General features: G+C 61.6%; 54 protein-coding genes and 2 pseudogenes (1 of these 56 running past the window's edge). 22 read left to right on the top strand and 34 right to left on the bottom strand.

The window, feature by feature from the left end:
• A protein-coding gene (locus tag G8O24_RS13505; protein ID WP_188099954.1) for a TIGR02302 family protein crosses the window boundary here: on the bottom strand, positions 1-2215 show its 5' portion. 428 nt of this gene lie to the left of the window's left edge; only the first 2215 of its 2643 coding nucleotides appear in the window; it begins with the start codon at positions 2213-2215; its stop codon lies beyond the left edge, outside the window.
• A gap of 167 nt (positions 2216-2382) precedes the next feature.
• Between G8O24_RS13505 and G8O24_RS13500 the strand changes: the two genes are divergently transcribed.
• Together G8O24_RS13500 and G8O24_RS13495 are read left to right on the top strand one after the other, a co-directional pair.
• On the top strand, positions 2383-2766 hold the full coding sequence (locus G8O24_RS13500; protein ID WP_188099952.1) for a carboxymuconolactone decarboxylase family protein: 384 nt from the start codon (positions 2383-2385) through the stop codon (positions 2764-2766).
• A 50-nt stretch (positions 2767-2816) separates the two neighbouring features.
• Positions 2817-3707: an NAD(P)-dependent oxidoreductase gene (locus tag G8O24_RS13495; RefSeq protein ID WP_188099950.1), complete on the top strand. Its 891-nt coding sequence runs from the start codon at positions 2817-2819 to the stop codon at positions 3705-3707.
• Positions 3708-3778: 71 nt separating this feature from the next.
• On the opposite strand, the gene lysA is transcribed toward G8O24_RS13495, so the two are convergent.
• The 3 genes from lysA to argH all read right to left on the bottom strand — a co-directional run bounded on the left by lysA (position 3779) and on the right by argH (position 6852).
• Positions 3779-5044 (bottom strand): diaminopimelate decarboxylase, encoded by a 1266-nt coding sequence (lysA, locus tag G8O24_RS13490; RefSeq protein ID WP_188099948.1) that lies wholly within the window; start codon positions 5042-5044, stop codon positions 3779-3781.
• A 23-nt stretch (positions 5045-5067) separates the two neighbouring features.
• Positions 5068-5361, bottom strand: coding sequence for an LPS translocon maturation chaperone LptM (gene lptM, locus G8O24_RS13485; protein WP_188099946.1), 294 nt, complete (start codon positions 5359-5361; stop codon positions 5068-5070).
• Positions 5362-5460: 99 nt separating this feature from the next.
• Complete coding sequence (gene argH / locus G8O24_RS13480) at positions 5461-6852, bottom strand: argininosuccinate lyase (RefSeq protein WP_188099944.1); 1392 nt, start codon at positions 6850-6852, stop codon at positions 5461-5463.
• Between the two features lie 101 nt (positions 6853-6953).
• On the opposite strand from argH, the gene tlpA reads away from it, so the two are divergent.
• Complete coding sequence (gene tlpA, locus G8O24_RS13475) at positions 6954-7619, top strand: thiol:disulfide interchange protein TlpA (RefSeq protein WP_188100116.1); 666 nt, start codon at positions 6954-6956, stop codon at positions 7617-7619.
• Positions 7620-7627: 8 nt separating this feature from the next.
• Here tlpA and G8O24_RS13470 read toward each other — a convergent pair whose 3' ends face one another.
• The 6 genes from G8O24_RS13470 to G8O24_RS13445 form a co-directional block, all read right to left on the bottom strand.
• Entirely contained in the window at positions 7628-7822 is a 195-nt protein-coding gene (locus G8O24_RS13470; RefSeq protein WP_188099942.1) for a putative motility protein, read from the bottom strand.
• A gap of 218 nt (positions 7823-8040) precedes the next feature.
• Positions 8041-8922, bottom strand: a complete 882-nt coding sequence (locus tag G8O24_RS13465; RefSeq protein WP_188099940.1) for a 3-hydroxybutyryl-CoA dehydrogenase — start codon at positions 8920-8922, stop codon at positions 8041-8043.
• Between the two features lie 211 nt (positions 8923-9133).
• Complete coding sequence (locus G8O24_RS13460; protein WP_188099938.1) at positions 9134-10078, bottom strand: electron transfer flavoprotein subunit alpha/FixB family protein; 945 nt, start codon at positions 10076-10078, stop codon at positions 9134-9136.
• Positions 10078-10827: an electron transfer flavoprotein subunit beta/FixA family protein gene (locus G8O24_RS13455; protein WP_188099936.1), complete on the bottom strand. Its 750-nt coding sequence runs from the start codon at positions 10825-10827 to the stop codon at positions 10078-10080. The genes G8O24_RS13460 and G8O24_RS13455 overlap by 1 nt, the downstream gene beginning before the upstream one ends.
• A 159-nt stretch (positions 10828-10986) precedes the next feature.
• On the bottom strand, positions 10987-11559 hold the full coding sequence (locus G8O24_RS13450) for a cob(I)yrinic acid a,c-diamide adenosyltransferase (RefSeq protein ID WP_188099934.1): 573 nt from the start codon (positions 11557-11559) through the stop codon (positions 10987-10989).
• A 1-nt stretch (position 11560) separates the two neighbouring features.
• Positions 11561-11755: a twin transmembrane helix small protein gene (locus G8O24_RS13445; protein WP_188099932.1), complete on the bottom strand. Its 195-nt coding sequence runs from the start codon at positions 11753-11755 to the stop codon at positions 11561-11563.
• A 252-nt stretch (positions 11756-12007) separates the two neighbouring features.
• Here G8O24_RS13445 and G8O24_RS13440 point away from each other — a divergent pair, with 252 nt between their 5' ends.
• Positions 12008-12901: a YihY/virulence factor BrkB family protein gene (locus G8O24_RS13440; RefSeq protein ID WP_188099930.1), complete on the top strand. Its 894-nt coding sequence runs from the start codon at positions 12008-12010 to the stop codon at positions 12899-12901.
• On the opposite strand, the gene G8O24_RS13435 is transcribed toward G8O24_RS13440, so the two are convergent.
• Both G8O24_RS13435 and gluQRS read right to left on the bottom strand, forming a co-directional pair.
• Positions 12828-14114, bottom strand: coding sequence for an ATP-binding protein (locus G8O24_RS13435; RefSeq protein WP_188099929.1), 1287 nt, complete (start codon positions 14112-14114; stop codon positions 12828-12830). The two genes, G8O24_RS13440 and G8O24_RS13435, sit on opposite strands and share 74 nt — an antisense overlap.
• A 71-nt stretch (positions 14115-14185) precedes the next feature.
• The gene (gene gluQRS / locus G8O24_RS13430) at positions 14186-15091 is read right to left on the bottom strand and encodes a tRNA glutamyl-Q(34) synthetase GluQRS (protein ID WP_188099928.1); all 906 of its coding nucleotides are present in this window, start codon (positions 15089-15091) and stop codon (positions 14186-14188) included.
• 83 nt (positions 15092-15174) lie between these two features.
• Here gluQRS and G8O24_RS13425 point away from each other — a divergent pair, with 83 nt between their 5' ends.
• From G8O24_RS13425 to G8O24_RS13405, 5 genes are all read left to right on the top strand, one after another.
• Entirely contained in the window at positions 15175-15822 is a 648-nt protein-coding gene (locus G8O24_RS13425) for a DNA-3-methyladenine glycosylase family protein (protein WP_188099927.1), read from the top strand.
• A gap of 126 nt (positions 15823-15948) precedes the next feature.
• Positions 15949-17718, top strand: a complete 1770-nt coding sequence (locus G8O24_RS13420; RefSeq protein ID WP_188099926.1) for a flavin-containing monooxygenase — start codon at positions 15949-15951, stop codon at positions 17716-17718.
• A 16-nt stretch (positions 17719-17734) separates the two neighbouring features.
• The gene (locus tag G8O24_RS13415; RefSeq protein ID WP_188099925.1) at positions 17735-18712 is read left to right on the top strand and encodes a peptidyl-alpha-hydroxyglycine alpha-amidating lyase family protein; all 978 of its coding nucleotides are present in this window, start codon (positions 17735-17737) and stop codon (positions 18710-18712) included.
• Between the two features lie 225 nt (positions 18713-18937).
• Complete coding sequence (locus G8O24_RS13410; RefSeq protein ID WP_028134115.1) at positions 18938-19495, top strand: HNH endonuclease; 558 nt, start codon at positions 18938-18940, stop codon at positions 19493-19495.
• Between the two features lie 365 nt (positions 19496-19860).
• Complete coding sequence (locus G8O24_RS13405; RefSeq protein ID WP_188099924.1) at positions 19861-20148, top strand: hypothetical protein; 288 nt, start codon at positions 19861-19863, stop codon at positions 20146-20148.
• A 42-nt stretch (positions 20149-20190) separates the two neighbouring features.
• Here the strand turns inward: G8O24_RS13405 and G8O24_RS13400 are convergent, their stop codons facing one another.
• The gene (locus G8O24_RS13400; protein WP_188099922.1) at positions 20191-21621 is read right to left on the bottom strand and encodes an undecaprenyl-phosphate glucose phosphotransferase; all 1431 of its coding nucleotides are present in this window, start codon (positions 21619-21621) and stop codon (positions 20191-20193) included.
• Between the two features lie 83 nt (positions 21622-21704).
• On the opposite strand from G8O24_RS13400, the gene G8O24_RS13395 reads away from it, so the two are divergent.
• Positions 21705-21917, top strand: coding sequence for a hypothetical protein (locus G8O24_RS13395; protein ID WP_188099920.1), 213 nt, complete (start codon positions 21705-21707; stop codon positions 21915-21917).
• 179 nt (positions 21918-22096) lie between these two features.
• On the opposite strand, the gene G8O24_RS45595 is transcribed toward G8O24_RS13395, so the two are convergent.
• From G8O24_RS45595 to G8O24_RS13360, 7 genes are all read right to left on the bottom strand, one after another.
• The gene (locus G8O24_RS45595) at positions 22097-22825 is read right to left on the bottom strand and encodes a PEP-CTERM sorting domain-containing protein (RefSeq protein WP_202988756.1); all 729 of its coding nucleotides are present in this window, start codon (positions 22823-22825) and stop codon (positions 22097-22099) included.
• A 128-nt stretch (positions 22826-22953) separates the two neighbouring features.
• Positions 22954-24612 carry a hybrid sensor histidine kinase/response regulator gene (locus G8O24_RS13385; protein WP_188099916.1) on the bottom strand — a complete coding sequence of 553 codons (1659 nt, stop codon included), beginning with the start codon at positions 24610-24612 and terminating at the stop codon, positions 22954-22956.
• A 119-nt stretch (positions 24613-24731) separates the two neighbouring features.
• Complete coding sequence (locus G8O24_RS13380; protein ID WP_188099914.1) at positions 24732-25343, bottom strand: response regulator transcription factor; 612 nt, start codon at positions 25341-25343, stop codon at positions 24732-24734.
• A gap of 136 nt (positions 25344-25479) precedes the next feature.
• Positions 25480-25686 carry a hypothetical protein gene (locus tag G8O24_RS13375; RefSeq protein ID WP_188099913.1) on the bottom strand — a complete coding sequence of 69 codons (207 nt, stop codon included), beginning with the start codon at positions 25684-25686 and terminating at the stop codon, positions 25480-25482.
• Positions 25687-26031: 345 nt separating this feature from the next.
• Positions 26032-26313 (bottom strand): hypothetical protein, encoded by a 282-nt coding sequence (locus G8O24_RS13370; RefSeq protein WP_210324905.1) that lies wholly within the window; start codon positions 26311-26313, stop codon positions 26032-26034.
• 56 nt (positions 26314-26369) lie between these two features.
• The gene (locus tag G8O24_RS13365) at positions 26370-26954 is read right to left on the bottom strand and encodes a hypothetical protein (protein WP_188099909.1); all 585 of its coding nucleotides are present in this window, start codon (positions 26952-26954) and stop codon (positions 26370-26372) included.
• A gap of 169 nt (positions 26955-27123) precedes the next feature.
• Positions 27124-27408, bottom strand: coding sequence for a hypothetical protein (locus G8O24_RS13360; protein ID WP_188099907.1), 285 nt, complete (start codon positions 27406-27408; stop codon positions 27124-27126).
• Positions 27409-27576: 168 nt separating this feature from the next.
• Here G8O24_RS13360 and G8O24_RS13355 point away from each other — a divergent pair, with 168 nt between their 5' ends.
• The 3 genes from G8O24_RS13355 to G8O24_RS13345 all read left to right on the top strand — a co-directional run bounded on the left by G8O24_RS13355 (position 27577) and on the right by G8O24_RS13345 (position 30986).
• Entirely contained in the window at positions 27577-28404 is an 828-nt protein-coding gene (locus G8O24_RS13355) for an alginate O-acetyltransferase AlgF (protein WP_188099905.1), read from the top strand.
• A 123-nt stretch (positions 28405-28527) separates the two neighbouring features.
• Complete coding sequence (locus G8O24_RS13350) at positions 28528-29907, top strand: MBOAT family O-acyltransferase (protein ID WP_188099903.1); 1380 nt, start codon at positions 28528-28530, stop codon at positions 29905-29907.
• Positions 29908-29915: 8 nt separating this feature from the next.
• On the top strand, positions 29916-30986 hold the full coding sequence (locus tag G8O24_RS13345; RefSeq protein WP_188099901.1) for an alginate O-acetyltransferase AlgX-related protein: 1071 nt from the start codon (positions 29916-29918) through the stop codon (positions 30984-30986).
• A 108-nt stretch (positions 30987-31094) separates the two neighbouring features.
• Here G8O24_RS13345 and G8O24_RS46350 read toward each other — a convergent pair.
• Positions 31095-31199: pseudogene (locus G8O24_RS46350) on the bottom strand (PEPxxWA-CTERM sorting domain-containing protein); the annotation flags it as partial.
• Between the two features lie 855 nt (positions 31200-32054).
• Here G8O24_RS46350 and G8O24_RS13335 point away from each other — a divergent pair.
• Positions 32055-32966: an alginate O-acetyltransferase AlgX-related protein gene (locus G8O24_RS13335; protein ID WP_188099897.1), complete on the top strand. Its 912-nt coding sequence runs from the start codon at positions 32055-32057 to the stop codon at positions 32964-32966.
• Between the two features lie 197 nt (positions 32967-33163).
• Positions 33164-35758, top strand: coding sequence for an NfrA family protein (locus G8O24_RS13330; RefSeq protein ID WP_188099895.1), 2595 nt, complete (start codon positions 33164-33166; stop codon positions 35756-35758).
• A 296-nt stretch (positions 35759-36054) separates the two neighbouring features.
• On the opposite strand, the gene G8O24_RS13325 is transcribed toward G8O24_RS13330, so the two are convergent.
• The 6 genes and pseudogenes from G8O24_RS13325 to G8O24_RS46345 form a co-directional block, all read right to left on the bottom strand.
• Positions 36055-36222: a hypothetical protein gene (locus G8O24_RS13325; protein WP_188099893.1), complete on the bottom strand. Its 168-nt coding sequence runs from the start codon at positions 36220-36222 to the stop codon at positions 36055-36057.
• 1073 nt (positions 36223-37295) lie between these two features.
• Positions 37296-37913, bottom strand: a complete 618-nt coding sequence (locus G8O24_RS13320) for a PEP-CTERM sorting domain-containing protein (protein WP_188099892.1) — start codon at positions 37911-37913, stop codon at positions 37296-37298.
• A 310-nt stretch (positions 37914-38223) separates the two neighbouring features.
• Positions 38224-38454, bottom strand: coding sequence for a hypothetical protein (locus G8O24_RS13315; RefSeq protein ID WP_188099890.1), 231 nt, complete (start codon positions 38452-38454; stop codon positions 38224-38226).
• 317 nt (positions 38455-38771) lie between these two features.
• Positions 38772-39710, bottom strand: a complete 939-nt coding sequence (locus tag G8O24_RS13310; RefSeq protein WP_188099888.1) for a PEP-CTERM sorting domain-containing protein — start codon at positions 39708-39710, stop codon at positions 38772-38774.
• A 317-nt stretch (positions 39711-40027) separates the two neighbouring features.
• Positions 40028-40687: a DUF642 domain-containing protein gene (locus G8O24_RS13305; RefSeq protein ID WP_188099886.1), complete on the bottom strand. Its 660-nt coding sequence runs from the start codon at positions 40685-40687 to the stop codon at positions 40028-40030.
• 373 nt (positions 40688-41060) lie between these two features.
• Positions 41061-41168: pseudogene (locus G8O24_RS46345) on the bottom strand (PEPxxWA-CTERM sorting domain-containing protein); the annotation flags it as partial.
• A gap of 1511 nt (positions 41169-42679) precedes the next feature.
• On the opposite strand from G8O24_RS46345, the gene G8O24_RS13295 reads away from it, so the two are divergent.
• Complete coding sequence (locus G8O24_RS13295; RefSeq protein WP_188099882.1) at positions 42680-43918, top strand: glycosyltransferase family 4 protein; 1239 nt, start codon at positions 42680-42682, stop codon at positions 43916-43918.
• A 71-nt stretch (positions 43919-43989) separates the two neighbouring features.
• Here G8O24_RS13295 and G8O24_RS13290 read toward each other — a convergent pair whose 3' ends face one another.
• Positions 43990-44679 carry a metallophosphoesterase gene (locus tag G8O24_RS13290; RefSeq protein WP_188099880.1) on the bottom strand — a complete coding sequence of 230 codons (690 nt, stop codon included), beginning with the start codon at positions 44677-44679 and terminating at the stop codon, positions 43990-43992.
• An 88-nt stretch (positions 44680-44767) separates the two neighbouring features.
• Entirely contained in the window at positions 44768-45601 is an 834-nt protein-coding gene (gene xrt / locus G8O24_RS13285) for an exosortase (RefSeq protein ID WP_188099878.1), read from the bottom strand.
• A 58-nt stretch (positions 45602-45659) separates the two neighbouring features.
• Here xrt and G8O24_RS46340 point away from each other — a divergent pair, with 58 nt between their 5' ends.
• Positions 45660-46100: a hypothetical protein gene (locus tag G8O24_RS46340; RefSeq protein ID WP_188099871.1), complete on the top strand. Its 441-nt coding sequence runs from the start codon at positions 45660-45662 to the stop codon at positions 46098-46100.
• Here G8O24_RS46340 and G8O24_RS13275 read toward each other — a convergent pair.
• Complete coding sequence (locus G8O24_RS13275; RefSeq protein ID WP_188099869.1) at positions 46043-46948, bottom strand: SurA N-terminal domain-containing protein; 906 nt, start codon at positions 46946-46948, stop codon at positions 46043-46045. The genes G8O24_RS46340 and G8O24_RS13275 overlap by 58 nt on opposite strands.
• Before the next feature lie 226 nt (positions 46949-47174).
• On the opposite strand from G8O24_RS13275, the gene epsI reads away from it, so the two are divergent.
• Both epsI and G8O24_RS13265 read left to right on the top strand, forming a co-directional pair.
• Positions 47175-47873: an exosortase-associated protein EpsI, V-type gene (gene epsI / locus G8O24_RS13270; protein ID WP_188099867.1), complete on the top strand. Its 699-nt coding sequence runs from the start codon at positions 47175-47177 to the stop codon at positions 47871-47873.
• Between the two features lie 22 nt (positions 47874-47895).
• On the top strand, positions 47896-48642 hold the full coding sequence (locus tag G8O24_RS13265) for a trypsin-like peptidase domain-containing protein (RefSeq protein WP_244645840.1): 747 nt from the start codon (positions 47896-47898) through the stop codon (positions 48640-48642).
• A 33-nt stretch (positions 48643-48675) separates the two neighbouring features.
• On the opposite strand, the gene G8O24_RS13260 is transcribed toward G8O24_RS13265, so the two are convergent.
• Positions 48676-49485 (bottom strand): CpsD/CapB family tyrosine-protein kinase, encoded by an 810-nt coding sequence (locus G8O24_RS13260; RefSeq protein WP_188099865.1) that lies wholly within the window; start codon positions 49483-49485, stop codon positions 48676-48678.
• A gap of 14 nt (positions 49486-49499) precedes the next feature.
• Entirely contained in the window at positions 49500-50858 is a 1359-nt protein-coding gene (locus tag G8O24_RS13255; protein ID WP_188099864.1) for a GumC family protein, read from the bottom strand.
• Between the two features lie 275 nt (positions 50859-51133).
• On the opposite strand from G8O24_RS13255, the gene G8O24_RS13250 reads away from it, so the two are divergent.
• The 3 genes from G8O24_RS13250 (at position 51134) to G8O24_RS13240 (ending at position 53960) form a co-directional block, all read left to right on the top strand.
• Entirely contained in the window at positions 51134-51970 is an 837-nt protein-coding gene (locus G8O24_RS13250) for an ExeA family protein (RefSeq protein ID WP_188099862.1), read from the top strand.
• A 131-nt stretch (positions 51971-52101) separates the two neighbouring features.
• Positions 52102-52686: a polysaccharide biosynthesis/export family protein gene (locus G8O24_RS13245; protein WP_188099860.1), complete on the top strand. Its 585-nt coding sequence runs from the start codon at positions 52102-52104 to the stop codon at positions 52684-52686.
• A 38-nt stretch (positions 52687-52724) separates the two neighbouring features.
• A complete protein-coding gene (locus tag G8O24_RS13240) occupies positions 52725-53960 on the top strand; it encodes a hypothetical protein (RefSeq protein ID WP_188099858.1) in 1236 nt (411 codons plus the stop codon).
• 63 nt (positions 53961-54023) lie between these two features.
• Here G8O24_RS13240 and G8O24_RS13235 read toward each other — a convergent pair whose 3' ends face one another.
• On the bottom strand, positions 54024-56315 hold the full coding sequence (locus G8O24_RS13235; RefSeq protein WP_188099856.1) for a tetratricopeptide repeat protein: 2292 nt from the start codon (positions 56313-56315) through the stop codon (positions 54024-54026).
• Positions 56316-56515: 200 nt separating this feature from the next.
• Positions 56516-57671: WecB/TagA/CpsF family glycosyltransferase (locus G8O24_RS13230; protein ID WP_210324904.1), on the bottom strand; the 1156-nt coding region annotated here is incomplete at its 5' end.

The following is a 57671-nucleotide window of genomic DNA, read 5'->3' as shown; positions in this document are numbered from 1 at the left end:
GATCGCCGTCCTGGCCGGACTGCCCCTGGTCGCCTGGCTGGCCCTGCTGGCCCTTCTGTCCCGGCTGGCCTTTCTGGCCCTTCTGGGAAAGGCCGCGCTTGGCCATTTCGTCCTGGAGCTTCTTCAGGCGGTCGCGCAGCGCCTGCTGGTCCTGCTGCAGATCCGACATCGACTGGTCGCCCGGCTGCTGCTTGCCGCGCATGCGATCGCGCCGGGAGTCCTGACCCTGCTTGTAGGTCTTGTCGCGCAATTGCTGCTGCTTGCGGATCATGTCGCCGAGCTCGTTGAGCGCCTGCTCCATGTCGCTCTCGCCGGATTGTCCCGGCTGCGCCATCTGCAGCCCCTCCAGCATCTGCTGGAGCTGGTCGAGCAGCTGCTTGGCCGCATCCTTGTCGCCGGAGCGCGACAGGCGCTCCATGCGGTCGATCATGTTCTGCAGGTCCTGCTGGCGCAGGATCTTGGTGTTCGGGTCGAGCGGCCGCGCGAGATTTTGCGCATCCTTGTTGTTGCGGAACTGCTCGGCGAGCTGGCGCATGAAATTGTCCAGCGCAGCACGCAGATCCTGCGTCAGCTTCTTGATCTCCTCGTCGCTGGCACCACGCTCGAGCGCCTGCTTCAGCGCATCCTGCGCCGCGCGCAACGCTTTCTCGACGTCGGAGATGTTGCCGTCCTCGATCGTCACCGCAAGCGCCCACAGGCTCGCCACGACCTCGCGCAACGCGTCATCGGTGCGCGCCGCCTCGAGCTGGCGCGCAACGCTGTAGAGGCCGAGATATTGCCCGGCCTCCTGCGTGAACAGTTCGGGCGCGATCATCAGGGCGTCGAGCGCGGTATAGACGTCGGAATTCCTGTTGGCGTCGAGCGCGAGGATGCGGCGCTGCTCGATCAGTGCGCGCGCGAGCGGCTTGGTGAAGAGCCGCTCGGGCAGGCGCATGTTGAACGGTTCGCTTTTCGCCTCGTTGCCGGCTTCGTCCTTGGCGGTCAGCGTCAGCGTGACATCGGCGCCGGCATAGGGATCCTCGCTGAGATCCTTCACCGTCTGGCCGACACCGTTGCGGGTGCGCGCATTCGGCAGCACCAGCGGGAAGTGCGGCGGCTGGAACAGCGGACGCGCCGCGGTCTTGTTATCGCTTTTGTTTTCGCTCTTGCCGTCGCCGTCCTTGCCCGCATCGGCGATGCGCGCGGCGACCTGCGCCTCGGCGCCGGTGACGCCGTAATCGTCCTCGATCTTGTAGACCAGCTGCAGCGCGCCGCGCGCCTGACGCTCCGGATCCTTGGCGAGCGCGATCGTCGGCGGCCGGTCCGGCGTCGCCGCAAAAGCCCATTGCGGCTGGCCGGAGGGCGCGCGGACATGCGCGGTGCCGTCACCGGTGATGGTAAAATGCTTCTCGTTGGTCCCCTGGGGGGTGGCCTCTGTTGGCGCGACTTCCTTAAGACCACCGGAGGTCAGGACATCCAAGCTGCCGCCGGAGGAGCGCACGATCAGGGTCGAACCGGCGGGAACGGCCAGCGGACCGCTCGCGGGAAGCGCGGCGGCCTCCTTGTTGGCGGCCGACAGGATCACCGGCGGCTTGCCGGTGTAGAGCGGCGGCGTGACCCAGGCGTCGACGCGGACATTGGTCGGCGCCAGCACGCCGTTCCAGTCGAAGGCAGCCCCCAGCCGCAAGGCGCGCTCGTCGCCGGCGGCAAAGAAGGTCGCGACCAGCATCACCATCACCAGCGCGCGCAGCGCCCAGGGATCGTGGATGGCGAGGCGCGGGTGCGGCAACCCGGCACGGATGCGCTTGAGCGAGGCCAGCGTGCGCTCGCGCTGCGCCTGCCAGAGCGCCTGCGCGACCGGGTCCTGAGACGTCAGCGTGTCCGTGAGCGTGGTCGCCGGGCGGTGGCGGATGCCCGAACCGCGGTCGAGCCGGGCGAGCGCCTCTTCGCGGCTCGGCCAGCGAAAACGAACCAGCGGGAACAGGGCACCGGCGGCAAGCCCTGCAAAAATGACGAGGCCGAGGGCACGAGCGACAAAGGGCAGCGCCAGCCAGAGGCCGGCCCAGGACACCACGAGAAACAGGCCGATCACGGTCAGAACACGTGCCAGAGCAGGCCAGGCACGCTCCCACGCGATGGCATAAGTGGAACGCTCGAGGGCCTGCGTCAGCTTCAACCGCGATAGAGCCTCGCCATCGCGGATCGGGTCTGACGGGCCGGGGGTGACGCCGTTCAATCAACTCTCCAGGTTGCCCGGTCGAGTGGAGCGTAGCACAACGGCAGCACTGAGGCATCCGTTCCTGTACGGGAGAGGCGGCTTTTCCCGCATAACACGAGGACGTGACTGGCTCGGCACAACCCCGTAATTTCCGCGCCGCCATCCAAGAAAGCGAAGGGAACGCCATGGACAAGAAGATGCATGACAAGGGCCTGGAGGTCCGCAAGGCGGTGCTGGGCGAAGCCTATGTCAACAATGCGCTGAACAACGTCGACGACTTCAACCGTCCGTTCCAGGAGATGCTTAACGAATATTGCTGGGGCACGGTCTGGGGCCGCGAGGAGTTGCCGCGCAAGACGCGCAGCATGCTCAACATCGCGATGATCGCGATCCTCAACCGCCAGCACGAATTCCGCGCGCATCTGAAAGGCGCGCTGACCAACGGCGTCACCCGCGACGAGATCCGCGAGATCCTGATGCAGGTCGCGATCTATGGCGGCATGCCGGCCGCCGTCGACAGCTTCCGCATCGCCCGCGAGGTGTTCGCGGAGATCGATGGGAAGGCGTGAGCGGGCGCGTAACTCCCCTATCACGCACAATAACCAACAAAGGAAACACCATGGACATCGGATTCATCGGCCTCGGAAACATGGGTTTCCCGATGGCGCGGCGGCTGATCGAGGCTGGCCACAAGCTCGTCGTGTTCGATATCAGCAAGGAGGCCGTCGAAAAGCTGGTCGCGCGCGGCGCCACTGCTGCGACGTCGCCGAAGGACGTTGCCGACAAGGTCGAGACCGTGATGGCGAGCCTGCCGTCGCTGCAAGCCTCGCTCGAGGTGGCCACGGGCACGAACGGCGTGATCGGGGGCAGCCGGGCCAAACGCTTCATCGACCTCTCCACCGTCGGCTCGGCGATGGCCGCGAAGATTCGCGGCCTGCTCGCAGAACGCAACATCGTGCAGATCGACTGCCCGGTCTCGGGCGGCGTCGGTGGCGCCGAGAAGGGCACGCTGGCGGTGATGGTGTCGGGTCCGAAGGCGGAGTTCGAACAGCTCAAGCCTGTTCTCGACGTGATCGGAAAGGTGTTCTTCATCGGCGAGAAACCGGGCGCGGCGCAGACCATGAAGCTCGCCAACAACTTCCTCTCGGCCACCGCCATCGTGGCGACGTCGGAAGCGGTGGTGATGGGCGTGAAGGCCGGGCTCGATCCCGCCGTGATGATCGACGTCATCAATGCCGGCTCCGGCATGAACACCGCGAGCCGCGACAAGTTTCCGCGCGCGGTGCTGCCGCGCAGCTTCGACTTCGGCTTCGCCACGGGATTGATGGTGAAGGACGTGCGGCTGGCGCTGCAGGAGATGAAGCAGCTCGGCCTGTCGATGGAGGTCGCGGACGCGGTCGGACGCCTGTGGGAGACGGTGATCGCAGCGGAAGGCGCCGAGTCCGACTTCACCGCGGCGATCAAGCCGATCGAGAAGAAGGCGGGAGTCGTGGTCAGCGGGAAGATGTAGCGCTCACACGAACTGCGAAGCTCCCCGCGCTACTGTGCATGGGGTTGTTTTACGGATTTCGGCAGGCCGCCTCACAGCCACGGCGCGGGCGTATCCATCGCAATGAGCTGCTCGACCTCGATGCGCGGACGCACCACGGCGTACTGGTCGCCCTTCACCAGCACTTCCGGCACCAGCGGCCGGGTGTTGTAGGTGCCGGCCTGCACGGCGCCATAGGCACCTGCGGTCATGATGGCGATGAGATCGCCGGGCTTGGGCGTCGGCAGCGTGCGGTCGAGCGCGAGATAGTCGCCGGTCTCGCAGACCGGGCCGACGACGTCGGCCGTGATGGTCGCCGCACCCTTGGCCGGCTGCATCACCGGCAGGATGTCGTGATGCGCCTCGTACAGCGTCGGGCGAATCAGGTCGTTCATGGCGGCGTCGATGATGACGAAGTTCTTGCCGTCGCCGTGCTTCACATAGATCACCTTGGCGACGAGGATGCCGGCATTGCCGACGATCATGCGGCCCGGCTCGAACATCAGCGTGCAGCCGAGATTGTGGCTGACCCGCTTGACCATCGCGGCATAGGCCTGCGGCTCCGGCGGGACCTCGCGGTCCATATGGTAGGGAATGCCGAGCCCGCCGCCGAAATCGACGTGGCTGATGTTGTGGCCGTCGGCGCGCAGCGTCTGCACGAATTCGGAGAGGATGCGGAAGGCCGTCTCCATCTTGGAGAGGTCGGTGATCTGGCTGCCGATATGCACGTCGGTGCCGGTGACCTCGATGCCCGGAAGCTTCGCGGCACGTGCATAGACCTCGCGGGCATGAACGATCGGGATGCCGAACTTGTTCTCGGATTTGCCGGTCGAGATCTTGGCATGCGTGCCGGCATCGACGTCGGGATTGACGCGGACCGAGATGCGCGCGGTCTTGCCCATCTCGGTTGCAAGGCGCGACAGCAATTCGAGCTCCGGCTCGGATTCGACGTTGAGGCAGAGGATGTCGGCGGCGAGCGCCGCGCGCAATTCGGTCTCGGTCTTGCCGACGCCGGAGAACACGATCTTGCCGGCGGGAATGCCGGCGGCGAGCGCGCGCTTCAATTCACCGCCGGAGACCACGTCGGCGCCGGCGCCAAGCTTGGCCAGCGTTCGCAGCACCGACTGGTTGGAGTTCGCCTTCATGGCGTAGCAGACCAGCACCTTCTCGCCGGCAAAGGCATCCGTGAAGACGCGGTAGTGCCGCTCCAGCGTCGCGGTCGAATAGCAATAGAACGGCGTGCCGACGGTCGCGGCCAGCTCGGACAGGTTCACCGCCTCGGCGTGCAGCACGCCGTTGCGGTAGTCGAAATGGTTCATGGCGTTGGCTCAGTTGCCCCGGCTCATTGCTTGCCGGGAGGTTCGTCCAGGAGCGGGTCGAGGACAAACGGTTTTTTCCTGCCCTTGGTCGCCGCCGGCGCGGCATCCGCGCCGTAGGTCGGATTGAACACGCTCGGCGTCTTCTGGGCCTCGGTCTCGGTATCACTGGGCGCGGCGATGTTGGCCGTGGACGCGTTGGAAGCGGTCGGCGGCAGATCGAGCGGGCCCTTACGGCCACAGCCGGCGAGCGCAAGCGCCGTCAGGCTCAAGACAATGATGGCCCACCCCGAGCCGGCCGGGCGAAACTTTGACGTCACGACGAAATCCCCACTACGCGGGGCGCACCATACAGAGATTGGCACGCTCTGGCGAGACCCGGATGACCATGAAACATAAGCGAAATTTTGCCTTCAGCCCTATTTCCGCTCTTTTTCCAGCCGCTTCGCCCAGGCCTTGGCCTGGGCGGCCACGTTCTTCGGCGCGGTGCCGCCGAAGCTGGTGCGGCTCTTCACCGAGGATTCGACCGAGAGCACGCCGAGCACGTCCTTGGTGATTTTAGGCTCGATCGCCTGCATGTCCTTTAGCGGCAGCTCATGCAGCGCCACACCGCCCTCGGAGGCCTTGGCAACGATGCGGCCGGTGACGTGATGGGCCTCGCGGAACGGCATCTTCAGGCTCCGCACCAGCCAGTCGGCAAGATCGGTCGCGGTGGCATAGCCCTCGCCGGCGGCGGCCTTCATCCTGGCCTCGTCGGGCACGAGGTCGCGGACCATGCCGGTCATGGCGCGGATCGCCAGCGACAGCGCCGCAAAACCCTCCATGGCGCCCTGCTTGTCCTCCTGCATGTCCTTTTGATAGGCGAGCGGCAGGCCCTTCATCACGATCAACAGACCGTTGAGCGCGCCGATGACGCGACCGGACTTGGCGCGCACGAGCTCGGCGGCATCAGGATTGCGCTTCTGCGGCATGATCGAGGAGCCGGTGGTGAACTTGTCGCTGAGGCGGATCAGGCCGACCAGCGGCGAGGTCCAGATCACGATCTCCTCGGCAAGGCGCGACATGTGCACCGCGCAGATCGAAGCCGCCGAGAGCGTCTCCAGCACGAAGTCGCGGTCGGAGACCGCATCGAGCGAATTCGCCATCGGGCGATCGAAGCCCAATGCCTTGGCTGTGGCGTGACGGTCGATCGGAAACGAGGTGCCGGCGAGCGCGGCCGCGCCGAGCGGGGATTCATTGAGCCGCTTGCGCGCATCCTGAAAACGGCCGCGGTCGCGCGCCGCCATCTCGACATAGGCGAGCAGATGGTGGCCGAAGGTCACGGGCTGCGCGGTCTGCAGATGCGTGAAGCCGGGCATGACGGTGCCGGCATGCTCGAGCGCGCGCTCCACCAGCGCCTGCTGGAACGCAGCGAGCGCCGCATCGGTTTCGTCGACGATGTCGCGGACATAGAGACGGAAATCGGTCGCGACCTGGTCGTTGCGGGAGCGGGCGGTGTGCAGGCGGCCGGCGGCAGGCCCGATCAGCTCCGACAGGCGGCTCTCGACATTCATATGAATGTCCTCGAGCGCGCGCTTGAACTCGAAGCCGCCCTTGCCGATCTCTGACAAAATCGTGTCTAGACCCTTGCCGATATTTTTCGCATCAGAAGCCGTGATGATGCCGTTCGCGGCCAGCATCGCGGCGTGGGCCTTGGACGCGGCAATGTCCTGGGCAAAGAGGTGACGATCGACGTCGATGGAGACGTTGATCTCTTCCATGATCTCATCGGGACGCTCCGAGAACCGGCCGCCCCACATCTTGTTGCTCATGATCCCCTGCTCACGCCTTGCTTTGCCGCATGTTTGCTGGCCAAGGCCAGCCGTATTAAGAGGCCCCTGATAGCCATATCTGCGACCGGATGACAAACGATATGCTCGACCAGAAGCCCTCCGCCACGCGCCGGATCCCCATCGTCATCGCCACCGTGGTGGTCGGTGGCCTCGCCGGATTCGCTGCGCTCTATGGGCTCGGCCTGAACCGGGCGCCCTCAGGCGATCCGACCTGCAAGCCGGCGGTGGCCACGGCCGCGAGGATCGCTCCGCTCGCCCATGGCGAGGTGGCTGCGCTGACCATGGCCAGCGCCCCCCTGAAGCTGCCCGACCTCGCCTTTGAGGATGCCGACGGCAAGCCGAGGAAGCTGTCGGATTTCCGCGGCAAGACGCTGCTGGTCAACCTCTGGGCCACCTGGTGCGTGCCCTGCCGCAAGGAGATGCCGGCGCTGGAGCAGCTTCAAACCAAGCTGTCCGGTCCCAATTTCGAGGTGGTCGCGATCAATATCGACACCCGGGACCCCGAGAAGCCGAAAAACTTCCTGAAGGACGCCAATCTGACCCGGCTCGGCTCTTTCACCGACCAGAAAGCCAAGGTTTTCCAGGATCTTAAGTCCATAGGCCGGGCGCTGGGCATGCCGACCTCGGTGCTGGTCGACCCGCAAGGCTGCGAGATCGCGACCATCGCGGGACCGGCGGAGTGGGCGAGCGACGACGCGCTCAAGCTGATCCGCGCCGCGCTAGGGCCAGCGGCCGCAGCGCTCTAAGCGGAGTTTCAGGCGGTGACGTTGAGATTGCCGCCGACGCCGGGGCCGACATTGGCGAGGGATGGCTGACCGGCGCCCAGCAGCGTCAGGACGGTGGATTTCTCCATGTCCAAATTCTGCTTCGTCAGCGTCGCCGCGATATTCGACTGCAGCGCGCCCTGCTGAGAGGCCAGCATGGTGCTGACCATCGCCATCGTGTCCATTACGCGAACCCTCGTACCGGGCGCAGCCTAGGCGCGAGAGGTTAACGCGACATGAATTGTCATGGAGCAGCACGGCAGGCGTGTCCCGGACAAGGGGCGGCACGCAAGTGACGCACCGCAGAGCCGGGACCCAGCCTTCAGCGCACGCGGCTACTGGGCCCCGGCTCTGCAGCGCATCGCTAACGCGCTGCGCTGCGTCCGGGGCACGAGAGAACGTCTTACCTTGTCGGAACCGGCTTGGCGCCGCGGTAGTCGTAGAAGCCGCGCTGGGTCTTGCGGCCGAGCCAACCGGCCTCGACGTATTTCACCAGCAGCGGACACGGACGGTACTTGGAGTCGGCGAGGCCCTCATGCAACACCTGCATGATCGACAGGCAGGTATCGAGGCCGATGAAATCGGCGAGCTCCAGCGGACCCATCGGGTGATGCGCACCGAGCTTCATCGCCGCGTCGATCGCCTCGACATTGCCGACGCCTTCGTACAGCGTGTAGATCGCCTCGTTGATCATCGGCAGCAGGATCCGGTTGACGATGAAGGCCGGGAAATCCTCGGAAACGGCGACCTGCTTGCCGAGCTTGGCAACGAATTCCTTGGACGCCTCGAAGGTGGAATCGTCGGTGGCGATACCGCGGATCAGCTCGACCAGCTCCATCAGCGGCACCGGATTCATGAAATGAATGCCGATGAAGCGCTCGGGCCGGTCGGTGGCGGCGGCGAGCCGCGTGATCGAGATCGACGACGTGTCGGAGGCGACGATCGCCTCGGGCTTAAGCACCGCGCAGAGCTCGTGGAAAATCTTGCGCTTGACCTCTTCCTTCTCGACCGCGGTCTCGATCACGAGATCGCAATCGGCGAGGTCGTCGAGCTTCTCGGCCAGCGAGATGCGCGCCATCGCCTTGGTCTTGTCGTCCTCGGTGACGGCCTTCTTGGAGACTTGGCGCGCCAGATTGCCGTTGATGGTCGCCATGCCTGACTTCAGGCGGTCGGCCGAGACGTCGTTGAGCACCACATCGAAGCCGGCCAGGGCGGCGACATGGGCGATGCCATTGCCCATCTGCCCCGCGCCGATCACGCCGACCTTCTTGATCACTGCCGCCATAATGTCATCCACCGGAACGGCGCGCATATCGCGCCCTGCCTTAATTCCCTGAGCCGGGAGAACCGATCCAATCGGAAGCCCGATTAGATCAGAATCCTGGCTCGAAACCTAGATTGGATCGCTTCAAAGGCGCGCCCCGCGCCAAAGAAAACGCCTCAGAAATGAAACACCGGCCGGAGTTTATACCTCCGGCCGGTGTTTTGAACGGCTTTTACTTGCCGAGCTTGCCGAGTTCGGTCGTCAGCTCCGGAACCGCCTGGTAGAGGTCGGCGACCAGGCCGTAATCGGCGACCTGGAAGATCGGCGCGTCCTCGTCCTTGTTGATCGCGACGATCACCTTGGAGTCCTTCATGCCGGCCAGATGCTGGATGGCGCCGGAAATGCCGACCGCGACATAGAGCTCGGGGGCCACCACCTTGCCGGTCTGGCCGACCTGCCAGTCGTTCGGCGCATAGCCGGCGTCGACCGCCGCACGCGAGGCACCGACACCGGCGCCCAGCTTGTCGGCGAGCGGCTCGATGTATTTGGCGAAGTTCTCGCGGCTCTGCATGGCGCGACCGCCGGAGACGATGATCTTGGCCGAGGTCAGCTCGGGGCGGTCGCTCTTGGCGACCTCCTCGCCGACGAAGGACGACAGGCCCGGATCGGCCGCCGCCGCGACGCTCTCGACCGACGCGCTGCCGCCTTCACCGGCGGCGGCGAAGGTGGAGGTGCGGACGGTGATGACCTTCTTGGCGTCCTTCGACTTCACGGTCTGGATGGCGTTGCCGGCATAGATCGGACGCTCATAGGTGTCGGGGGCGACGACCTTGATGATCTCCGAGACCTGCATCACGTCGAGCAGGGCAGCCACGCGCGGCATCACGTTCTTGAAGCGCGAGGTCGCGGGCGCGACGATCGCGTCATAGGACGGGGCCAGCGAGACGATCAGCGCGGCCAGCGGTTCGGCGAGATCGTGCGCATAGGTCTCGCCGTCGGCGAGCAGCACCTTCTTGACGCCGGCGAGCTTGGCGGCGGCATCCGCCGCGGCCTTGGCATTCTGGCCGGCCACCAGCACGTCAACGTCGGCGCCGAGCGCGCTAGCTGCGGTCAGGGCCTTGTTGGTTGCATCCTTGAGCGACGCATTGTCGTGTTCGGCAATCAGCAGCGTCGTCATCAGAGCACCCCGGCTTCGTTCTTGAGTTTCGACACCAGCTCGGCGACGTCCTTGACCTTGACGCCCGCCTTGCGGCCTGCCGGTTCGGTTGTCTTCAGAACCTCGAGCCGCGCGGTGACGTCGACGCCGTAATCGGCGACGGCCTTGTCCGCGATCGGCTTCTTCTTGGCCTTCATGATGTTGGGCAGCGAGGCATAGCGCGGCTCGTTGAGACGGAGGTCAGTGGTGACGATCGCCGGTCCCTTCAGCTTGACGGTCTGCAGGCCGCCGTCGACTTCGCGGGTGACCTTGAAGTCGGAACCTTCGACCTCGAGCTTCGAGGCGAAGGTCGCCTGCGACCAGCCGAGCAGCGCGGCCAGCATCTGGCCGGTCTGATTGCTGTCGTCGTCGATCGCCTGCTTGCCGAGGATGATCAGGCCGGGCTGCTCTTCTTCGGCAACCTTCTTCAGGATCTTGGCGACGGCGAGCGGCTCGACGGTGCCCTCGGCCTTCACCAGGATGCCGCGATCGGCGCCCATGGCCAAACCAGTGCGGATCGTCTCCGACGCCTGCGCAGGCCCGATGGAGACCACCACGACTTCGGTCGCCTTGCCGGCTTCCTTCAGGCGCAGCGCTTCCTCGACCGCGATTTCGTCGAACGGGTTCATCGACATCTTGACGTTGGCGAGTTCAACGCCCGATCCATCGCCCTTGACGCGGACCTTGACGTTGTAATCGACCACCCGCTTTACCGGCACTAAGACCTTCATCGATCCTCTTTCACTCAATCTGGGAGGGGGCATTCAACTGGCGCGGAACCTAAAGGCCTGATCCGGCCCGGTCAACGCGCGAAGGGGCCTAATTTTAGCCCCGGGAAATGCCGACCTCAATGGGGTCAGCAATCCCTTCAGCTCAGCGATCCCTTGACCTCAGCGATTCTGGCCGGGAACCCAGAGCACATCGCCGGCGCCGTTATGATTAGCGGCGCGGCTGGCCACGAACAGGAAGTCCGACAGGCGATTCATATACTGAATGCCAGCCGCGCTCACCGGCTCGTCAGGGCGGGCCGCCAGTTCCACCATCGCCCGTTCCGCCCTGCGGCAAATCGTGCGGGCGACATGAAGGTAGGCGGCGGCCGGCGTGCCACCCGGCAACACGAAAGAGGTGAGCGGCGCGAGCTTGTCGTTGAGCGCGTCGATGTCGTGCTCGAGCCGCTCGACTTGACTTGCCACCACCCGCAGCCTTTCCGCTTTGCCTTCACGCTCGGGCACCGCGAGATCGGCGCCGAGATCGAACAGATCGTTCTGGATGCGGCCGAGCATCGCATCGAGCTCGGGCGCATCCTTGGTGTAAAGCCGCACCACGCCGATCGCGGCATTGGTCTCGTCGACCGTGCCGTAGGCTGCGATCCGCAGATCGTATTTCGGACGGCGCTCGCCTGAGCCGAGCGCTGTCGTTCCGTCGTCACCGGTCTTCGTATAGATGCGGTTGAGCACGACCATGTTAACGCCCCATCGCCCAGACCGCGACCATGGCGATGACGATCGCGATGAACTGAAGCAGCACGCGCCAGCGCATCAATTTCTGCGAGGTGTTGGGCGAGCCGCCACGCATCATGTTGAAGAGGCCGAGCAGCAGCACCACCGCCACGGCGGCCACGGCGATCGGCAGGATGAAGGTACTCAGGAGGGATGCCATTTGGGGGTGATAACACCGTGCTTGCAGATGCGCCATGGCGTCGCGGTACCCATCGCCGTCATTCCGGGGCGCGCGCAGCGGTCGATGCTTGGCATCGCCCCGGAACGACGACGGGGGCGCTTCGCGATCTGGCTTTTCCGTCAATAATATCAGATGGTAGCGAGATGATTTCCGGCCCGTGCCAATTGCCCGGCTTCTTTGCCTCTCCCTGCACACGGGGCGAGCGAGCGACGGCTGTCGTGTAGGTCGCTCGTGAAAGCCATCCGCACCATCTACGTCATCGTGGAGGACGCCTTCTATACGTTCCTGGCCGACGACGGCTGGGCGATCGCGAGCCACATCGCGCTGTCGACGCTGATGGCTCTGTTCCCGTTCCTGATCGTGCTGACTTCGTTGGCCGGCTTCTTCGGCTCAAAGGAACTTGCCGACCAGGCGGCCGGGCTGATGCTCCAGGTCTGGCCGAAGCAAGTGGCCGATTCCCTGTCCGGCGAGATCCACGACGTGCTGACCACCACCCGCACCGGTGTGCTGACGATCGGCGCGGTGCTGTCGGTCTATTTCGCCTCGAACGGCGTCGAGGCGCTCCGCGTCGCGCTGAACCGCGCCTATGCCGTGGTGGAGATGCGGCGCTGGTACTGGCTGCGGCTGGAATCGATCGGCTACACGCTGGTTGCGGCCTTCACGGCGCTCGCCATGGCGTTCCTGATCGTGCTCGGGCCGCTCTTCATCGCGGCGGCGCGGCGCCACATTCCGCTGTTCGTCGAATCCAACGAGAGCATCCTCACCTGGCTGCGCTATGGCATCACCATTGGCGCGCTGGTGGTCGCGCTGCTCATCCTGCACGCCTGGCTGCCGGCGGGACGACGCAGCTTCTTCCAAATCCTGCCCGGCATCGTCTTCACCATCGTGGCATCGCTGATCTCGGGCATCGTGTTCGGGCAATATCTGGCCCGCTTCGCCAACAATTACGTGACGATGTATGCGGGGCTCGCCTCGGTGATCATCGCGCTGGTGTTTCTGTATTTCATTGCCGCGATCTTCGTGTTTGGCGGCGAACTGAACGCGGCGATCATCAAGTCGCGACTTCCTCACGGCGTGTCGCTTCAAGCAGCGCAGTCGCTAACGCCCGCGGGGACACAGGCTTGACCAGGAAGGCATCGGCGCCGGCTGCGCGCGAGGCCGCCTCGTCCTCGCCGCGGCCGGACACGCCGATGATCGGGATCCGAGCCAGCGGCGCCTGCATCGTGCGGATCAGCCTGATCGCCTCGACGCCGTCGATGCCCGGCAGCACCATGTCCATCAGCACCGCGTCGAAGCCGCCTCGGGCGAGCCTGTTCACAGCATCCTCGCCGCGCCCGATGAATTCGGCATGATGGCCGAGCTCGGTCAGGATCGTGTTGAGCACGACGCGGCCGAACGGATTGTCCTCGACGCTGAGCACGCGCAGCGGCGCGACGGCATCGGCTTCCGCCTCACCCTTCGCCTTGCGCGACCTGCCCGATGCGGCCGCCTCCAGCGACACCGTCAGCGTAAATGTGGCGCCGCCGCCGCGGCGCGGCGCAACCGTGATGTCGCCACCCATCGCGCGTGCCAGCTGCTTCACCGAGGACAGACCGAGCCCGGCACCGCCAAAGCGCGAGGCGATGGTGACATTGGCCTGCGTGAACGGGCGGAACAGCCGCTTGATCTCGGCCATGGTCAGGCCGATGCCGCTGTCGGAGATCGAGAAGGCGACACCGACCCGGCGTCTGTCCTTCTCCTTGCCTTTGCCGCCTGCCTTGCCTTTAGCAGGACGCCAAGGCGCAACCGAGATCGCCACGACGCCCCGTTCGGTGAATTTGACGGCATTGTCGATCAGGTTCTCGAGCGCGGCGCGCAGGCGAACGGGATCGCCGACCACGAGGCCTGGGAGCTTGTCGGAGATCTCGGCCTCGGCCTGGAGGCCCTTGGCCGCCGCGCGGCCGGCGAGCGAATCGCCGGACCTGCGGGCGAGCGCCCGCAGGTCGAACAAATCCTGCCGCAGCGTGCTGCCGCCCTTCCCGGCCGCCTTGCCGGTCTTGGCGGCATCGACGAACAGGGTGGCGAGGTTCGCCAGATGTTCGGCGCCGGCCTTGATGGTGTCGGCCCAGCGCCGCTCCCGCTCCCCGAGGTCAGAGGTTGAAAGCAGGTCGCTGATCGCCAGAATACCGGTCAGGGGCGTCCGGACCTCGTGAGCAAACGCCGCGAGCGCCGCCTGGATCACGTCAGGCGCGACATTCCCGGTGCTGCGCTTGCGCACTTTGCCGACCGCCCTGGACCGCTTCCGAGGCGGTTGCCTGGACTTTCGCGTGGTGCGCGCTGCGCGCGTTTTCGCCGCCATAAATCCCCTTCGAAGTATTCCCTTCGAACCCCGGACCATCAGGCAAGCATGACACGACGAAACCCCCGGAGTCACGGCGGCGTTTGGCTAACCCCCAGAGAAACTTGATCTAATCCCACCAGCCGGCGGACGCCGGCGGCTGTGACCCCAGCATCGCGCAACTCCCGCAGGCCGGTCGAGCGGTCCGATTTCGACAGCTTCCGACCGTCGGCGCCGCGAATCAGGCCGTGATGGCGATAGATGGGCTCGGCCAGGCCGAGCAGAGCCTGGAGCAGGCGGTGGACCGAAGTGGCGTGAAACAGGTCCTGGCCGCGCACGATCTCGCTCACGCCCTGGAGCGCGTCGTCGACCACCACGGACAAGTGATAGCTGGTCGGGGTCTCCTTTCGGGCCAGGATCACGTCGCCCCAGGCCTCAGGGCGTGCGGCGACCACGCCGCGCTCGCCATCGGGCCCTTCGCCCAGTTCGTTCCAGGATAGGCCGGAGACGCGCCGGCAAGCCTCGGCCATGTCGAGCCGCAAGGCATAGGGCGCACCGCTGTCGATCAGACGCGACCGCTCGCTGGCGGTGAGCGATTTCGCATCGCCAGGATAGAGCGGCGCGCCGTCGGGATCGCGCGGCCACGGCCCACCGGCCTCGCGCGCGGCCACCACCCTTGCGATCTCGGCGCGGCTCTCGAAAGCGGAATAGACGAGCCCGAGCGCGGCGAGTTTCGCCAGCGCAGCGCGATAATCGGCGAGATGCTCGGATTGCCGCCGCACCGGCGTGTCCCAGGCGATCCCAAGCCAGGCGAGGTCCTCGTAGATCGCGGCCTCGAACTCCGGCCGGCAGCGCGTCGCGTCGATGTCCTCGATCCGCAGCAACAGCCGCCCGCCGGTTTCCTGCGCACGGTCGAAGTTCAGCAGCGCGGAATAAGCGTGGCCAAGGTGGAGGTGACCATTGGGGCTGGGGGCGAACCGGAAAACGGGTGGCGGCATTTGGCAAGATCTCGTCACGGCCAAGACTCTGTTACGATAGGAGATGGATGCGCGGGTCAAGGCCGTGCACGAGTAGAGCGACAATGCCCCTTCATCTCGAAACCCAGTCCGATCTCGAAGAGGCCGTCCACACGCTGGTCAAGCGCGATCCGCGCCTCAGGCCCGTGCTCGATATCGCGGGCATGCCCGCCTTGCGGCGGCGCGAACCGGGCTTTGCGGGGCTTGCGCATATCGTTTGCGGGCAGCAATTGTCGACCGCGAGCGCCGCGGCGATCTGGGGCCGGCTATCCGCCGCTTTCGATCCGTTCGACCATGAGGCGGTACGCCGCGCCCGCACCGACCGGCTGGGCCGGCTCGGCTTGTCTGCCGCCAAGATCAAGACGCTGAAGCATCTGGCGCGCGAAATCGTCGCGGAGCGGCTGAACCTCGATGTGCTCGCAGAGGAAGACGCGGATGCCGCGCATCACACGCTGATGTCGCTGCCCGGGATCGGGCCGTGGACCGCCGACGTCTATCTCCTGTTCTGCCTCGGCCATGGCGATGCCTGGCCCGCCGGCGACCTCGCGGTGCAGGAGGGCATCCGTATCGGGCTCGGCCTGACGGCGCGGCCAACGGAAAAACAGATGGCGCCGCTCGCCGAACCCTGGCGTCCGTTCCGCGGCGCCGCCGCGCATCTGTGGTGGAGCTATTATCGCGCGGTAAAGAAGCGCGAGGGCGTGCTGTCGGCGTGACCTTCGCGTATTCCGCCTGCGCAGGGCCACATGCAGCTCCCGCTCGGGTAAAGCGCTGTCGACGCGAACTGATCCATTATAGCCTCGAGTTCAGGGAACGCCGCGAAGACGGCCACGAGGTGGCGCATGCTGGATCGCACGAAGGACATTGCGGTAGCCGCGCAAGCCTGGCTCGATGCGTTCGAGCGCGCGGCGGGCTGGCCCGATCGCGCTGCGCTGGATCGTCTCTTCGCCACTGACTGTTTTTGGCGCGACGTGCTGGCGCTGAGCTGGAACCTGCAGACGCTTGCAGGCCGCGATGCCGTCGTGCAGGCGCTGACTGGGCTGGCGCCCCAGGCGGCACCGGCGAATTTCAAGATCGCGCCGAACCGCGCGGCGCCGCGCTGGGTGACACGCGCCGGCACCAACAATATCGAGGGCATCTTCAGTTTCGAGACCGCGCTCGGCCGCGGCAGCGGCATCGTGCGGCTCGTGCCAGATGCGGCCGACGGCGACCGGCTGAAGGCGTGGACGCTGCTCACTGCACTCGAGGAGCTCAAAGGCTTCGAAGAACAGCTCGGCAGCTCGCGGCCGCGGGGACAGGCCTATTCGCGCGATTTTCGCGGGCCGAACTGGCTCGATCTGCGCAACGCCGCGCGCGACTACGCCGACCGCGACCCCGCCGTGCTGGTGGTCGGCGGCGGCCAGGCCGGGCTCGCGGTCGCGGCGCGGCTGAAGCAATTGCAGGTCGACACCCTGATCGTCGATCGCGAGGCACGCGTCGGCGATAACTGGCGCAAGCGCTACCACGCGCTCACCCTGCACAACCAGGTGCAGGTCAATCACATGCCCTATATGCCGTTCCCGCCGAGCTGGCCGACCTATATCCCCAAGGACAAGCTCGCCAACTGGTTCGAAGCTTACGTCGATGCGATGGAGCTGAATTTCTGGACCGGCACCGAGTTCGAAGGCGGCACCTATGACGAGGCCCGGGGACACTGGACGGTGACGGTGCGCCGCGCCGACGGCAGCCGGCGCACCATGCATCCGCGCCATGTGATCATGGCGACCGGCGTCAGTGGCATCGCCAACGTCCCCGACATTCCGACCCTGGATCGTTTCAAGGGCACGCTGCTGCATTCCAGCCGCTACGAGGACGGCGAAGCCTGGACCGGCAAGCGCGCCATCGTCATCGGCACCGGCAATAGCGGCCACGACATCGCGCAGGACCTTCATTCCAGCGGCGCCGAGGTGACGCTGCTGCAACGCTCGCCGACGCTGGTCACCAATATCGAGCCGTCGGCGCAGCTCGCCTACGCGACCTACAATGAGGGGACGCTGGAGGACAACGATCTGATCGCGGTGTCGATGCCGACGCCGCTGGCGAAGAAGACCCATGTGATGCTGACCGAGCAGTCGAAGGATCTCGACAAGGAGCTGCTCGACGGCCTTCGCCGCGTCGGCTTCAAGCTCGACTTCGGCGAGGCCGGCACCGGTTGGCAGTTCAAATATCTCACCCGCGGCGGCGGCTATTATTTCAACGTCGGCTGCTCCAACCTGATCGTCGAAGGCGCGATCAAGCTGAGGCAGTTCGAGGACATCGAGAGCTTCACGGAAAACGGCGCGCAGATGCAGGACGGCACGGCCATCGCAGCCGATCTCATCGTGCTCTCGACAGGCTACAAGCCGCAGCAATACCTGGTGCGAAAGCTGTTCGGCGATGCCGTCGCCGACCGCGTCGGCCCGATCTGGGGCTTCGGCGACGGCTTCGAGCTGCGCAACATGTATGCGCGCACGAGGCAGCCCGGCCTGTGGTTCATCGCCGGCAGCCTCGCGCAGTGCCGGATCAACTCGAAATTTCTCGCGCTGCAGATCAAGGCGATCGAGGAAGGGATTCTGGGGCGCTCCCCGGAATAATCGGAGGACAGAGCCCATGCCAGCCATTCTCGGCGCCGGAGAGCACCGCTACCGCGTCGTCGAAAACTTTGCGAAACTTCCCGACGGCTGGCAGTTGACCGACGTCGCCTCGGTCGCGGTCGACAGCAAGGACCGTGTCTATGTCTTCAACCGCGGCGAACATCCGATGGTGGTGCTGGACCGCGAGGGCAATTTTCTCCGCAGTTTTGGCGAAGGCCTGTTCTCGCGAGCCCATGGCCTGCACATCGATGCCGACGATAATCTCTATTGCACCGATGACGGCGACCACACCGTGCGCAAATGCACCACCGACGGCAAGGTGCTGCTGACGATCGGCATCCCCAAAAAGCCCGCGCCGTTCATGAGCGGCGAGCCGTTTCATCGCTGCACCCACACCGCGCTGTCGCCGCAAGGCGAGATCTACGTCTCCGACGGCTATGGCAATGCACGCGTGCACAAGTTCACGCCGGACGGCAAGCTGATCAAGAGCTGGGGCGAGCCCGGCACCGATCCCGGCCAGTTCAACATCGTGCACAATATTGCCACCGATGCCGACGGCTGGGTCTATGTCGCCGACCGCGAGAACCACCGCGTCCAGGTGTTCAATGGGGAAGGCAAATACGAGACGCAGTGGAACAACCTGCACCGGCCCTGCGCGCTGTGCCGTTGCGGCGGGGGCAACAGCCCGACCTTCGTCATCGGCGAGCTGGGTCCTGGCCTCGACATCAACCGCAACGTGCCCAATCTCGGTCCGCGGCTCTCGATCGTCGATGCCAGCGGCAAGCGTATCGCCCGTCTTGGCGGCGAAGCAGGTCCGGGCATCGCCAGCGGCAAATTCCTGGCGCCCCACGGCATCGCGCTGGATTCAAGGGGCGACATCTATGTCGGCGAAGTCGGTGTCACCAATTGGAAGACCAGCTTTCCGGACGAGGACATGCCGGCGGCGGTGCGCGCGACGCGGTGTTTGCAGAAGCTGGAGCGGGTGCCGGAATAGCTTCGCCGGCAGCGGCCCTGCATGACTGGAATGCCGCGGCGGACCGAGGTTTCCCTGCCCACATCGAGCCCCCAAATCGCGGCGTTTTTGCGCTTCTGCCACCCTGCCGCCGCGATTGCTTCCGCCTGAATAAGTCGCTCAACGGGCTTCACAATCCCGTCACGCTGCATGTAGTATGTGACTACATGCTGCTTCGCAGCGTATATTGGAGGCCGGGAGCGTTACTTGAACGCACATGTCTCGCAAGGCAGTTGGCCGGTGCTGGTCCTGAACGCGGACTTCCGGCCGCTGAGTTACTACCCACTGTCTCTGTGGTCGTGGCAGGACGCGATCAAGGCGGTGTTCCTCGACCGCGTCAACATCGTCGCCCATTACGATCAGGCGGTGCATAGTCCGACGCTGCAGATGCAGCTTCCGAGCGTGGTCTCGCTCAAGTCCTTCGTCAAACCGACCACCCATCCCGCCTTCACCCGATTCAACGTCTTCCTGCGCGATCGTTTCGCCTGCCAATATTGCGGCTCGCCCGAAGACCTCACCTTCGACCACATCATCCCGCGCAGCAAAGGCGGCCAGACCACCTGGGAGAACGTGGTCGCGGCGTGCTCGCCCTGTAACCTGCGCAAGGGCAATCTCACGCCCGCGCAGGCTAAGATGTTTCCGCGCCAGAACGCGTTCGCGCCGACCGTGCACCAGCTCCACCGCAACGGCCGCCTGTTCCCGCCGAACTATCTGCACGACAGCTGGCTGGACTATCTCTACTGGGATACGGAACTGGATCCGTAGCAGCAGTGCTGCCGGCCGCCGAACCATGTCGGGACGACGCTGCAGGCCTCTCGTCAGGGCTGGCGTCATGCCCAAGGACATCTGTGACGGGCACGCCGCCCGGGAACATCTGACGCGCAGCTTTTGCCGGCTCCTCGGCCTCCGTATTCGTCCGGAATTCGCAAGGGGCAACTCCTGCCCTAAGCGTAGAGGTAGATTGATCAGGGCTGGTGGGGCTCGCGTGCCCTTTGCCCGGTGTTCAATTCGCGAAGGCCTGTTTCCATCCTCAGGCCGCCCCAAACCGCCACCAATATGGGCACCTTGTGCTCCGGGTTCCAAGAAGCTAGCTTCTAACAATATTCTCGTTCATTTCCGGCGAGTTAAGGATGCGCATCGTCCTCACCATTTTGGCTATTTGGGTTCTGCTGAACGTTTTGTTCGTTTTGCTTGTCATTCGCCCGCGCAAGCCGCTGCCGACTTCCTTGGCCAAGACGCTGTCGCCGGCCCCTGTCGAGCGGAGCCAGAGAGAGGTGGAGCAGGACGAGCCGCTGGCGCTTCGCCACGTCATCGCGTCCGTCGCGATGGGCGCTTTTTTCGTCCTCGCGCCGCCGCTGATTGCGATAGGCGACGCGATCGCCCGCCTGTTCGGGAAACCGCCACGTAACCAAAGCTGACGCCGGTTGCGGCCTTCTGCTGATACGACTTAAGAGATTGGCTCAATAAGCTTCCTGGAACAGCACGGACGATGCTGTGCGCGCCAGGATCTTGAGATCGAGCCAGATGCTCCAATTGCCGACGTACCAAACGTCGTATTCGACGCGCTTTTCCATCAGGTCGATCGTCGGCGTCTCGCCACGGAATCCGTTGACCTGAGCCCAGCCGGTCAGGCCCGGTTTCATGTGATGGCGGTAGACATAATTGCTGATGAGCTCGTCGTAATAGTTGTCGTGGGCGAGCGCGTGTGGGCGCGGTCCGACCAATGACATCTCGCCTCGCAACACGTTCCAGAGCTGCGGCAGCTCGTCGATGCTCGTCATGCGAAGGAAGCGCCCGATCCTGGTGATCCGCGCATCCCTTTTGGTCGCCTGCCTGATCGTCTCGCCATTCTCGCAGACCGTCATCGTGCGAAACTTCCAGATTTCGAACGGCTTGCCGTTAAAGCCGCGGCGGGACTGCCGGAAAATGACGGCCCCGGGCGAATCCAGCTTGATCAGAACGGCGACGGTCAGAATCAATGGCGTCAGGAGCACCAGCGCGAACAGCGCCACCCCGACATCGAGGCAGCGCTTCTGCAGCCGTTCGAGGATGCTGAGCGGCGGCCGCTGAATCTCGACCGCGACGGTTCCGCTGACCGGAAGAAACGGACGGGTGACGAGATCTGCGACCGGATCGTCCGGCAACAGACGTATCGGCTGGGGCACGGCACGCAAATACGGTCCGAGCTTGCGAAGCATCGGCAGCTCGTTCCAATCGATTGCGAGCAGATATTCGTCCACGTCGGCCGAGTGCGATTGACGGATGACGTCCCTGATCTGTCGTTGCCAATGTCCATCGGCTACATCGATCCCGAGAACGAAATGACGAACGATATCGAAGCCGTTCCGCCGCAAATCCTTGAAACGGGTCGCGGTGAAATCGAGCGGCTTCAGGCTGAGCAGAATCACCTTGCGATCGACCAGCCGGCTTCTCGCAAAGCTCGTGCCGAACACGGCCTGCCAGGCGAAGCGGAGGCTCATCAGGCCGAGGCCACCGATCGCAGCGAAGACGATGACGGTGCCTCGGGACAGATTATCCGTCGACTTCAACAGGAACGCCGCGACGGCCAGGATCGTCAGCGACGTCAGCCAAATGAAGAGTGCGTTTCGGAGCTGCCAGACAAGATTGAGCAGTCGGTGCGTCGCGTAGACGTCACGGGAGTACGCGATCACGACGAAGACGACGCCGACAAACAATCCAGCCCCCGCCGATCCACCGTCTGCGGGTGAGGAAACCACCGCACTGTAGAGGGAAGCTCCGACGACATAACTCAACAGGATCAACAGAAGATCAGCCGCCATGATCACGATCTGAAACGGCCTCTGCAGGGAACCGCCGCGCGCGGACGAACCCACATACGCGCCTTTGGAGCCATAAGTTGCGACGGCCATTCGAACCTCTGCGTAACGAGAGAGTGTCTGACGCGCGTTGTGATGCTAAGACCCGTCTCTCCCCCCGCGAGACAACGTGTTGAATGATCGCAGCGACATTGTGGCATCGCACGCAAAACTTTTTGCGATGCAAGCATCAGGCGAGTTCGTCGAAGCACTTCGCCGATTTGCTGCGCAGAATTGTCACGACGATGGCGCGTAAACGCGCGCCGCTGCCGCGTTTCGAATCGATTCTGCTTCGCTTTGCTTGCGTGACGGTTTTGCGAGCACGCATCAGCCCATCTTCGATGCGCTGACTGCTTCGCAAACAGATGCTCGGCCGGTTACGCGAATTTCGATGAATTACTATCATAAGGTGTAGCGACGAAAATGGGCCGCCGGCAGCCCCGCGACCGCATGCGGCCGAAGCTCCTGGAGCAGAAAGGGCCGCCCCGCGGCGGCCCTTTCTTGATTCGCTGGACGCGGTTTTCAGCCTTCAGGCCACGCAACAAGACGGCGCCGTTTTGCGCCGAACGGCGAGCATCCCCAATCCGGCGAACCCCAGCAGCAGCATCGCCCAAGTCGACGGTTCGGGCACGGCAGCGGTCAAGGTCACGGTGCCGGGATCACTGATGACCTGTCCGTTGGAGAACGCGATGGCCTGGAAAGTACCACCAGGGTCGAATGCGATCGGTGACTGGCCCTCGATCGGGGACGCGGTCCCATACTCCGACGCAAACCCGAACAGGAAGTTGTACTGGGGATCACTCGGGGGCAGACCGCCAGGGCCGGATCTGAAATAATCCCGCAGGGTCGAGACGAAGGTCGTCTCGAGAACATCGGGAAACAACGTGCCAAAAGCGATGTTCTGAGCGGACTGCGCAAACGTCGAACTTGTAAACAGTACAAGATGATCCTGCCCGGGTGGATCTCCCGGCAAATTCGATGCCGTTCCCATCAAGAACGTCGACGTGATCGGATCGTATTTGGTGAAGGGATCGGTGATGGTCGAGCTTCCGGCCGGTGCGCTGAAGGCCCAGGTCAGCCCGGACGAATTGGCGGTTTGCTCGAACAGAACAATATTGTCGACCTGATATTGCAGGCCGTTGACGTTGTAACTGATGTAATAGGGACTGCTCAGGGCCGTTGAAGCCCACGCCTCGCTCCCCGCACCGGCCGCAAGCAGCGAAGCTAATACGAGTATGTATTTGCGAATCCTGGCCACAATATATCTCCTCGTCAAATCCAACATCCCGAACACCCAACGGTGTCGATGCCGAAACATGCCCGGATGTGATCGAGACGGATATCTATCGGTATCGACAGATCGGCCAATCGCCGGAAGGCGCGGAACTACCCGCCCCCTGCCCCCAATGCAGGTGCGGTGACGAGCGCACGGAGCCGGATGGGCTTGATCGGTTTGCGCAAAACCGGGATTCCGCACTCGCCGGCTTCTTCAAAGATGTCGGCGTTCGTCTCGGCCGTCATCAAGACGACATCGACGGTCTTCTTCCATGTGGCGCGGATTTTCCGAGCGACATCCAAACCGTTTTCGCGCTCGTCCAGTCGGTAGTCGATCAGCACAAGCCAGGAGGTGCCCTCGGCGCTCGCGGCGAGATGCTCCAGCGCAACTGCGCTGGATGCATGGTCGACCACCTTGACCCCCCAGCCCGCAATCACGCGGCTCATGGCGTCGCGGACCGACGGATCGTCGTCGATCAACATCACTGCTCTGGCAGCCACTCCGGGTGCCTCGGAAGGGGATTCCGCGACAACATCGGCCGGCAGAAGGGCGGCCGCCGCTGGCACGGCCACCGAGAAGATGCTGCCCCGACCAACCTTCGAGCGGCAATGGAGCGCCCAATGCATGCTGCCGCAAAGCCGTCGCACGATCGCAAGGCCGAGCCCGAAGCCGCGTTCGCGGCTGCGCGCTGGGTTCTCGATCTGGTAGAATTCGTCGAATATCCGAGCCCTGTGCTCGGCAGAGATGCCAATGCCGGTGTCGACGACCCAGATCTCGAGGTTGGAGCCCCGTGGACGCACTCCGATGAGGACGCCGCCCCGTCGCGTATAGCGAACGGCGTTGGCCAGGAGATTGACCAGGACGCGCTCGAGGAGTTCGGGGGCGACCGCCGCCCAGCGTCGCGTCGGAACGATCCGCAACGACAATCCCTTCAGGGCCGCCTCCGGCCGAATACTGACAGCGACCCGCTCGAATATTCCTTGCAGCCCGGTTGGCGCGACGGCCGCCCGGCGTGACGCCGCCTCTGCTTCCGCCACGCCCAGGATCGCGGCAAATTGGCGATCGAGGTTGGCTGCGCATTCCGAAAGCTTGCCGATGACGTCGCGGCGCGCGGCATCGTCCGTCGACGTCATCAACAGCGAGGCGTAGAAGCCCAACGCCTGGAGAGGCTGCCGCAGATCATGGCTTGCCGCCGAGAAGAAGCGTGTCCTCTCGCTCATCGCATCTTCGACGATCGCCATTTGACGGCTCTGCTGTTCGAGCGCGCTCGCCAGATCCAGCCTCGCCTCGATCAGCGCGCCCACATTGCGCCACCCCATCCTGCCGATGAAAGCAATGAAGGGAATGGCGAGAACCAGCAGCATCGCGGCCAATCGGCTGGCGTCCGAATTCTGCAGCGCGAGCCAGGCGACCGCCGGAACGATGCCGCCGAGCGTCGTTGCCAGCAGACACGGAAAAAACGGGCCGGCCGTATAGGCCGACGCCGCCATGAGATTGATCAGACCCCAGGCCGGGATGATCAGGGAGCCGAGATCATCGGGCTGCTGGATGAGAGGAAGACAAAGACCCCAGGAGAGAGCCCGCAGACCCAAGGCGACCGTTCGGGCCCAGGCCCAATAGGGCAGATCGTCGTCGTTCGGATCGGCGTCCCGAAATCGGCGATCCAGCACCGAGAGCGCGACATCCGCAGCTGCCACGACGCCGATCCAAGCCGCCGCGCGGAGCGGCGGGGCCCCGCCGAGCAGAGTGCTCAGCACGCCGACCAGCACGGCCCCCATCGTCGATGCACCGACGACCAGAACCCTGCTCGTATAGGACCGGTACAACGCGCGGATACGGCCAGCTCTGACGAGCCTGGAGCGCTCCGTCGCACCTTGAACCGACGTCTTCAGATGAACCCCGATCTGGTCGCCTTGAACACGGCCTCGGTGCGGTTGCCTGCACCGAGCGTTGCGAAGATGTGATGCCAATGATTCCGCACGGTGCTCTCGGAAATGCCGAGTCGATCGCCGATCTGCTTGTCGAGAAGACCGGTCGCAGCAAGCAGCAATATTTCTCGCCGGCGAATCGACAGCGTGCGGAAATGGGACGCCGGAAGCGGCATGTCGTCGAACACTGTCCCGCCGGCGAACACTTCCTCAAGAGCAAGGGAAAGCGCTTCGATGTCGCGATCCTTGGACAGGCACGCCACTCCGCCCATCGCCTTCACGCGCATGACGACCTCCGGGGACGGATCGGCACAGAGAAGGCCGATGGCCGTGTCAGGATAGCTGCCGCGAACGCGTGCAATCAGCGACAGACCATCGCCATCGCCAAGCCGGTAGTCCGCCAGGCAAAGGTCAACGTCGCAGCTGCTCTGAAGCAGATCCCAGGCGGAGCCGACGCCGTCCGCGATCAGGACACGCAGATCGGGCACCGCACCCTTCACTGCTTGCTGAAGGCCGTCCCGATAGATCGGATGATCATCCACAAACAGCAGGGTCCTGGTGGCAAAGTTCATGCTGGCCTGGCCTATTCCTCGCCCTCCAAGGGTAGCATGGCCCAACCGAGGGGGAATCTGACGGAATCGCTAGATTGCGTCCGCGTCGGCCAATGCAGCTCACGCCCGCTCGCGCCAACATCCAAAACAAATCGCCTTAATTCGCCAAGCGGCCCCGTACCGCAATTTCGAAGTTGGACATGCAGGCTTCGAGGCTGCGCGTAGGGCTGTCATAAAGATCCTTGGCGAGGTCGCGGAGGCGCGCATGCGAGCGCCCTTCGATTTCGTCGAGGTCGGACGCGATGTTTTCCAGCGCCTGCTGCAGGCGCCGCAAGTCGGAAAGATGAACTTCTGCTCGGCCCATAGGCTGCCCCTACGAGGATCCGGCGAGGAATCGAGGCTCGGTGGCCCAAAGGAATGTTCGGCAGGGTCGCACAATACCGAGCGTTCCGCTCCGACGTGTCACCTGCCAGCACCGATCTCCTTGCCGAAGGAAATAAAGCACGGTTTAAATAATTTGTCATTTTTCTCGATTTTTTAATCCCGGTCAATGGTCGAATAAATACGGAGCTGTTATCTCGACCGGACAGGTCCATCGCGACCGGACGCGGGATCAACCAGGGTCCCCGCCGATGCGGGCTTCACCCATGCCGATATCCCACCCCGCCGCGTGGAGCAGCGCCGGGATGTCAGGCCCTATCGATTCGGCTCACGACTGGACCGAGCAGCGAAGCGCGCCATTTGCCGCCGCCAGGGTCACCGTCACCACCCGGTTCTTTCGGACCGGGAATTCGCAGAGCTTTCGGCTGGCGTCCCCCCGCCTGACCTGCAGACTGGCGGTGCCGGTTGGCTGCTGGACGACAAGACTGCTGCGGGTGCCGAGATCGAGTGCCGTTGCATTCAGCATCAGCGTGTCGCCGGCGGCCAGATTGGCAAAGCTCTTCTTCACCTCGACGAAGCCGGTTTCCTCACGAAAGTCGCAGCCAGCCAATCCCAATGCAACCCAAACCAAGATCAAGACCAGGACGGCCGGGGCTGACCTCAGCGTCATGATTCCGGCGGTGTGAGGCTGCGGATGAAAAGCTTCAACCCTTCCGAGGCTCCCCGTACCTCGCCGGCGAGATTGCGCACGACCCTGACCATCTCGTCGGCATTCTCAACCTCGAGCACTTCGGCGGCATAATCGCGCCGGGTCTGCACGGTCTTCAGGAGCTGCGCAAATTCGCCGCTGGCCTTGGCAAGCTCGTCCGTCGCCTTGACCATCTCGGCGACGTTCTGATCCCAGCGCTTCTGCAGGGCCGAACGTTCTGCCGGCGTGAATTTGGTGTCGTTGCGCATCTGCTCCTGCTTGGAGCGAGCATATTCGAGCGCCCGAGCGCCGAGCCGGGCAATCTCACCGTTGTCCGCCACGAGACTTAGGGTCTGCGAGATCAAGGCCTGGAGCTCTTCGACCTGCTGTTTCGCAGCATCGGGCTTGGACAGAGACTCGATCGTCCGGGCCTTTTCCTCGATCCTCGCGTTCACGCCCTCAAGGCTCTTGCGGACATCGCCGAGTTGATTGCGAAAATCGTTCAAAGGCGTCGACGGAGCGCTTGCCGAGGCCGAGGCGGCCGGCGTCCCCTCCGCAGCCATCGCAGGGGTCGTACACTGCAAGCTCACGCAGACCACAGCCGCACAAATGGCAGCGCCACCGAACGGCACCTTTTGCATGGAAAACAAGCCGATCATCGAAGACCTCCTGCATTGAGCGCCAACCGGACGGGCGCTCCGATGTTCAGATCATGAGCCGGACGGCCCTCGACTACCACCAGAAATATGGGAAGACCCGATAGCGCAGTCGCGGACTTCCATAATAGCCCGGTCCGTCATAAGGGCCGTAGAAATTGCCATCGCCATACACCCAGCGTGCAACAGGCTTACGTACGGGAGGACGGTAGCAACGGCCGTCTTCGGCGCAGACGACCTTGACCTGTTGCAAAACCGGATCCGAGGGGGACGCGGGATTTTGCACCAGGAGCGGCGCCGCGGATGCCCCGCCAGCAACCAGCATCGAAAGACCGGCAAACGCCCCGACCAGCTTCAGCATCGTCTTGTCCCCCATTGACCTGCCCAGTTCTTGACATGGTAAATGATTTTACCGGTCTCTGCTCCGCAGAACAAGACCGCGAACTGAGCGGACCACCCGTCAGCGTCGGCCCCAAGACTATTCCGACCCTCGAAGCTAACATCCGAGTCGCCGGCGTCGCAGAGCTCGATGGACCCTCCGCTAACCAATTCCGTTTGCCATGCTTGGTACGACACCATCGGCGCGGATTTCCGGGGCATGAGCGACATGCTATGTAGCCAGCCCTCGTCCGCCCCTACAGACCCGATGATGGCTCCTATCCCAGATTTTTCCGGCTGCCGTCGTGACCTGCTGGCCTGCCTTGGAGCGTTGATCGTGGCGCTCAGCGGGATTGCAGCTTCCCAGACTCACGCGCAGGACATCGGCCGCCTGTACGCGGCCAAGCCGCCGCCGGGCTATGCATTCGTCCGGGTCGTCGTCATGGTTGAGGGCGACATGCCGCGGGTTCAGATCGACGCGCGCGATCTGCCGATCGGCGAGCGGGCAACGGCCAGCTCCTATCGCGCGGTTCCGGGCGGCCGTGCCTTGAACCTGACTGTCGATGGTTCGACGATTTCCGGACCGATCGCGCCGCGCCCCGACGCCTATCTCACCCTGGCGATCGCCAAGACGGGGGCTGCATGGAGCGCTCACGCCATCGATGAAGGCCAGAGCGCCGGCGACGGGCTCAAGGCCAGGCTGCGCTTCTTCAATCTCGTTTCCGGCTGCACGGCGACGCTGAAGCTATCCGATGGTCCGACGATCTTCGATCAAGCTCCCTTCGAATCCGTGCAGGCGCGGACCATCAATCCCGTGACCGCAAAGCTCGAGGGTTCGTGCGGCGAAGGCGGCGCAGCGCAGATGATTCTGCCCCAACTCCGCGCAGGCGACTCTTACAGCATCTTCCTTCGCAAGGGGGCCGACCGACTGAGCCTCGCCGGCCAACAGGATGAGACCGAGACCTTTCGCGAACGCTAGGGCGCAACGAGATGAAACAGCATCCCGCGTCATGTTTCCGTCGATGACCGTCTCGGAGCGCTTCCGCACGCTTTGCATCGACGCGGCCGCTCGGGCCCGGATCACGGCCTAGATTGCGCGCCGATGGTGTTCGTCAGCGACTCCTTTGTCTTTCTCTTTCTTCCCGTGTTTCTGCTCGCCTACGCGGTCGTTCCCTCCGCTTTTCGAAATCTCACCATCCTTCTTTTCAGCCTGATCTTCTACGGCTGGTGGCGGTTCGACTTCCTGCCTCTCCTGGTCGCCATCGCCTGCTGGTCGTGGGCGTCCGGCCTCTGGATCGTCCGAAGCGCCGGTCGCGAACGTCGGGCCGCACTGCTGGCTGCCATTCTCGTTCCACTCGCGAGCCTGGTCTGGTTCAAATACGCCAACCTCCTCGTCGAAAGCGCAATCGCGCTCGGGGCGCCGATCGGCAATTGGACGCCCGTTCCCCTCCCCATCGGGCTTTCGTTCTTCGTCTTCGGGGCGATTTCGTATTCGGTGGACGTCTATCGAAAGACGGTGGCCGCAGAGCCCAGCCTGATCAATTACGCGACCTACCAGGCCATGTTCGGCCATCTCGTTGCCGGCCCCGTCGTGCGCTACCAGTCGGTCGCAGAGCGACTGAAGGCACGCTCCTTCGATCTGGCGGAATTCACCGAAGGCTGGCGCCGCTTCATGCTCGGTTTCTCGCAGAAGGTGCTGCTCGGTGACACGCTCGCGCCGCTGGTCGATGCCGGCTATGCACTGCCGACCCCGAGCACAGCCGATGTCATCCTGACCGTTACGGCCTATACGCTGCATCTGTACTTCGATTTCGCCGGCTACAGCAGCATGGCGATCGGCCTCGGCCTGATGGTCGGCCTGAAATTTCCGGAAAATTTCGACAACCCCTATTTGAGCAGATCTATCACCGAGTTCTGGCGGCGCTGGCACATCAGTCTGTCGAGCTGGTTGCGGGACTATCTGTATATTCCGCTCGGGGGCAACCGTTCCGGCAAGGTTCGCTCCTATCTCAATCTCCTGGTGACCATGGCGCTCGGCGGCCTCTGGCACGGGGCAAGCTGGACGTTCCTGGTGTGGGGCATCTGGCATGGCCTCGGGCTGATCATCGCGCGATTGTGGGGCGCGATCGGAGCGCCGGCGATTCCCCGCCTTGTGTCCCACCTCTTGACCATCGTCTTCGTCATGATGGGGTGGCTATTGTTTCGCGCCCAGGATTGGCAGGTCGCGACAACGATGATGTCTGGCCTATCGGGGCAGAATGGCCTGGCGCTGTCTCCGGCGATGATGGCGGCCGCCCGGCCGACCGAGTTCCTGACGCTTTGCCTGGGTGTCCTCGTCATCTACATGCCAATCGTGCCGGACAATTTCGCGCGGCGCCTCGTCGTGCGGCCGCCATTCGAATTGGCCGCTGCGCTCTGGCTATGCTCACTGTGGACCATGCAGAGCCGCTCGGTGATCCCCTTCCTGTACTTCCAGTTCTAAAGGATACCGTGATCGTCAGAACGCTCATCGTCGTTGCCGTGATCTTCGCCGGACTGGCTGCGGTCCTGACGCGAGGCCGGGAGGCCATTGGTGAAATCCTGGCAACGACGAGCATGAATGATCTGGTCAACGGTCATTTCGCGGAGCGCATCGACAAGGCGATTTTCAAGGCCGTGCCTCGAAGCGCGACGCTCGACGGGGCCGTGGCTGGCCTGCAATACCGCTTGCTGCACGATGCAGGCCGCCAGGTTCACGCCGGATGCGGCAACTGGCTCTACGCCATGGAAGAGCTGGGCGCCGACAAGTCCGATGCCAGGAACATGAAAATGCGCGCCGAGGTGCTCCATCGCCTCGTGCGGTTGATCAAGCAGCTCGGTGCGGTTCTGGTGGTGATCCCGATCCCCGACAAAGCGGAGCAGGTCGAAGATCAATTGTGCGGCCTGACGGCAACCCAATCGCGACGCCGGGACGTCTTCCGGAAGGAGCTCTCGCAGACAGACGGTGTGATCGTGGTTGACGTGAAGCCGGATTGGCCTCGTCCCGGCTATTGGCATCTGGATACGCATTGGGATCAATCGGGCGCGCGATTTGCGGCGAACAGAACTGCTCAGGCCATCACCGCTGCTATCGGTGCCGGCCAGGACCAGGTCCGACTATCCGAAGGAGCATGGCGCGACAGGACCGGCGACCTCGTTCGGCTTGCGGGGCTGACCGACGCGCCGGCCGCTCTGGCACCCGCGCCCGAGCAGGAGCGCGACGTGAAGGCGGATATCCAGCACAGCGGCGGATTGCTCGACGACACCGCAGAGCCGTCCGTGATCCTCGCTGGCTCGTCCTTCTCGCTGAATTCGGCGTTCGCCGACTATTTGCAGGCGGCCCTGTCGCGCGAAGTTGCGCAAGCGAGCGAGGCTGGAGGCGGCTTTGCAGGTGCCCTGCTCGGCCTTCTCGAGAAGAACCCGGCGAGCCTGGCCAACGCCAAGGTCATCATCTGGGAATGGCCGATGCGCTCGCTCACCACGCCGCTGTCGCCCCTGGAGCAGCGCTTTCTGGCGGGGTCACGCGGGCAAGCTGCCGAGTAGCACGATGCGGCCCACCGGAGCGTGAGCGGCTCTGGAGTCAAATCTCTTTCCTGAAAAGCAAAAGGCCGCCTTGCGGCGGCCTTCAATCTTCAACTCTGTCGACGCCGCTCAAGCGACGCGCAGATTTCCGGCAGACTTGCGGTACGCAAGGAAGCCGACACCGAGGAAGCCAAGGATCATCATGGCCCAAGTCGAAGGCTCCGGAACGGCGGAGATGGTCGTGGACAAGTAGGTTTCACCGGTTTGGTCCGGGCTCGACCAGATCCACTGGGCAGGACCCGCGATACCAGGGCGGAATCCGCCGCTGACATTGGTCCAGATCGTCGTGGTGTCATTGGTGCCGTAGCTGATCGGAGTCCCGGCGGGCGCAGAATGCCAATTGCCCGGTCCGCCAGTAGCATCCATCGCACGCCAGTTGGTCGTGTTGGTCAGGAGGGACTGGGTGCCGTTTGCGAAGACGAAGTTGCCCGTCAGCGAGAACTGACCAATAAAGGCATCCGGATTACCACCGGCCATGCTGGTCGCCGGACCGCCAAAATTGTCACCGACGATGTGGAGGTAGTAGGTGCCCGAGGTGAGGTTCGTCGAGATTGAATAGGTATGTTGCCAATCGTTGCCGGAGCCGATCTGCGTACCAAGGGTCGAGTCGCTCGAACTGATATAGACTGAGAACTGATTGTCGGCAGTCAGGTTGCCGGTAAGGGTCGCTGCTTGAGACGCGGTTGCGCCGAAAGCCGAAAGGGCCACAACAACAGCAGCCGCCGTCGTTTTAATATTCATTTAAGCACTCCCACATTATTTAATTTTTAATCGATCTGCGATCCATATCGCCTGCTGCATCCCGTGTCAATTGAACAAAATCCAATCATACTAAGTGTCAAGCTGGAACCGCCCGCCTCTTTGGCGTGCAGGTGTTTTCGGCTATCGTGGCCTTCAGGCCGTCCCAACCTCCAGATCTGCATGATTTCTGTCCAGCCCGTGCCGGAGCCGTTCAAATTTATCCGGCGCCAAGTGATTAAATTCCTCAAAATAATGGCGGCAGGAGGACTCTTTCTCTGGCTGGCGGCAATGCCAACCCGCGCCAACGACGCCGTCCTGGAAGGCAAGTCCAACTGGCTCTTCGCCGGCTGGGAAAGCCTGTCCGCGGCCAAGCCGGAAGGCGAAAGGCAGTCGATCAAGCTGATTGCCGAGACGGCAAGCCAACTGGCCGCCAAGAACATCAGGCTGGTGGTCGTCGTCGTTCCGCTCAAGCCGCGCTACTATGAAAGCCTGTTGCCTGACGGCTCGGCCATGTCAGACCTCGTGCGCCGGCGCTATGACCGACTGGTCACCGAGCTTCGCACCGCGGGCGTCAGTTCGCCCGACGTCCGGGACGCATTCAAATCCGTGATTGCCGACAAAAAGGAAGTCTTTTACCGCACCGATTTCCACTGGACGACCTTCGCCGCTGAAGCCACGGCCGATCTCGTGGCCGGGATGGTGACGGCCGAGGGACCGCTGCCCGGGAAGCGCGGAAGCGGGGCCCAGCTCGGGGAGTGGATCAACGACCGGCATCTTGGCGACCTCGCCGCCAACTTTCTGGCGCCCGAACGCAAGCGCGCCATCGGACCGGAGGCCTATGTCATTCGCACGGCGGTCAAATCGGCCGCAGGATTGCTCGATGCCGATCCCTCGCCTGTGGCCGTTGTCGGCAACAGCTTCGTGCAACCCTATTTTGGGTTTCCGCAGCGCCTGTCCAACAGGATCGACCGGCCCGTCGCCCTCAAATGGAATCCCGGCGACGTCGGACCATGGGCCACGCTGCTGCAATATCTCCAATCCGCGGAGTTTGCCGGCAACCCCATCAAATGCCTCGTCTGGCAATTCAACGAGGCGCAGATCCAGAACGGACCAGACGCCGTCGGCGAATGGGCCGCATCCAGCATTTCGAGCGCGGACGCCTGGCGATCGCGCATGACCGAAGCCATAAAAAATCGATGAAAAGCTTAATTAACTCTTAACCTCAATGTGGTCCCGAAAAAGCAGGCGAAAAAGCGCAGCATATTGGCAACATGACCAGGAAAAAGCGTGCGTTTTGAACGCGTTGCTATCGGCACCGGCGAATTCCGGTTTCGCCAAGGCGCGTCCTTCGCTATTCTGCATCGGCGCAGGTTTTTCAATCGATTTGCTGCGGGGCTATGGCTATTCGGGATGCAGAACGTCAGAGACGACGACGGCTGCGGGCTGTCATTGGCAGCCTGCTGCTGTCCTTCGTCCTGATCGGCTCCGCCGGTGCGCAGACCGCGAGCCCCGAACCCGCACTCGAAGGCGAGGCCTATAGCGTAGCCGAGGACGCCTACAAGGCCTTCAGCCAAGGCGACTTCCAGAAGGCGGCAGCGAGCGCGAGGACATCCGTCACGCTGCGGCCCGATATTCTACGCCTGCGCCTGCTTCTGATCGACTCGTTGGTGGCCGCCGGCAACCTCGCTGCGGCCGAACAGGCGACCTCGGCGGCTCTCGACACTTTTTCGGCAAACCCTGAATTGCAGGGGCGGCAGGCCAGCATTCGTCAGCGCCTGGCGCAGCAGCCGGCCGGCGAAGGCTACAAGGCGCTCGAGCGCGGCGATCCGAAGGCCGCCATACGTGCTGCCCGCAAGGCCGTCGAGTACGGTCCGGACGTGATGTCCTATCGCCTGCTCCTGCTTGCAGCGCAGCTTGCCGACAATAGCCTTGCCGGAGCGGCGGAGACGGCCTCGGAGGCCATCAAACTGGATCCCGGCAATTACGTGCCGGTCGTCTGGCGCGCCTATGTCTATCAGAAGCTCGGCAATCGGACGCTTGCGCTGGCGGATTTCAATGCAGCACTGGCCAAGCCAGACCTCACCGACACCGAGAAGAAGAACATTCGCCTCATTGCCGCCGACGCCGCGCTCGCATCCGGCGACTTCCGTGCTGTCCAGTCCCTGCTTCAGGACTATTCCAAGACCGACCCGATGGTGGTGACGCGGATCGGCGATGCCGACGCAGTCGCCGAGGGCAAGGCGACGCTCAAGGGCGACGGCAAGGCAATGCCGATGCCGGTCCAAGACTGTCGCGATACGCCCTACGGCTCGGTGTGCAGCCTGCAGGCGCCGCCCGTCCAGAGCGTGGCCACGCCCATCGACAAGAAGGCCGAGGGAATGGAGGCCGCCAGCAAGGCCTTTGAGGCCGCTCGGGCCAAGAACTACGGCGAGGCCATCACCGAGGCAAAGAAGGCCATCGAGGACACGCCGGAACTCGCCAGCACCCGCCTGCTGCTGATCAACCTGCAACTCAGTGCCGGTCGGCCGGCCGAGGCCGAGGCCACCGCGACCAAGGCGATCGCCGACGGACTGGCAACGCCCGAAATCTACGCCCAGCGCGGCTTTGCGCGCAGCCGCATCCAGAACGAGCGGGGCGCGATGTCCGATTGGGAGACCGCGCTCAAGGGCGGCTTGCCATCCGACCAGGTGCGGACGGTCCGTCTGGCGCTGGTCGACATGGCGCTCAAGGTCAGGGACCCCGCCAGGGCGCTTCGCGCGCTGCCGCGCACCGGCCTGGACTACGAGTTCACCATTCGGCGCGCCTACGCCTATCAGGCCCTCGCACGCAAGGAGGACGCGCTGCGGGACTTTCAGTCTGCTGAACGCCTCGCCGGGACGAACGTGCAGCGGGACGGAGCGATCCAGGCCCAGATCAACACCCTTCTGGAACTGGATCGGAAACCCGAGGCGCGCGCCATCTTCGATGCCGCCATTGCGCGCGGCCAGCTTCGGTCGATCCGGGAGGCGGATCTCGCTTATGTCGCAGTCGCCGTGGGCAACGACAGCGTCGCACTGCAATTGTTCGATCGCGCGAAGGCCCATGGCGCACTGCCGCCGCGGGCGACGATCGATGCAGGCTACACGGCCATGCGGCAGTTCCAGAATCCGAAAGCCATCGCCTATCTGAAGGAAGGCATCGATGCGAAGGCAGATGGACGCATCAACATCGATGACCAGAAGCTGTTCGAGACGCGGCGGACCGTCGCCGACCTGACACGCGTGTGGGGCGTCAACAGCTCGATTTCCTACGGCAAGGTCGGCTCAGCTCCCAATCCCTTCCTGACCATCAACTCGCCGGCAAGCACCTATACGTCGCAGCTGGGAACCGAGCTCTACTACCGGCCCGAGGAGTTCGGAAACCGCAACGGCGCGCTCTTCGAGGTGTTCGGCCGGATGTTCGAGACGCTGTACGACGAAGCAGGGGGCCCCACTGGGCTGCGCTCGACGCAGGGCATGGTGGGCGCGCGATGGAAGCCGTTCTCGGAGCACAATCTCGTCCTCGAGGTCGACAAGCTGTTCAAGCTCGGTGATGCGGCGCGAGACGACACGCTGCTGAGAGCAGCCTATTCCTACACGGTCGGGACCGATCTGCGGGCCATCGATACGCACTGGCCAACCTGGTACATCTATACGGAGGTCGATCGCTTCTTCGAGAAGACGCAGCTCATTGGCCTGTTCGAAGGGCGCTTCGGTCACAGCTTCCGTCTGGACCCGATCAGCACAAATCTCGTGTTCTTCCCGCACGCCGTGATCGCGGCGAGCTACGACGATTCATTCGCGATTCACGACGCGTATTCCGCCGGTCTCGGCGGCTCGATCCGCTATTGGTTCGGCGAGACGAAATACGTCGCGCCTCCCTCCTATTGGGAATTGACGTTGCAATACCGCTTCAGGCTTGCCGGCGACAAGCGGGCCGAAGGCATCTTCGCGCAGACCTCGATCAACTACTGAGCTCAAGCTCCGGAGCGCTGCCCGCGCCGGCTCAGATACAGCCGCAGCTCCGGAGTGAGGATTGGCCTAGCGAGCAAAATCGGCCGAGCAGATCTAAAGCATGATCCGGAAAAGTGCGAAGCGGTTTTCCGAAAAGATCATGCTCACAATAAACCTCAAGCGCGATGACTGTTCATCCCAGTCTCATCGCGCTTCAGGCACCGAGAATCCAGACGATTCCCTGGGTCAACGCCCATAGCCAAGCAACCGTCCCGACGACGATTGAAGTCACGTAGAGTGAACGCATGTTCATACCCTCACTGGCGGTTGGCTCGCGATGCGTCTGCCTCGAGCAGACGTTGCCTGAGCCGCAAGACCTCGAAGTAGCGCTCCGCGATGCTTTCGGGCGGCGGAGCCTTCTTGGGCGCCCGCTTCACACGCTTGGCCTCGCGAACCTTCTGCTCCTTCTGAAATAAGCCTTTCATGACAATCTCCCCGCCCGCAAATCAAGTGGACTACATAGCAAAGCTTCATAACAACCGATCGAACCACCGCTCCGGCAATTCCCGAATTGGTCTAATCTAAACTGGCAGGGTTCGATCAAAGCCCTGTGAGACAGCAAGAGGTCGTCGGACGCACTATTCTACAACGACAGACAAGAGGACATTCGACAGCCCCGCCATTGAGTAAGCAAATGCCGTACCAACGGTCAATCAACAGGCGTTCATTCATGCATGAAGGCCAGGGTGCGGCACGGAGAACACTCACGATCAATGGCGCGACCTGCACCAACCATTATGCACAGGCAATATGAACCCTGCATAAACGGCTGCGTTCGATCACGCGATCTCGGCATCGTCGCGGGTGGCGCCACGCTACACTATCTCAACGAGGAATGTGATGCAGCCGGGAGTCCCGCACGACGCGCCACGACTTTAGACTAATCGCTTGCTCCGCGGTTCCAACTGCGACCGCACCTGCAGCGGCTGGCGCACGGACACGCAAGACACATCGGCAGGTTTAGATCGACGCTCCGCAAGCGCGGCAATTGCGCCGAGCGCCGCGCGCTCCGGCCTTACGCGAGCAATCCCACACGAAGGATATGCCCAGAAAGGCAACCGCGACCAAGCCATTGACTCCGAGGCAGCCGGTGTCCGGCAGGCAATTCAGACAGGTCCCGATGATATGCATGGAGGAACTCCCGAGAAGATCCGCGGCCATGCGTCATCGCGTAACATGGTCCAAAGGGCGAAGTGAAGACTCATTTGAAGTCCCGCGAGCGCGGCTTCTCCTGCCGCGAGGCAAGGCCTCGGATGACATCACCTGCTACAAGGCCACCGGTTCGGGGGCTAGGCTCTGCCGATTCAGCCGCGACACGGCGCCACTCCGACGGGGCGAACCTTCAGATTCCTCTGGCCGCGCGACGGCACAACAATTCTGATGGACAGAAAATACACATGGCCCAGACGGCGCAGCTCGGACGCAGCGCTCTCGGAGGTCCATCAAAAGCGCCGAGTTGGCCTGGAAAATAGAGCGGGCGGTAGCTTCGATATGAGATCTAGAGTTCTTGGCTAAATCGCAGAGGCCGCCTATTTCTCTTGGCGGCGGAGATGCGCAAAGCCGCGATGCCAGTAAAGCCTAAGAGCATCAGCGCCCAAGTCGAAGGTTCTGGCACTCCTCCGACGGCATTGAAGTCGAGGTTGCCAGAATCACCTGGGCAGTAGAGATCGCCTGAGCAAACCGTTGTCGAAGCCCCCGAGCCATTGGGAAGCCAGGTGGAAAAAAAAGCCCCGGGTCCAAAATACAGATTTCCAAAATTTCCCGAGCCGAACGAGAATAGAATCCCAGAACCCGTAAATTTGCCCGCAACTGGATCAAAGACGTTGTCGTAGGAAAAATATGCGTCACCGGGGCCGTTTGGATAGAAGCTAAAACCGGTCACTGGGATCAGTTGCTTGATCGGCCCCCCGGTCCCGGCGGATGCGCTGTTGACCGACAGGACTGCACCGTTGATGCTTAGCAGCGTATTGCCGAGGCTAGTGTCGTAAGTGAACTGCCCCGAGATGTCGTACGCCTTTCCCTTGAAGGTAAATCCTTCGGTCAGGATCGCTGCCTGGGCCGACGACACCACAAGTCCCAACAACAGTCCGGATGAAATCGACTTCAGGAACTTCAACTGCGTTCTCTCCGCAAGGGGCCAACAATTCGGGTCCGGATAGCTTCAGACTGGACGCAAGCGGCCGATTTCCACAGAGGATCGCTCGCTGCGAGGAGCTCTCGCGCGCCGGATGCCATTGAGAAAATCGGGACTCGAACCGGATACTACTGATTCGTAAGCAAGATATAGCTGAATCGCCGAATAATTGCTCGCATCATTTGCGAACAAGGACCCTTCCATCGATCGTCGCCGGCATTGACGCTGCGTCCAGACGGGACCAAGGCGGGCGACGTTCAGTCGGTGTGACTGGCCACGAGCTCAAGCCCGATCAGGACGCCGACCTGAATTTTTCCATGCTCAAGCAGATTGTGGCTGCGAACCGATTCGGGCGGTCTTCCGCAAAATCCGGCATCGACAGTCTGGCGAAATTAGCCAGAGCCTGCGCGGCGGGTGCGACTTCGGCGTTAATTGGCTCTGCCAGCGTCGAATCGCGCTCGACTGCCTCATCGGCCGCGTTGAGCGCGGCGAGCAGCACGCTCGTGATCGAGTCAGGCATCATCACATGTCTCCGCCAAAGGTTCTGCGCCGGAACCTCCCTTATCATCTCGGCCGGCGAGTCGACAGATTGACTGGCGGGTCGCGGAGGATTTCTCCCTGGCGTGACATCTCTGCGTCAGGGCGCGCGACAACATGTAGCAGCGCTGAATGGCCACCTGAGCCTGTCCCAACATAGTTGACAGACGATGCTCGCTTGCCCGCAGAGCCAGACAGCTCGACTTGGCCGACACAGATGGATTGACGCCACGAACTCTCTAAGACCGGTGAAGGATAACAGCACCTTCAGCGAGCAATCTTCGCTGAAGCTGCGTCAAATGATCAGGCGGTCGCTAGCTCACGACGACGGTGATAAGCCAGTGCGCCGACGCCAAGGAAGCCAGCGATCATCATGACCCACGTCGAGGGCTCGGGAACGGCCGCGGTGAAGAACTGCACTTCGCTCAACATGATCCAGGGCTCGTAGCCCAGACCATTGTTGCCCAAGACTGCATTCTCGTAGAAGCCGCTATCGTTATCGATAAAGCACGTGGGATCACACACCTTGCCGGCGTTTGGCCCAACGACGTGATTGTCCCGGTAATTGATACCATCCTGTTGCAGCGCTCCGCGCTCGAGTGTCAGGCTGAACAGAGAACTCGACGACAGCGAACCGAAGCCGGTCAACGTAATCATTGCCGTAAACGGATTGAGAAGCGATTCGCTCATCGTCACCGCGACGGATTTTCCGTCGACGCTCAACAGCACACTCTGCGGCGCGGCGACCAGACCGTTGAGGTTTCCGATTGCGGGGTTGTTGGCCGCAACATAGAGCGAGATCGAACCAACCTTGCTGCCCGGTTGCAGATGGAAGGCGATGGTCGGGTCCTGATATTTCCACCCGACATACTGGGTCGGTAGTCCGTTCAGATACGTGTTGTTCTGAATCGTCCCGGTGGCCCCGGTCACGAGCGAGTAGACCTGAGTTGCAATCGTCCCGTCGGTGAGGATGCCCTTGCCGCCCGTTAGCGGCGCGTCCTTGGGAGCGGCATTGTTCGGGATCGGCTGGTTCGATCCATTTTTGCTGGCGTTCGGGTCGACCGTATGCGTCGTGTTGTTCGTGTAGCTGAAATCGAAATAATTTGCACCGAACGTGTACTGCGTTGCGCCATTGCCGTTATTCATGTCGTAGCTGGTAACGTCCACCAAACCGGCCGAAGCCGATGAGGAAGCAAGGCACGCCACCAAAAAAGCAGCCAATGAAAAACGACGGGACAGCATTTCCAATTCTCCGGACAATCCTGCGATTTAAGCCAGGACCATTTAAGGTAGTATTATCCTTGATTTGACGGGTTGTCGTCAATCAACGGCTGTCGCCTTTATCGGAAAAATCACGGAACTGTGCGTGGTACAGTTAACATCGGCGGATCTGCCGCTTCGCGGAGGCTGCGCAAGCTTAGACATTTCGAGCCGATATTGGTTCAATCGATCCCGCGCCGCACGCAATATTGCAAGTTCACATGCACGGCTGGAACTCGACCATAAGTCGGCCCCATAAACGAAAAGCCGCCTCGCGGCGGCTTTTCTCAAGGCCGATCTCAGACGGCCCGGAAGGAAAAATCTGATCTTCGCCGGTATCCTGCAAAGCCGAGCCCGAAGAAGCCCAAGATCATCATCATCCAGGTTGCGGGCTCGGGAACGGCAGAGACATTGACGCTGTCCAGCAGTATGCCGCCGTTACAGCAATCATCGATCTGCGAGAACGACAGCGTTGTCGATGTGGAAGTTGCAGTAAAAACGCCTGAGAACTGCGTCCAGTTCAGATTGCTGGTCGTAGCCCCGTAATGTTGAATTGTCGTCGACAAACTGCCGGCGGCAACAGATGCGCGATCAGGATTTGGTGATCCGCCAGGATTGTTGCTGTACGAAAAGGTCAATGCATATCTCTGACCGATCACCGTCGCGAACGATTGCGCGATCGTTCCGGCGGTATTGCCGTTCAGATCGAGGTAATAGGGCTGGCTAACCGGTGGCGCAGGCCATCCGCCGGCCTGTTGAACCAGATCGACGTTGCCCCGGGTGATCTGCCAGGCACTATCAAAGCTGGTGCCGCCGTAATGAGGGTCACTATTTGCCGGTCCGTAGTTGGTGTAGAAGCCGAAAGGAATCGGATTGATCGTTGGATTGTCAAACCCGCCATCAACAAGCAGATTTGCATGAGCTACGCCGGCACCCAAGGTGGAGGCGGCGACGACCAAGGCGATATTCCGAACTGAGCAAATTAACCGCATGTAGCCTCCCTATATGATTTTTCAGTATTCAATTAAATAAATCTAAGCTCTGCATAAAATATTGTCAACTGATCAAAACCTAAGCGCGCAAAGTACCCAAGCGTGTGGACGGCTCGCCGGTTTTGACCCATTGAGCGACACGAGGGAATGCCCTCAAGGGTTGGTGGCTCCGGCTGGGCTGGTCCGCAGACAAACATGGCTAGGTGCGAAATTCATCTGCCCAAGAAGATAGGATGGGCAAAACGCAGGAGACCGCCCCAAATGGAGCGGCCTCAGCAGTAAGCCAAAAAAGAAAAGCCGCTTTGCAGCGGCTTTTCCAGACCAGATCGGTTGATCGGTATTAGGCCAGACGGAGCGACGATCCGGCACGGCGGCGGTAGGAAACGAAGCCCACACCAACGAAACCAAGGATCATCATCGCCCAAGTGGCGGGCTCCGGAACGGCGGTCACGACGGGGCCCGAGCCGGAACCAGAGTAGTCCTTGGTGACATTGGTCCCGGGGTAGCTACCGGTGAAATCATACTTGAAAGAAGTCGGATACTGGCCCGGAGGCAGGCTGAAGCTTGAGAAAGTGAACGTTTCGATGAACGGCGAACCGTTCTTGTTCACAGTGATCGGCGACGCCGCTGGGCTGATTGCGACTGCGTCGCCATTGCCATCAAGAAAGGTGACAAAGCCCACGTACTTTTCAAGATTCTTCGGGCCTGTATCGTAAGTAAACTTCAACTCCAACGAGAACGTCGGGCTGCCGCCGGCAGCGACTGTAGTCGGCGTGACGGTGAATGAGTCCACAATAACGGACGCGTTGGCCTGGCTGGCCGAGAAGCAAATCAGGCTCGCCGCAGCAATAAACAAAGACTTAAATCGGGTCATTTTCGACAACTCCTCCGACCTGATGGTCCACAATGTCTGGTGAACGAATCCTTAGCCCCCGGCTGAGGGCAACGCAATATCAAACTTCAAATAAATTCGATGATTCTTTTGGCAGAATAAAGCCAACATTTAATCAATCATTGATCGCGGAGGTACATCGACCCTCAAATTCCCCTGTGTTTTTCGCCTAATAAGGCGCGCCCCCGGCACGAGCGCTTGGATTAACCAAACACGAAATTAAATGAAAAACTGTTATTGCACTGCATTCACGCGCCCGCCCACCCCGACGGAAAATCGCACGCAAGAAGGCCTCTCAGCAAAGCCCGGACGATGATTCGTCTGCATATTTGCCAGCGCCCCAGACCCCGATGGAGGAGGATCACCTAATCCCGCGTATGACGGCCGCCCTCCCTTCTAGTGGTCCGCCCCGCGCCAGGCATCGAAACAATATGTAGCCGACCCGGAGCGTGGTTGAGAGCAGAGAGGATTTGTCTGCCCGGAAGGACGTCACGGCCAAATCTGCTTCAGGCCAGCGTCAACGAAGCACCAAGCAGGACGAGGGTGCAGAGACTAACGCCGCAAGACCGCAGGTCCCGCGGCAGTACGGATGCGGCCGCGACCAAACAGAACCACCCCGCTACCCCCGCAACCAGAGACAGCAGGAGCACTAACAAGTCGAGCAAGAGAGCCAGAAGATCGATATTCACGCCTATCGGACTCGCTCCTCCGAACAAGGACTTGTCCTCCCCGTGAACTGCTGCGCCCCCGCGGCGGAATGATGCCATCACTCTCTTTGTTGGGCGGGACCGCTATCCCAACGGTGCGCGCGCTACGCCACAGCCGGAAGTTAGCGTCTTGCTTAACGCGAGCGCGGCCAAGACTTCGACGAAAAACACGAGCGGGGGATTAACGCCAAACCGATTATGAGGATCAGAGACACCTTCTTCCGTTGAACACTGAGCCAGGTGCGGGATATCGATTGATGCGTATTAGCCTTGGCTTTCAGAAGCGCTTGACCACTGGAAAAACTGCCCTGCCGTCAAACGAATCGGCACGACGACGAAAGCGAGCCCGAGATCGAACCGATGAAGATTGCCTATCTGGTTAATCAGTATCCCGCCGTCAGCCACAGCTTCATTCGCAGGGAAATTCTCGCGCTCGAACGGCAAGGTCATGAGGTGCAGCGGATATCAATTCGGGGAAACGGCGCCGATCACCTCGGCCAGGAAGACCGATCGGAAGCAAAGCGCACACGCTTCGTTCTCGACAGCGGGATCAAGCGCCTCCTTTTGGCTTTCCTCAGGATGCTGGCGACACGGCCGGCCGCCTTGGTGAAGGCTCTAGCCCTAGTGTGGAAACTGGGACGACGCGCAGAGCGCCCGCTGCCGGTTCACTTCATCTATCTCCTCGAGGCATGCCTCATTTATCGGTGGATCAAGGATGACAAGGCTGAGCATCTTCATGCCCACTTTGGGACAAACTCCGCCGAAGTCGCCATGCTGGTGCACGTCTTGGGGGGACCGCCCTGGAGCTTCACTGCCCACGGCCCCGAGGAGTTCGACAAGGCTCAGTTCATCGCCCTGCCGGAGAAGATCCGTCGTGCCAGCTTCGTGGTCGCGATCAGCTCCTTCGGACGCAGTCAGCTGTTCCGGCAGGTCTCTCACGATCAATGGCCCAAGATCAGGATCGTCAGGTGCGGCCTGGAGCCTTCATTTTATGAAGGAAAGGACGGCTTACCCCTCGGCGCAGCTCCACGACTTGTTTGCGTCGGCCGACTTTGCGATCAGAAAGGACAATTGTTGCTGCTCGAGGCCGCAACAAAACTCAGGGATGCAGGAATCGAATTTGAGCTCGTTCTCGCAGGGGATGGCGAGATGCGCAATGAACTCGAAAGACTGATCGACACACGCGAATTGCGACCGGTGGTAAGGATAACCGGTTGGATCACGAGTTCTCAAGTGAGAGAGGAAATCCTGGCTTCCCGGGCGTTGATCTTGCCGAGCTTTGCCGAAGGGCTTCCCGTCGTCATCATGGAAGCGATGGCGCTGCGACGCCCAGTGATCAGTACATTCGTTGCTGGCATCCCTGAGTTGGTCGAGCCTGGCGAGCACGGCTGGCTCGTATCCGCCGGCGACGTGGATGGTCTGGCGGCTGCGATGCGCGCCTGCCTGGAGTGTCCGGACGAGGCCCTTTCGGCCATGGGCAAGAAGGCTCAAGAGAAAGTGCTTCGATTCCACGATATCGACCAAGAGGCCGCGCATCTGGCCGAGCTTTTCCAATCGGTCCGAGAGACATCCGAGCGTGGCAGATCTAGACAGCCTTGAGGACTTCGTCGAACGGGTCGTGCCGGCCCCGATCGAAGACATGCGCGCGGTTGGCCGTCCGGCGTCCCAGTCTAGCCCGCGCTGGAATTTCCGCGGACTTCCAGAAACTCGACCGCCCCGCCTGCCTTGTCGTCGCAAAAAACCCCGACGACGAGGCGACCCGTTCTCCAAGCCATGACGTCCAGATTAGTCCTACCTTTGCAGACAACTGGGCCCTGCTCATTGGCATGGTGCCCGTGAACGACATGACGCATGCCATGCCCCAAACTGGAGCCCTTTGGATACCGCTTCCAGAGCAGCGTCCGCTCGTTTTGCTGATTGAGCGGTAGCCTCGGATCCACGCCGGCATGGACGAATATGCGGTGCGGGTCGGCATATATGGTTGGAAGCTTGCCGATCCACTGCAGATGGCGCTCGGGAATGAGTGTCCGAAGTGCCTCCCCCATGCGAAGCCCGCCATAGGATGCCAGGGTCGCATCCCCGCCATTCTCAAGCCACCAATCCGTCTCGACGAGATTGTTGCACGCCTCCCACATCATCGCCTCGTGGTTCCCTTTCAAGGCGATGAGCCGCAGGCTCGGAAACGGCCACGTCGTCAGGAGTTCGACGATCTCTCGGCTATTGGGCCCCCGATCGACATAATCACCGAGGGCGACAACGCACGCATCCCTGCCGGCCGCATGTTCCAATATCTCCCGCAACGCCCGCTCCAGCAGATCAAGACGACCGTGAAGATCAGGAATGGCGTAGGTCAGGCCCATGCTCAGAGACAGTCCCAGCACGACGGGTTTGCGGCCCGAGTTGAGGCGACCTCACCTGCTCTCTTGCTTCGAAACCACGTGAGATTCGTCACGCTGCTGCGGTAGCGTTTCGCGGCCTCGTGATCAATTTTCCCAGGATCCCGAGAATCCCGTCGAAGGAGAACAGCAGCACGATCGCCACCACGAACAGGCTGATGCCGGTGAGATCGTGAACGACGCCCTCGATGAGATCGGGCCCGCCGTAATAGGCCATCAAGACCAACGCAAAGACGCGGATGAAATTTGCCAGGATCGTAATCGGTACGATCGCTATGAGCAGCAAAAGGCTGCGCAGCTTCTCGGTCCGACGGAACGCGTAGACGTAAAACACGCCGATCGCGGAGAGGGCGAAAATTGAATTCATTCCGGAGCATGCGTCCTTGACCAGGAGCTGATAGGAGCCGATCATGATCATGACGCCGTTCTGGGCGACCGGAAAACCGGCGGCGTAAAGCACCCGCGTCACCGTATCCGAGATAAACACCTTCAGCGGCACCGTCATCGAGTCGACGAGCCAGTCGGGCATCGGCACGGCAAAGATCAAGAAGCCAAGTGGAAAAGCCAGGCTCCTGAGCATCGGCCATCCGGCAGAGATGAGGATCGATCCGACGATCACTGGAAGGATGGAGGCCATCTCCACGGTAAGCAGCCCCTGCTGGAGGCGCGACAAGTACAACAGCGTAAGCCCGAGCAACAAAGCGGCCCATCCGGCAATCGGCGCCGGCGCGATGTCTACGCGCTTCAATCGGTCCCGAGACTGCCAGATCAGCCAAAGCGCGGCAGCGATGATCAGAGGGCCGTGCCCCTCCTGCTCGGTTTGCCAGGGTCCATTGATCAGCCCCCGGATCGTCGGCGCATAGGCCCCGAGGATGGCGACTCCCACCAGGAGCGGCCCTAAAAGGGATGCAGATAGACCTGATCCGAACGATTTACGGATATGGATGTCAGTCATCGTCAGAGGCTCTTTGAGGGTCCTAATCCCTTATTCGCCGAAAAATTTAGCATTCCGGTCCGGATTCAACAATCGGCTATCGTCTCAGAACCAGCGCCGCGAAAGCGATGCCTGCGACAATCAGGGCCGCCCCAAAGTAAAAATGGCCGGCATTCCCCACCTGATTGGCAACGGCGAACGCGACCCCAGCCACCGAAAAATAGGCAAGCGTCTTGATTTCGCGATCCGAGAACTGAAAAAACGCAATCACCAAGCCCACGAAACTGGTAACTGTCACAACGTCGAAGAAGGTTGCCATAGCGGTGCACTAAAAGAAATGAAAGCCTTTGGTGGAAGGCCGCTCGAACTGGCCAACAGCGACCAGGCTTCGCCCTACTTCATCAAGTCTGCGTATTCGCCCTCATACTTCGCCTCCAGCTTCGCCGAATAGGCGGCCATGCCGAGTTCGGCGGCGAGGGCGTCTGCACGCAGCGCCTGTCGCGCCACATTCAGTGCGTCTTCCCCTGCGAGGGGCCTGACTTCCTCGCTCCGCACCTTGAAATAAAGGCCGTTCGAACCGGCTCGCGTGAAGAAGATGTCGTCGTCCTTTCGTCTCTGGATCAACCCCACAAGATCCTCCGAAAGATCATTGCTCGCCAGGACGCCGAGCTGGCGCCCATGCGGGATCCCGCCCTCCGTCAGCTGCCTTTGCACCTCGTCGAGCGATCTGGCATCCTTGTTCGCGTTGACGAAGCCCTGTGTTGCCGCCGACAACGGGATGATGATTTCGTCCACACTGAATAGTTTTCGGTCGGCGAACTTCCACGTGTTCTTCGCAATGTAGCGGTCGAGGTCGGCCCGGGTGGCTGCTTTGGCGTTGGCCGCTCGGTTGAGCATTGCACCACCGAGAACCTGCTCGCGCACTCGCAAGAGATCCAGAAGGACGCCCGGTTCGCGGTCGAGCTTGGCCGCCATCGCCTGCTGCAGCAGGTATTTCCGAACGACAATATCTCCCAGCACTCGCTTCACCACCTCCGGATCTTTCTGCTTGTCCGGCACAATACCAGCGAGCCTGAACTCGTTTTCGAGCTCCTGCGTCGTGATGACCTCGTTGCCGACACGGGCAACGACCTGCCCTTTCGCCACCGGCGCATTGTCCGCGCTTTTCTGTCCACAAGCGCCAAGGGCCAGCCCGGAGGCGGCCAAGAACAAGACGAGACGAGCAAAGCGTAAATCGCGAAGCCTTTTCACCCGACGCTCCGTTTCTTTCAATTTCAGCAAATAAGGATGGACGAGCAAGCGAGGAGCCTGTTGGTCCCTAAGTCTACCAACATCAGTAATGGGCTAGGGCGCAGCCGTCGAGGCGGTCGATGACGCCTCGTCGAGAATCCGGCGTTTAGCTTAATCCGAGAATTCGCCCTTGAGGCGAAGGCGTGACACTTTTGTGAGGGAATTCAGCGGCATCAGCCCTTTATCCAACGCGCGGGAACGGGTAACAATCCGGCTGCCGTAATGGGAGCCGCACATGAAGTCCAGCCGGGTTGGAGTTGTTCTCGCCTCGATCGCCATCGCCGGTACCGCGATAGCGGCAGAGGTCTTCGCGCCTCATCAATTGATGGCCCGCACGGCCGCATCCCAAAGCCTGGAAACGGTCATTCCGAAGCAGTTCGGCGCCTGGAAGCTCGTGCCCGAGATCAGCCCAGTCAAGCCTGTCGATCCTGAAGCGTATGTCGAATCGCCAGATCCTCTGTCAGCGAAGGTCTACAGCCAGGAGGTGGCGCGGGGCTACACTGATGGCCAAGGCCATATCGTCATGTTTCTGGTCGCATACGGCCCGGTCCAGAACTACAAGCTGAAAGCCCATCGGCCGGAGATCTGCTATACAGCGAACGGCTTCCGCGTCTCCGAGAAGAGCAGCGGGGCGCTCGACGTTTCCAACAACTCGCTGAAGATTACAAGGCTGATCGCGGAACGCGAATCTCGCTATGAACCCATCACTTATTGGATGAAGGTCGGCAACGATATCTCCAACGGAGTGGTCGACAATCAGCTGAGCCGCCTGAAATACGGGTTGCAGGGCATCATTCCCGATGGCGCCCTGATCAGAGTGTCGACCATTGGACTGGCCAAGGACGCCTCCTTCAAGCTGCAGGATCAATTCATCCGCGAACTGCTCGCGGCACTGCCGCCGCAAGAACAGGGATTTTTCCTGGGAAAGTCCTGATCGCACCTCTGATGGGGGCAGCTTGACGGACATGGCGGACGGACGCGAAACTAGGGAGCGACGTGTCAATCATCGCAGGACGGCCAAGACCTCTGTCCGCACCGGCCTGTGCGCGGCCTTGCTTCTGGTGGCGACCGACGGGATCGCCACGGCTCAAACGGCGGAAGACACCCTGCTCGCCTATGCGGTGAATATTCACCAGACTCCCATGCAGACGTGGGGCCCAGGCTACGGAATCTACCTTGGCAAAGGCTATTTTCTGACGGCAGCGCATGTTGCCGGGCGCACGTGGGTTACGCGACCAAAAGTGGCGATCTCGGGGGAAGAGTTTCCCACCCGCGTCGTCAAGGAAGGCCAGCTCGAGGCGACCGATCTGACATTGCTTGCCGTCAATGAAGCGCTCTTGCCTATGCGGCTAAGGCTCAGGCGCATGCGCCTGTGCGATGCTTTGCCGCGGCCGGGCGAGGAAGTTGTCACGGTTGTGCCTGAAGCCGTCGTTCGCTCGCGCATCATCGCCCCAGAACGCATTCCCGTCGGGGCACGAAGATTCAACACCGCAATTGCGGATGTGGCCAAGACGGGCAACTCCGGATCCGGCGTCTTCGACGTTAAGCAGAGGTGCCTGCTCGGCATCATGAGCCGCAAGATCAGCCAGAAGCGGACGAACCCGATAACCCGAAAGGAAGAAACGCAGGATATCGCGAAGTACTTCGTTCCTGCATCCGAGATTGCGGCATTCTTGCCACCGGGAACGATCGACCAGCGGTAAACTTGCGGACCGCCGGCGATCAATCTCAACGAGCTAATAGTAGCCGTAGTAGGTATCGACAGCCTCTGACACCTTGTTGACGACGACCCGTACAACCGGGACCCGATCGAGATGCTTCTGGCACTCCTTGATGTCAGCAACGGACGAATTGCCAACGCCGGTGACGAGCAGAACCGCATCCATACGAGGCAGGATGGAGATCACATCGTCGCCCAGCAGCATCGGCGGTAAGTCAAAGATGACCGTATGAGAACGAAACTCCCGCTTCGTTGCCTGAAGCAACGCCGTCATGGTCTGTGAGGCCATCCACTCGGACGACCCGGACGTTGGCGCCGAGCCAGGCAGCACGAATAAATGGTTCGGCCCGACTCCTGCCTTGATGACCGCCGACGAAATCGGCACCTGCCCGTCGAGCACGCTCAGAACACCGCCGCTGCGGGGCAACCCGAGATAGTTCGCGACCATCGGCTTGCGCAAATCGAGATCCACGATGAGCGCCGACCGTTCGGGAAGCCTTGCAATGCTCATCGCGAGATTGCACGCGGTCACCGTTTTCCCGCACCCTGCAGTGGGCGACGTGACAGCCAGAAACTGCCAATTCTTCTTGTCCATCTCTTGCAGCACCTGGGTGCGCAGCATGTCGTAGTAGCGTCCACTTTCGCTACCGGTCGCGAAAGCCACGATGCGATTGGCCTCGAGGTGATCTGCATCGAGCCGGACTTCTCGTACAGAGACTGGCTCCTTGTGCCCCCCAGCGAGCGGCTTCGATCCGCCGATAAACTCCTGCTGGGCGGGACTTTCGCCGGAGCGCGCCAGCTCCACGGCCTGCTTGATCGAGTCCATGGAAACCTCTCGGATTAACGGAACAGTCCTGCCCGCGCCTTCGCGAGCATGAGATCGAGCGGTGGCATGAAGAAGTAGGCGCCTCCAAGCAAGGCGGCCACGAGCAAAACCACGATCACGACAGCGGCAATGCGGCGACGCTTCTGGCGGCGCAGCTCAGCCTTCGTTGCAATATAGGGCACCGGAACGATGAGCCTGTTGTCGACGATCGCAAACAAATCGCTGCTGCGCCGGATCGCCTTGTCAGTCAGCTCGAGGACAAAGGTCAGGCCTGCGCCGGCTGCAAAGGCGAGAGCCAGGGTGAGGGCCAGAAGCTTTGGACGATGCGGCTTGATCGGCTCCTGCGGCGCGGTCGGCTGTTCGATGACCTCGAGCTTCTCGGACTGCTGATCCTTTTCGAGGTTCTCGCCCAGCCGCGCGGCCATCAACTTGGCCGTGGCGGTTTCGAGATTTTTCTGCAAGCTCTCCTGCTGAGCGACAAGAGCGTCGAGGCTCGCTGCCGCCGCGGCATCATTTCCGTTCGTAGTTTGAGCCGGCCCCTGAGCTACGCTTTCCATCGCCTGAATTTGACGCTTCAGCGACTGAATCATCGGATGCTTGTCGGAATAAAGCGCGCTCTTCTGAATCAATTCAGCCTTTAGTTGAGCAAGCGTGCTCGTCGGCTGGTCCTGGCCGGATGTCGTTGTCGCCGGTTTACCCTGCGCGATGCGAAGCTGAGCGATCTTGGCATCCAGCGCCGCATTCTCCGTCTGCAATCGCTGAACTTCGCGGGACAAGAAGCGCGACGTGTCCGTCGCGCGGCTCGTCCGATCTCGCAGGTCTTCGTTGAGAATTCGAGTCATCAGCTCGTTGGCAACACGAGCTGCAACTGCAGGGTCACCATACTCAAATCCGACCGAGAACACGATCGTCGGATTTTCTGTCCTCGTCCGCTGCTTGAAATCCAGAATCGGATCGACCGGCGTGATCTTGGTCGATTTCTTCATCAACTCGACCAGCTCCGTCACCGACATGAGCGTGCGCTTTTCGGGAAAAAGCTGGAACTTGTCGGCAATCGCGATGAGGTTGTCCCGCGTCATCGTGCGCTGTTGGATCACCTGGATGCGCTCCTGCGCCGCGCTGGTGACAGTGGGCCGCACAAGTTCGGTCGGGATTTGCTGCGACTGGACGAGGATCTTGCCTTCAGAAAGATAGGTGGGAGGCCAGATCAACACCGCGCCGGTTCCTACCAGGGCGATCAAAATGAAAGGCACGACAAAGAACGGCCAGCGCCGTTTGATGATATCTAGATAGTAGGACGGCTGCAGCAGATGAGACCGGTCCTGCTCGACCTGGCCGTCGAAATTATCTTCAAAATCAATCTTTTGCAGCATGCGTTTTCTGAAACCCGGTTGGTGCGACCTGCAAAGTACGAAAACGGAATCTTGTAACTTCAGTCAGCCTGCAATCGGTCTTTCAAATGATTTTAGCATCGAAATTGCATAGAGGCTCATTAATTATTGCGCCGCGAGAAGGATTTGAATTGTCAGCCTTAATGACGATCGTGAGTCGTTCTTTAGGCAATTTCGTTCAATACTCGACTCCGCCGGTAGCTGGCTTTCAGAGGGTTGAGCTATAAGGCGGCCAAGGCAGGCTAGAGAACGGCAGGATGTACGAGGCATATTATCAGCTGCGCGAGAAGCCCTTCTCGATTCTGCCCGATCCCGACCTGATCTATTGGGGCAAGATGCACTCAATGGCGTTCACGATGCTGGAGTTTGGCATCATGAACAATGCCGGGTTTACCGTCATCACCGGTGAGATCGGCTCCGGCAAGACGACCCTTGTGCGGCACCTCCTCAAGAAGCTCAGCCCGACCTTGACGCTAGGCCTGATCTCGAGCTCGCCGCAGGGGCGCGAAGAGCTGCTTCAGTGGATTTTGATGGCATTGGGGCAGCCCTTTGACGGGAATTATCCGCATCTTTTCAAGAACTTACAGGACTTCCTTCACGGCCAATACGCGACCGGCCGACGGACCGTTCTAATTATCGACGAAGCACAGAATCTCGAACCCGAGGCCCTCGAGCATTTGAGGATGCTGTCCAATATCAACGCGGATAAGTTCCAGGTCCTGCAGCTCATCCTTGTCGGGCAGCCCCAGTTGCGGGATCTGCTCTTGCTGCCCAAGCTGCATCAGTTCGCGCAGCGAATTTCGTCCGACTTTCATCTGCGGCCGCTGGATAGCCGAGAAGTTGCCAACTATATCACCTTTCGCCTTCAGGCTGTGGGCGCTCCTCGCCCACTTTTCACGCAGGAGGCTTGTACACTGATCGGGGCTGCCAGCGGCGGGATTCCGCGAATGATCAACGTTCTCTGCGACACCGCGCTCGTATACGGATTCGCCAACAACCAGAAGGTCATCAGCGACCAACTGGTCCGCGACGTTATTGCAGACAAGCAACAGTACAGCATTTTTCCCGTCAAGCAGCTCTCCCGGGTTCCTTAACAGGCCCGAACCCTTTAATTTCCCAATGTTGCCCGCAGCTTCGGGCATGTCTTAGCTCGAGTCGCTCAGCAAAGATTGGGATTTAGAACATTACTTCGCGCATCTGCGCCCTTCGCGAAGAGGAAAGAAATATGCGGACGATTCTGCTGGCAATATTGATGGCTATTTTCGCGACGTCTGCCTTTTCACAGACGCTCAAGCCGGGCGACACCCTGTCAATCACCGTGTTGCAGGATCCAAAGCTTGACCGCACCGTGGTGGTTGATCCGCTGGGCGAGATTGCCTTTCCGCTGGCTGGGCATCTCCGGGCTCGGGGGCTGACCCCTCAGGCACTGGAAAACGTTCTGAAGAACAAGCTGAAGCCGAACTACAAGGACGATGCGCTGGATGTGACCGTTGCACTGGCCAATGCCCCCAAGGACGTCCCTGAAGAGGATCTGAAGCCGAAGATTTTCGTGACGGGCGAAGTTTTGAGGCCTGGCCCTTATGTCGTCCGGCAGCCAACCACGCTGATGCAAGCGATCTCGCTTGCCGGCGGCCTCGGGCCTTACGCTGCGAAGAAGCGGATTCAGGTACGTCGGCGGGCCCCCGGCGGCGACGAGACGATCTACGTGTTCAACTACAGGGCTTATGAGGCCGGCGCCGATCTCGAGGGCAATATCGTCCTGAGAGCAGGCGACGTGATCATGGTCCCGGAACGAGGGTTCTTCGACTAAGACGCAAGCTTTAAGTGCACCCGGGGGCGGGACCAACCGTGAAGAGGATTGCGATTGCGGTCTCGATATTGCTCGGGCTTGCCCCGACGGCCGCATTTGCGTGGGACTGGTCGCTCAAGACCTCCGAAAGCGAGTCGGTTGAGCTCAACAGCAACCAGTTCTTGAGATCCTCTCCTGCTGGATCGCTGGGATCGTACTCGACGATAACGGGGACGGCCGAGGCGCTTACACCGACATCCAAGCTCACTTTGGATGGCGATGGTTCTTACAGAAAGTATTGGGGGCCTGGTGCCGATGGAGTACCTGAGTCTCTTTCTTACGGAGCGAAGGCGCACTACGAGCAGTTCGAGAAGAACAGATTCGATCGTGAATTTGTCGAAGCCGCGTGGAGACAGCAGAGCACATCGCTAGCATTGTTGAATGACCTCGGCGTCGTCTCTCCTGCTACGGGCTTCCTAGATCGTGTCACCGCGACCGGCGGGATCGATCGCGCGCTGAACGCACGCGATACGGTTAGCCTGTTTGCCACATCGACTCGCACCTACTACGAACCATCGAGTGGCGGAACCGCCTTTACCGATACGCTCGCACATGGCTCCTGGCGGCACGGCGTCAGTTCGACGACCGGAGTTAGCCTGTCGTCCGAAGCCGAAGTGCTCGCCTACGACAACGCGTTCAGCACCCAGGTCACCATCTATCGCAATCAGGTCGGCGTGGACACCGCCCTGTCGTCGTTGCTGTCCTTCCGGGGCAATATTGGTGCGGCTTATCTGGTCACCGATCGCGGCGTTTCAACGTCCGCAATCGGTGGCGTTAGCTCAAACACACCGATTGGAAGCACCGCACTCGATTGGATTGGCGACGCCATCCTGACGTACAAGTTCATGAAGACGGCGACGCTATCGGTCATCGCGAGCCAGTCGGTCGGCCCCAGCGTCGTTGGCTCGCTGATCAAACGCGACAGCATCACCGCGACTGTGAACTATCTGATCAATAGCCGAGAGAACTTCTCAATTTCGGCAAACGGCAACCGGCAGATCGCTGGGGCAACCACTGACTACGCCTCGGTCTCAGCAACCTACGGATACAATCCGATACGCGATGTATCGTTGCAATTCACTTACCGCTACCAGCACCGCTTCGCGAGCAGCGGAACGACGATCTTCGATCCGGTCACCGGAACGCCCACCGTCTCAGGAACCGGGCCGGCGGATTCGCACAGCCTGCTTTTCGTTGCCACTCACAACTTCGTCGTGCTTCCACACGGGAACTAGTCTAGCGAACCTCGTGAGTAAAAGAGCATAACGGGCTCGCCGAACAATTGCCCCACTTAGGGTCTACGGTTGGCGCTTGAGGGCGTCCTGAATGCTCTTCTTGAGTTCAGTGCCATCTGGTTCGAGCTTCGCGGCCGCGCCCAGTTCGTCCTTTGCCTTCTGCGCCTGGCCATCCGCGGCGTAAGCCAAGCCGAGGTGATAATGCGCCGCTGCAAGGTTGGGTGATTTGGCCGCTGCAGTTTCAAGCACCGTAATCGCCGACTTGACATCTCCCTGCTTGTAACGCGCCCATCCCACAGTATCCTGAAACTGCGGCACATTCGTCGTCTTCAGACTGTCAGCCAGCGCGGAAGCGCGGTCCAAGCTCTCCTTGTCCGAGCGCGTGTCGAGAAGTAAACTCGCCAGGTTGTTGATCGCGACAAGGGATGCGGCCCGCGGCTGATCCTTCAACATCGCTTCATACTGAGCAATTGCGCCAGCGCTGTTGTTCTTCAGTATCTGCAAGCTGGCCGAGGTCATTCGCAGGTTCATGTTCTGAGGAATTTCCTTCAGCGCCCCCTGCAACACACCTTCGGCTGCGTCATAGTTCTTGACGCGGATATAATAATCCGACAGCGCGCTATACCCCGATGGATCTTTCGGCTGCTGCTTGATCGCATCCTCGAAGCTGGCAATTGCCTCGGCATCCTTTTTCTGCGCCAGTTTCGTCTGACCGAGAACAACTAGAAGCTCCGCATTCCCGGGATAACGTTTGTTCATGTCCAGCAAGAGTGTCACGGCTTCATCGGCACGTTCGGCCCGAATATAGGCCGACGCCAGCGCAACAGCCGGCTGGATCGCTTCCGGCAAAACCTTGTGAGCGTCCTCCAACGCCACAATACTCTCCGCAAACCGCTGCTGGCCCGCATAGGCTGCGGCTTTGATCTGGTCGGCCACAACGCGGCCATCCTTCATAGTTGCGATGGTGTCCGCAACCGCCAGCGCTCCAGGCCAGTTCTGACGGCTGAGCTTGATCTGTGCGAGCGACGAGAGGATCTGCAGATTACCAGGATTGCGATTTGCGACCTCGGTCAGCACGTCGTCGGCTCGTGCCGCATCGTTTTTGCGTTGAAGGAACGCAATGTACCTCAGCGCGACCTCTGGATTGAGATTGGAATTCTTCAAGGCGTCCGCGTACTGGCGGTCGGCGAGTTCGGGCTTGCCGGCCTGTTCGTATGCGAGCGCGAGCGCGAGCAGCAATTCAGGCGACTTTGGTTGGTCGTTAAGTGCTTCGCGCAGATCCGCGATGGCGCTGTCCGTCTGGCCCTTGTCCAGACTGAGCGCAGCGCGAAGACGGAGCCCGCCGGAATTTCTGCGGTCCTTGGCAAGAATTTCGGCGATCAACTGCTCCGCCTTGGCTTGGTCGCCAGCGGCCACCAGCATCTCGGCAAGCCTTACCTGGGTCTTCAGCTTCCGATCGGAATTGTCCTGCTCTGACGCGAGCTTTTGAAGCGACGAGATGCCGTCACTCTGACGATTGGTCACGAAATCCAATTCCGCAAGTGCAAACCTGTAGTCAAACGTATCGCCGCCGGCTTTGATACGCGACTCGAGTTCCGCCCGCGCGGCCTCGGCACCCTTGAATGTATTGAGGAAGCGAACCAAGTCCAACCCGACCGTGCTGTCGGTCGGACTAGCCGCAATCCTTGCGCGCAGTTCCTTCTCGGCATCGTCGTATTTCCGCTCGGCCGTAAGAAGTTGGATCAGCAAAAGACGATGCGTGGGCTCTTTCGGATAGTCAGCGACCAATTGCCGCGACAGTTTCTCGGCGCCGGCCAGATCACCCTTCCGCTTGAGAACCTCGATCCGCAATTGTGCAATACGGACGCGGTCTGCCGCTCGCAGCGAGGCCGGCAGCGCATCGAGCATCTGGATTGCGCCGGCAAAGTCCCCCTCTGCCAGCTTCTTGGAGACCAGCAAACTCACCGCATCGATATCGGCAGGATCGATCTCGTACGCTCGCTGTGCTTCGCGAATTGCGCCCGCCGGATCGCTCATCCTGATCAGAGCCAGCGCCCGGACGGCGTGGAGCCCTGCATTCGGCTTGTCACCTTCGTTGGCGGCATCCAGGATCTTGATCGCGGGCTCGGCCGCCCCGCCCGCCACCATGATTCTGGCGAGCTTCACGCGCGCATCGATGTCGGTGGGATCGAGTTCGACGATTCTACGCAGATCGAGAAAAAGCGAATTGGCCTTGGTGCGCTCATCGATGCCTGCCAGCGCCTTCCAGACTTCGACCTTGTCACTCTTGTATTTGACGGCCTTGAGAAGTTCGAGCCTCGCACCCAGGTCATCGTTCTTGGCAATCAGCGCCATGCCGCTCTCGTAGTACTGCTGGGAGCGCTGCTCAGGCGAACCGCAGCCGGCGAGCAAAGCAGCGACCGAAACGAAGCCTAGGGCCCTCCAGACTGCCGTCCGGCCGAAATTAGGTTCCCAGTGAACGCGAGTTTTCATTTTGGTGTGTCCAGACATCGCAGGCTTGCTTCGCGCGAAGGCGTTCCGACGCAAGTGCAGAATTACCTGTCGGCCAGAAGAAATTCAAACCTGTTTAGCCGGAAAATTCGCCGCAAGCGCGGAGAAACGCCCGCGATGGTCAACGACAAATCGCGCCGTGCAAGCTGTCTTCTGACAGCCATCAACACGCCAAAGAACCGACCATCCATATGCTCGACGCTGGCAAGGTCGATTTTGATGCACTTGTTGTCAATCACTGCCTGACGAACGAAGGGAAGTAAGGAATCGACGTTACCGGCGGTGGCTGCACCGGCAAGTCCGAGTGTCACACCTTCGTCGTTATAGTCCGGATAAACGGCAAATTTGGCCTCTCGCCGGGTCAGTCTGGCCGTGATCGCAAGCGGCAACGCACAGGACCAGAGAATTTGAAACAGCGCCCTGCCATCCTTCCAATAGCGCCGCCAGAGATATGGCTCTTCTTTAATGCGCCAGAGCCACTCGAATCCCGTGCTCCGCAGAAGCGGCGGCGCCCGTCGGATCGTACCGGCTTCAAAATTGATCGTAGCACCGAATTGCGCGCGGATCGGAACCGTCAGGCGATGATGGTTACGCAGGAGCCACGCCTGGGCTTTCTCGGCATTCAAGAACACGGCCAGCAGATCTGCTCCACTCGCGTTGATCTGAGCTATGATCTCGGGCGAACTCAGTTCCTCAACAGATCCGAAGCCTGGATTCAGGACGCCGACGCATTCGAGTCCGCATTTCTCGGCGTTCAATTTCTCGCCAACTCTTTCGGCAAGATCTCCCGTCCCACCGAACAGAAACACGCGCAGCCGCTTGTCCGTCCTGGATTTCAGCCGCCCGAACAGGTCGGAGCCCGCCACTCTCTCGTGAATCGGAACCCGAAGCAGTTTCGCGATCCAGATCAGAGGCATGCCGTCCGCGAGACAGAGGTCGCTCAGCAGCATGCTGTCGCGGAACGCCACGTTCTGGTGGCTTTTGATCAGGAAATTGACATTGGGCGTCGAAATGAGGAACGGCTCGCGTTTCGCAACCGCCGTGTCCATTGCCCGGATCAGCGACCGGAAGTCCACGGCATCAATGGGCAGTCCGAGCAGTCCGTACAGGTCTCTCTTGGCCTCTCGATGATGGGCGCTCTCGTCAGCCATTTGCGGCTCCGAGCGCATGGCGGGGGCGCCGATCGGGCCGAGACGGGCA

The organism is Bradyrhizobium campsiandrae, from assembly GCF_014529705.1.
In the GTDB taxonomy this organism is placed as follows: Bacteria; Pseudomonadota; Alphaproteobacteria; order Rhizobiales; family Xanthobacteraceae; genus Bradyrhizobium; species Bradyrhizobium campsiandrae.
This window is presented reverse-complemented; position numbering and strand designations above follow the sequence as displayed.

Coding starts and splice junctions, on each gene's coding strand:
- G8O24_RS13435 (WP_188099929.1), bottom strand. CDS start 14,114: ATGGCGGCGAAAACGCGCGCAGCGCGCACCACGCGAAAGTCCAGGCAA.
- G8O24_RS13245 (WP_188099860.1), top strand. CDS start 52,102: ATGCGGACGATTCTGCTGGCAATATTGATGGCTATTTTCGCGACGTCT.
- G8O24_RS13470 (WP_188099942.1), bottom strand. CDS start 7,822: ATGGACACGATGGCGATGGTCAGCACCATGCTGGCCTCTCAGCAGGGC.
- G8O24_RS13450 (WP_188099934.1), bottom strand. CDS start 11,559: ATGGTCGTGCTCAACCGCATCTATACGAAGACCGGTGACGACGGAACG.
- G8O24_RS13290 (WP_188099880.1), bottom strand. CDS start 44,679: ATGGGCCTGACCTACGCCATTCCTGATCTTCACGGTCGTCTTGATCTG.
- G8O24_RS13375 (WP_188099913.1), bottom strand. CDS start 25,686: ATGGGCCGAGCAGAAGTTCATCTTTCCGACTTGCGGCGCCTGCAGCAG.
- G8O24_RS13465 (WP_188099940.1), bottom strand. CDS start 8,922: ATGGCGGCAGTGATCAAGAAGGTCGGCGTGATCGGCGCGGGGCAGATG.
- G8O24_RS13310 (WP_188099888.1), bottom strand. CDS start 39,710: ATGCTGTCCCGTCGTTTTTCATTGGCTGCTTTTTTGGTGGCGTGCCTT.
- G8O24_RS13425 (WP_188099927.1), top strand. CDS start 15,175: ATGCCCCTTCATCTCGAAACCCAGTCCGATCTCGAAGAGGCCGTCCAC.
- G8O24_RS13350 (WP_188099903.1), top strand. CDS start 28,528: ATGGTGTTCGTCAGCGACTCCTTTGTCTTTCTCTTTCTTCCCGTGTTT.
- G8O24_RS13495 (WP_188099950.1), top strand. CDS start 2,817: ATGGACATCGGATTCATCGGCCTCGGAAACATGGGTTTCCCGATGGCG.
- G8O24_RS13360 (WP_188099907.1), bottom strand. CDS start 27,408: ATGCTGAAGCTGGTCGGGGCGTTTGCCGGTCTTTCGATGCTGGTTGCT.
- G8O24_RS13330 (WP_188099895.1), top strand. CDS start 33,164: ATGGCTATTCGGGATGCAGAACGTCAGAGACGACGACGGCTGCGGGCT.
- G8O24_RS13315 (WP_188099890.1), bottom strand. CDS start 38,454: ATGATGCCTGACTCGATCACGAGCGTGCTGCTCGCCGCGCTCAACGCG.
- G8O24_RS13380 (WP_188099914.1), bottom strand. CDS start 25,343: ATGAACTTTGCCACCAGGACCCTGCTGTTTGTGGATGATCATCCGATC.
- G8O24_RS13250 (WP_188099862.1), top strand. CDS start 51,134: ATGTACGAGGCATATTATCAGCTGCGCGAGAAGCCCTTCTCGATTCTG.
- G8O24_RS13415 (WP_188099925.1), top strand. CDS start 17,735: ATGCCAGCCATTCTCGGCGCCGGAGAGCACCGCTACCGCGTCGTCGAA.
- G8O24_RS13255 (WP_188099864.1), bottom strand. CDS start 50,858: ATGCTGCAAAAGATTGATTTTGAAGATAATTTCGACGGCCAGGTCGAG.
- epsI (WP_188099867.1), top strand. CDS start 47,175: ATGAAGTCCAGCCGGGTTGGAGTTGTTCTCGCCTCGATCGCCATCGCC.
- argH (WP_188099944.1), bottom strand. CDS start 6,852: ATGAGCAACAAGATGTGGGGCGGCCGGTTCTCGGAGCGTCCCGATGAG.
- G8O24_RS13325 (WP_188099893.1), bottom strand. CDS start 36,222: ATGAAAGGCTTATTTCAGAAGGAGCAGAAGGTTCGCGAGGCCAAGCGT.
- tlpA (WP_188100116.1), top strand. CDS start 6,954: ATGCTCGACCAGAAGCCCTCCGCCACGCGCCGGATCCCCATCGTCATC.
- G8O24_RS13260 (WP_188099865.1), bottom strand. CDS start 49,485: ATGGACTCGATCAAGCAGGCCGTGGAGCTGGCGCGCTCCGGCGAAAGT.
- G8O24_RS46340 (WP_188099871.1), top strand. CDS start 45,660: ATGTCAGTCATCGTCAGAGGCTCTTTGAGGGTCCTAATCCCTTATTCG.
- gluQRS (WP_188099928.1), bottom strand. CDS start 15,091: ATGCCGCCACCCGTTTTCCGGTTCGCCCCCAGCCCCAATGGTCACCTC.
- G8O24_RS13400 (WP_188099922.1), bottom strand. CDS start 21,621: ATGGCCGTCGCAACTTATGGCTCCAAAGGCGCGTATGTGGGTTCGTCC.
- G8O24_RS13395 (WP_188099920.1), top strand. CDS start 21,705: ATGATCGCAGCGACATTGTGGCATCGCACGCAAAACTTTTTGCGATGC.
- lysA (WP_188099948.1), bottom strand. CDS start 5,044: ATGAACCATTTCGACTACCGCAACGGCGTGCTGCACGCCGAGGCGGTG.
- G8O24_RS13445 (WP_188099932.1), bottom strand. CDS start 11,755: ATGGCATCCCTCCTGAGTACCTTCATCCTGCCGATCGCCGTGGCCGCC.
- G8O24_RS13355 (WP_188099905.1), top strand. CDS start 27,577: ATGGACCCTCCGCTAACCAATTCCGTTTGCCATGCTTGGTACGACACC.
- G8O24_RS13335 (WP_188099897.1), top strand. CDS start 32,055: ATGCCAACCCGCGCCAACGACGCCGTCCTGGAAGGCAAGTCCAACTGG.
- G8O24_RS13295 (WP_188099882.1), top strand. CDS start 42,680: ATGAAGATTGCCTATCTGGTTAATCAGTATCCCGCCGTCAGCCACAGC.
- G8O24_RS13405 (WP_188099924.1), top strand. CDS start 19,861: ATGCGCATCGTCCTCACCATTTTGGCTATTTGGGTTCTGCTGAACGTT.
- G8O24_RS13500 (WP_188099952.1), top strand. CDS start 2,383: ATGGACAAGAAGATGCATGACAAGGGCCTGGAGGTCCGCAAGGCGGTG.
- G8O24_RS13460 (WP_188099938.1), bottom strand. CDS start 10,078: ATGACGACGCTGCTGATTGCCGAACACGACAATGCGTCGCTCAAGGAT.
- G8O24_RS13455 (WP_188099936.1), bottom strand. CDS start 10,827: ATGAAGGTCTTAGTGCCGGTAAAGCGGGTGGTCGATTACAACGTCAAG.
- G8O24_RS13420 (WP_188099926.1), top strand. CDS start 15,949: ATGCTGGATCGCACGAAGGACATTGCGGTAGCCGCGCAAGCCTGGCTC.
- G8O24_RS13235 (WP_188099856.1), bottom strand. CDS start 56,315: ATGGCGCTGATTGCCAAGAACGATGACCTGGGTGCGAGGCTCGAACTT.
- G8O24_RS13365 (WP_188099909.1), bottom strand. CDS start 26,954: ATGGCTGCGGAGGGGACGCCGGCCGCCTCGGCCTCGGCAAGCGCTCCG.